Below are 56,568 nucleotides of genomic sequence, written 5' to 3' on the forward strand. Positions count from 1 at the left end.
TGCTCACCCTCCGCCAGAGAGAAGTCGTCTACATGCAGAATCGTCTTCCCCGCGCGCACGACCGTTGCGTCGTGAATCTTAAAAAGCGGCACAGCAGGAGCGTCAGGGGCTCCGTTCGCGGCGGGGACCTCGATTTGCTTGGCACGGTTCTTCTCGGCGCTTGAGTCTTGCTGCATGATTCGCCTCTAGCTTCCACCTGTGGATGTATTTAAAAAGAAAAGTAGCGCGCGCCAACAAGCGCGTGAAGTCCTACTATAAGAAAATCAACTTCGGCTCGCCAAACCGTCGACGTGCCGAAACATCCCATGTCAAAAACACGGCGCAGCAGCGCGGTTAGGGGGACTTTTCATGGCAGACATGCTCACCCTCGAGGCCTTTGAGGAGGCATCCGAGAAAGTTAAGGAAGTCACGCTCGAGACAAAGCTGGTCGAGAGCCCGTACTTCTCGGAGGTCTCCGGCAACCGCGTGTGGCTGAAGCCCGAGAACCTGCAGCGCACTGGCGCCTACAAGCTGCGCGGCGCCTACTACAAGATCTCGAAGATGAGCCGCGAGGACCTCGACCGCGGCGTCATCACTGCTTCCGCTGGCAACCACGCGCAGGGCGTGGCCTATGCAGCAACGCACGCCGGAGCGCGCTCCGTCGTCGTGATGCCCACCACCACGCCGCTCATCAAAGTCGAGCGCACCAAGGGCTACGGCGCCGAGGTCATCCTCTACGGCGACGTCTTCGACGACGCCAAGGAGCGCGCCGTCGAGCTGGCCGAGGAGCAGGGCCTCACCTACATCCCGCCCTTCAACGACACCACCGTGGCAACCGGCCAGGGCACCATCGCCATGGAGATCGTGCAGGAGCTGCCACTTGTTGACACCATCCTTGTCCCCGTGGGCGGTGGCGGCCTTGCCTGCGGCGTCTCCACCTTCGCCAAGCTCTACAACCCCAAGATTCGCGTCGTGGGCGTCGAGCCCTCTGGCGCAGCAAGCCTCACCGCCGCGCTTGAGGCCGGCCACACCGTCAAGATCCCCACGGCCAACACCATCGCCGACGGCACCGCCGTGCTCGAGATCGGGGACAAGGTCTTCCCGTACCTGCAGCAGAACCTCGACGACGTGATCTTGGTGGACGACGACGAGCTGGTCGTCTCCTTCCTCGACATGGTCGAGAACCACAAGATGATCGTCGAGAACTCAGGGCTCCTCACAGTGGCCGCGCTCAAGCACCTTCCCGCCGAGAACAAGCGCGTGGTCTCAATCCTCTCCGGCGGCAACATGGACGTCATCACCATGTCCACGGTCGTGCAGCACGGCCTTGTCCAGCGCGGCCGCATCTTCACGGTGAGCGTCATGCTCCCCGACCGCCCTGGCATGCTCGTGAAGGTCGCGAGCGTCATCGCCGAGCAGAGTGGCAACGTGATCAAGCTGGAGCACAACCAGTTTGTGTCCGTGAACCGCAACGCCGCCGTGGAGCTGCGCGTAACCATCGAGGCATACGGAGAGGATCACAAGCAGCAGATTGTCCAGGCCCTGCGCGACGCTGGCTTCAAGCCCGAGATCGTGCTGACCTCGCTGTAGCGAGCGCGGCCGAGCGTAGAGCGCGCAAGCATTACTGTGCGTGCTCCCAGCCAACCGAGGGCGCAAGCGAGAAGGCCAGCGTGTACTGGTTGATCGTCGGCGACACATGCGAGAAGAACACGCGCGCGTCCAGCGGGCTCACGAGCTCCTCGCGGACGTGCCCGTCATAGGCGTCAACAACGACGCCGAGCTGCTGCCCCCGCCTGACGCGCTGCCCCACGCGGACGCTCCGCACGAAGAACCCTCCGGCCTCTTTCGTCCGCACGCGAACGAGGTCGCCATCCGAGATATGCAGCGAGTGAAAGCCGCCCGCTGCCGCCGCATCGAGTACGCCGCGCGCCGCAAGAAAGCGCAGGATGTTGTCCTGCACCGTCGCGGCGACCTCAACATCCAGCCCGCCCATGTCGCGCGAGTAGACCGAGAACGCGCGCGTCTCCCATACCTGCCAGTTGTAGTTGAGCGTGGTGGTGTCAAAGGAGCTCGGCTCGTGCACGAGCACGTAGGGGAAGCCAAAGTCGTCTGCCATGGCAATCGCCTCGTCAGAGAGCTCGTTGGCCCGCGTGATTCGCACGTGAGGCGTGAAGTCTCCCGACAGGTAGTAGCTACAGAGTTGGATGCCGTAGGCGTAAGGGCTCACCGCCGCAAAGAGCCCAGCCGCAATGCGCTGCGTCGTCTCCCCTAGGTTGTAGCCTGGGAACATGCGGTTGATGTCCGTGTGGTCCACGGGCCAGAAGCGCTCCGCCACGTTCATCGAGAACGGGTTGACCGACGGCACCACCAGCACGCGCTTGTCGGCGTTCGTGATGCCGGCCGCCTCCATGTCCTGCAGGCGTCGCACGAGCTCGGCGCAGATGAAGTTCTGCTCGTACTCGTTGCCGCGCATGGCGCCGACAATGGCCACGCACGGCTCGGCGTCCGGGTTGCCGAACTCAAAGCCCCTGATGGAGAGGGTCTCGCGATAGGGAGTGTCCAGCGAGTAGAGCGTCAGTCGCCTCATTGCGTGTCGCCTCCATCATTCAGGATTCGCGCGAGCAGGGACCCCGGATAGACCACGGGGTACTCGCGCAGCGTGAAGAGCAGACCCGACTCGGGGGCTATAACGCGCTGGACAACCTCGCCTTTGGAGGCGCTGGCGACCACTCCGATGAGCTGGCCCTTCTCCACATGCGAGCCATGCTCCACCTCGGGCAAAAAGATGCCGCCGCTCTCTGCGTTCAGGTACGATACCGCGCCGTCATGGGAGACGATGGGCTCGGGGCTCGCCTCCGCAGACCCGCCCCACGCGCCAAAATGCGCGGCCAGACGGAGAACGCCCTGCGTCAGCCTTTCGCCATAGGAGCGCGTTATGCGCATGCCCACGCCCGTCTCGACCACGAGCGTTGGCGTCCGGCGCTCGTTCAGGGCGTAGGCGAAGGTGGATTCCAGCACCGTCGCCGACGCGTGAACCCACACGAGGTCAACGTTCAAGAGCGGCGCCAGCGGCAGCAGGACATCTGCGGAGCGCTCGTTGATGCGCACCTGCGGCATCTCTCGAAGGAAAATGTTCGACGCGTGAATGTCCACCACGGCGTCGGCGCCCTCGACGTCTGCTGTCACCGCCGCGGCGAGCGTCTCCGTAAGGTCGCCCGCGGGGTCTCCCGGAAATGTCCGGTTGAGGTCGATGTCGAACATGGGCACGCCGCGCTCAATGCAGTTGATGCCAAGCGGATTCACCGCGGGAAAGATGTCAATCGTGCCCCAGAGCAGGTTTCGCCTCTCCTCCAGGAGCTTGCCCAGGCGGTAGGCCACGTACTGACCTTCGAGCTCGTCGCCATGAATGCCTGTGACCACCACGATTCGCGGTCTGTGACCGTCGGCCGGCGGCGTGGCGGAGAAGGGCGCTGGGGCCGTTCCCTCGATGCGATGCTTCTTGATAACCAGCCGTTCTCCAACGGGAAGCTCCGCCGAGAAGACCGTCTCAATCCGCGCCAAGGTCGACGCCCCCTCCCTGCTCCTCGAACGCCTCGTCGCGCACCGTGACCCTGACCGTCTGCGTCTGCTGGACGCAGCCGCGAAACACGCCGCGCTCGATTGAGCAGTCGTCAAAGTCTCGACCGTAGCTCATCACGATGTAGTCATCTCCAGCCTCACGACCGTTCGTGGGGTCAAGTCCGCGCCAGTGCTTGCCGTCGAAGACCTCCACCCAAGCGTGCGTAGCGCCCTCTCCGAGAAGGAACCCGCTCGCATAGCGCGCCGGAATCCCCGCATAGCGACAGAGCGCGAGCAGGATGTGCGTGTAGTCCTGGCAGACTCCGCTACCCTTCGCGAGCGCTTCGCCAGCCGTCGTGGCCACGTCGGTCGATCCGGGCACGTACGACATGCGCTCTCCCACGGCCTTGCATAGGGCGACGGCGCGCTCGTAGGCGCTCGCGCCGCCCATCGACACCAGCACATCGGCGGCAAACTGGCGAATTGCGAGGTCCGGTTTAGTCAGCGCGCTCTCATGAGAGAAGAGCGGGCTTTCGGGACCGTCCTTCCAGGGAGAATCTCCCAGGCGCGCCTCCTCGTCCACCAAGACGACGCCCGAGACGAAGAAGGAGAACAGGTCATGCTTCTGCGGGATCCGCCCAGAGAGCAGGATGTTTCCAAACCCGTCGACCTGACGCACGAGCGCGGTCGAGGGAGAGGTCGTGACGTTGCTGTCCATCACCGTCTGCCGCGCAGAGCTTCTTGGCAGGCAGCGCAGGACGAAGTCGTGGTCGTACACCGAGCCCGACAGCCGCAGGATCGTCTCAAAATAGAACCCAAGAGCCCTCATGCGGCCTCCCTAGTAGATGTGGGCAAGATTGACGAGAAGCTCGCCCAGCTGCTCGTAGGTTACCCCATCAGGGAAGCCCGGGCTGTACACGAGGTCGACGACCGCTTTGAGACGCTGGTTGTCAAATGGCATGCCAGAGCGAGAGCTGCGAACGGCCAGGAGGTGAACTTCATAGGGAAGCGCCTCAAGCTTGTAGCCAAGTCGCGCGTAGAGGTCGATGCGCTCGAGCGAGATGCCGCTCTTGATGATGTTGCGCGCCGCCCCGTCAGAGACGTAGTCGTCCACGCAGCCCCTGAAGGCCATGATATTGTCGATGGTCGTCTGCAGGTCGAGAAGCGGCTCCTTCCCGCCCTCGGCGGCGTAGAGAGAGTCGTAGGCCATCTGCACGTACGAGACCGTCTCGGTCCCTAGGATGTCGCGAAGGTGGACGGCATTGTCGTAAGCGGCTCCAATGGAGTGCGCGAGCGACGCGGGATTCTCGACATCGAAGAGGCAATCATGGAAGAACTCGATGGGGTCATCGGTCTTCTCGTCGAAGCCAAGCTCCTCGAGCTGTCCCTTCCAGTTGCCCTCGGTAGAGTCGAGCGCCTTGTCGTAGGTGGAAACGATGAAGCGCTCCGTTGTAAAGGCGCGCTCGATGTAGCGGCCAAGCCAAAGCAAGCGGTCCGCCCTTCCTAGTGATAGAGAACCCATGTGTCCTTAAAGCCTCCTCCCTGAGACGAGTTGACGATGGCCGACCCCTCCTCGACGGCATAGCGCGTGAGCCCGCTCGGCCACACGGTAGTGGTTTCGCCGGAGAGCACGAATGCGCGCAAGTCAGCTTTACGCGGTTGGATGCGACCGTCGATAACGGTCGGAAGGCAGAGGAAGTCAACGACCTCCTGAGCAATGAAGCGGCGCGGCTCCTCCGCAATCTTCCGCTTGAGCTTTGCCAGCTCGAGCGGGGCAAGCGACGAGCCGAACACCACCCCATAGCCTCCCGCCTCGGCGACGTCCTTGATCACAAGGGTGTCGGCGTGGTCCTGCACATAGGCCATGTCTTCTGGATAGATGGGCAGGTAGGTGGGCGCGTTCTTGAGGATGGGCTCCTCTCCCAGGTAGTACTTGATGAGCTTCGGAACAAAGTAGTATGTGCCTTTGTCGTCCGCGGCTCCGTTGCCTGGCGCATTGATGATGGCGACGTTGCCCGCGCGATAGGCCACCATGAGGTTGGGCACGCCGATAAGGCTCTCCGCGTTGAAGCACAGGGGGTCGAGAAACTCGTCGGAGATTCGCCGATAGACCGCGCCCACGAGCGAGGAGCTCGCGCCACTGCGATAGTAGAGATGGGCGTTTTCTACATAGAGGTCGCCCGGCTCCGCGAGCACGGCGCCCGCCTGCTCGGCAAGGTAGGCATGCTCGAAATAGGCCGAGTTGTAGCGACCCGGCGTAAGCACCACGTTAATGCCACCGGTGTTCACGTTGTCCATCACGGCGCGCAGGCGCTTTCCATAGTCGCGATTGTCGACGAGTGGCATGGTGCGGAAGGTCTTGGCATCGCAGCGCCGGCAGAGCGAGCGGGCGATGAGCGGGTAGCTCGCCCCAGAGGGAATGCGAAGGTTGTCCTCGAGGATGTACCATTCTCCTCCCTCGGCCTCCACCAAGTCGATGCCCGATATGTGGCTGTAGATGCCCTTGGGCGGCGTGATGCCCTCGCATTCTGGCAGGTAGCCCGAAGAAGAGAAGGCAAATTCCTCGGGAATGACGCCGTCATGTATCGCGTTCTTCTCGCCATAGAGATCGCGCAGGTAGGCGTTCAGCGCATCCACGCGCTGAACGAGGCCGCGAGACAGCGCATCCCACGCTGATGCAGAGATGATGCGTGGGATGGGGTCGAAAGGAAAAAGACGCTCCTTGAATTCCCCATTCTTGTATAGACCGAATTTGACCCCATAGCGTGCAAGCTGCTGGTTGATCTTGGAAGTATGGGTCACGAGTTCATCATAGGCAGGCATGGGCACCCCCTCCCCCTTGGTATCCTGAGTGCGCGCCAAATAGCAAGTAAATCGTTGCATGCGCTGGTTTCGCGACCGTATGCAATAAATTGCAGCACGATGACCGGGCGTTTCGAAGCCGTTTCTAAACGCGCAAGAATTTGGTTTGAGACCGCGCTGCCGATGCCCGTACGACGAGGCCGTAGCAACCGAAAAGCCCCCAAGGTCAGGTCCTGCGATCAGGCGGCCAGGCCAGTCCCACACAACAGAGTTGCGCCCCCACACAACGGCGGCCTGCCCCGCACAACGGCGGCCTGCCCCACACAACGGGCTCCTGCCCCACACAACGGAGCACTGCCAAGTTGCGCGAGTTTTGCGACATCAGAAGTCGCCTAAGCTGGCAGGCCGGGCATCAGAGGTCGCAGAACTTGGCAAAACGGGCATCAGAGGTCGCGCAACTTGGCAAGCCTCAGCATCAGAAGTCGCGGAACCTGGCAGCGGCAGCACGATCCCCAATGCGTGAGCATCAGAACTCGCGGAACCTGGCAGCGGCAGCACGATTCCCGTTGCGTAAGCATCAGAGGTCGCGCAACCTGGCATCACGCACGCGCCCACCGAGCGCCCGTCTGCAGCCGTCTGCAAATAACCTGAAGTTACAGACTGAATAACGAGGGTGTATTGACTAGAAATGCGTGTACAATCTTTCAGCAACAAATGCATAGCCGAGCAAATGCGATGACAGGATGAGTACAGACCGCGCCATCCCACAGAAAGCGGATGAACCATGAGAACCCGCGGTGGGCGGTCCGGAAAGGTCCTCGAGCTGCTCAGGTTAACGCGCTTCTCGCCTCGGACACCACCAAAGGCGAGAAGAGTCATTACCCCGAGCCGGTACCCACCGTTACGGGCATCACACGAGGGCTCCGATTTCCAATCTCACTATCCTCGCATTTCTCGAACGCAAGACAGGAAAGCGAGAGGTGATCATGGAGCTTCGAAGTGATGCCATCAAGAAGGGGCTGGCACGCGCGCCGCACCGCAGCCTTCTGAAGGCCGACGGCCTTACCGATGAAGAGCTGGAGCGTCCGCTTGTCGCGGTCGTCTCCTCACAGAACGAGGTCATTCCCGGCCACATCCACCTGGACAAGATCGCCGAGGCCGTCAAGGCTGGCGTCCGCATGGCGGGCGGCACCCCTCTGCAGGTCAACACCATCGGCGTCTGCGACGGCATCGCCATGAACCACGAAGGCATGCGCTACTCGCTCACGAGCCGCGAGGTCATCGCCGACTCCGTCGAGTGCGCCATCCAGGGTCACCAGTTCGATGCCATGGTCCTGATTCCCAGCTGCGACAAGATCGTCCCCGGCATGCTGATCGCGGCGTGCCGCCTGGACATCCCGACCGTGCTGGTCTCCGGCGGCCCGATGCTCGCCGGTCGTGGGCGCAACGGCGAGGAGACCGACCTCAACACGCTCTTTGACGCAGCCGGCCAGGTGACCGCCGGAACCATGACCGAGGAGGAGATGCACTGGTACGAGGAGACGGCGTGCCCCACCTGCGGCAGCTGCTCCGGCATGTTCACGGCCAACTCCATCTGCTGCCTCGCAGAGGCTCTCGGCATCGCCCTGCCCGGAAACGGCACCATCCCCGCCGTCTACTCCGCGCGCATCCGCCTGGCCAAGCACGCCGGCATGAAGGTCATGGAGCTCCTCGAGAAGGGCATCACCGCCCGCAAGATCATTGACGCGCGCGCCGTAAAGAACGGCATGGCGCTTGACCAGGCATTCGGCGGCTCCACCAACACCATGCTGCACCTCACGGCCATCGCCCACGCGGCTGGCTGCCCCGTCACGATGGACGACTGGGACAAGGCTTGCTCCTCTACCCCTAACATCGTGCGCCTGGCGCCCGCCGGACCGCTCCACATCCAGGACCTCAACGACGTGGGCGGCGTCTCCGCGATCATCGGCGAGCTCGGCCGCCACGGGCTTCTCGACCTCACCGCCAACACCTGCCACGGCACCATGGGCGAGTGGGTCGAGCAGTGCCCGCCCGTGGACGGCAAGGTCGTCCACCACATCGAGGACGCCTACTCTCCCGACGGCGGCCTTAAGGTCATGCGCGGCAGCCTCGCACCCGACTGCGGCGTCGTCAAGAAGAGCGCCGTCGACCCCAGCATGTACAAGCACACCGGCCCCGCGCGCGTCTTCGACTCCGAGGAGGCAGCCTGCGACGCCATCTTTGGCGGCCAGATCAAGCCCGGCGACGTCGTCGTGATTCGCTACGAGGGACCCGCCGGCGGTCCCGGCATGCGCGAGATGCTCACCCCAACCTCCGCCATCTGCGGCATGGGTCTGGCAAAGTCGGTCGCGCTCGTCACCGACGGGCGCTTCTCCGGCGCAAGCAAGGGCCCGTGCGTTGGCCACGTGAGCCCCGAGGCCGCAGCCGGCGGCCCGATCGCGCTCGTCCACGAGGGCGACCAGATCTCGATCGACATCGAGGCCGGCACGATCGACCTGCTCGTCCCGGAAGACGAGATGGCGCGACGCCGCGCCGCTTGGGAGCCGCCCGCGCCCAGGTACACGACCGGCGTCCTCTCTCGTTACGCAAAGCTCGTCACCAGCGCAGATAAGGGGGCCTACCTGTCATGACGGACAAGGACAAAGGCGACATCGCCGAGAAGAGCGCCGCAGACAAGCACGCAGCTTCAGTAGCCGAGAAGCTCGCCCGCAAGCAGATTGCCATCGAGGGCAAGCCCTTCGGCCCCGGCAGCCACACCGAGTACGAAGGCAAGACGCTTACCGGCGCGCAGGCAATTATCGCGAGCCTCGAGGCCGAGGGCGTCGACACCATCTTTGGCTATCCCGGCGGCCAGGCCATCAAGATCTACGACGCGCTCTACGACTCGAAGAAGATCCACCACGTGCTCGCCCGCCACGAGCAGGGCGCCACGCACATGGCCGACGGCTATGCGCGTGCCACGGGCAAGGTTGGCGTCGTTCTCGTCACCTCTGGACCTGGCGCCACCAACACCGTGACTGGCATCATGACCGCCTACATGGACTCCGTGCCGCTGGTCGTCATCACCGGCCAGGTTACGCGCGGCGTCATCGGCACCGACTCGTTCCAGGAATCCGACATCGTGGGCATCACGATCCCCATCGTCAAGCACTCGTTCTTGCTGCAGTCCATCGACGAGCTGACCGAGACGTTCAGGAAGGCCTTCTACATCGCCTCCACTGGCAGGCCCGGCCCGGTCCTCATCGACGTCCCCAGCGACATATCTGGCGAGAAGGTCGTCTTCCACTATCCCGACTCCATCTCGATTCCCAGCTACAAGCCCACCTATCGCGGCAATGCGCGGCAGGTCAAGCAGGCTGCGGCACTCATCGCGAAAGCGAAGAAGCCCCTCCTCTACGCCGGCGGCGGCGTCGTCACCAGCCATGCGTGCACCGAGCTCACCGAGCTAGCCGAGGGCATGAACATTCCCGTGGTCACCTCGCTCATGGGCAAGGGTGCCATGCCGTCGTCCAACAAGTTCAACTTGGGTCCCGTCGGCATGCACGGCTCCAAGTACGCAAACATGGCCGTCACCGAATGCGACCTGCTCATCGCCGTGGGCGCGCGCTTCTCTGACCGCGTGACCGGCAAGGTCTCGGAGTTTGCGCCGCATGCCAAGGTCATCCATATTGACATCGACCCCGCAGAGATCGGCAAGATCATCAACCCCGTGGTGCCCATAGTGGGCGACGCCAAGGTCGTGCTGGGGTCTATCAACGAGCGCCTGAAGAAGATGGACGCCAAGCCCGTCGACCAGAAGTGGTGGGCGGACGTTCAGTCTTGGCGCGAGCGCTGGCCGTTCTACACCGACGAGTTCGCCAACACCGTCGACTACCCCAACAAGATTGCGCCGGAGATCGTGCTCTCCAAGCTTTCCGACAAGCTTGATCCCAACGCCTCGATCGTTACCACCGAGGTCGGTCAGCACCAGATGTGGGCGCATCAGAACATCCGCCGCGAGCATGCGCGCACGTTCATCTCGTCGGGCGGAGCCGGAACCATGGGCTTTGGCTTCCCCGCCGCCATCGGCGCTAAGATTGGCTGCCCGGATGACGAGGTCGTCTGCGTGGCCGGAGACGGCTCGTTCCAGATGAACCTGCAGGAGATGGCCACCGCCATCGTCGAGCACGCAAACGTGAAGGTCTTGATTATCGACAACCACGCGCTTGGCATGGTCTACCAGTGGCAGTCGCTCTTCTACAACAAGCGCTACTCGTTCACCAAGCTGCCCGACCCCGACGTGCCTGACTTTGTCAAGCTCGCCGACGCATACGGCTGGCGCGGCCGCCGGATCTCGCTTCCCGAGGAGGTCGACGACGCTCTGGACGAAATGCTCGCCTCCGATGTGCCCTACCTGCTGGATGTTGTAATTCCCACCGACCAGACCGTCTACCCGATGGTTGCTCCTGGTGCCGCAATCGACGACATCATCGGCGCGCTTGACGTCACCTTGGGCGGCGTGCGCGTTACCGAGAAGGGCTTTGGCTCCCATAGCGGTCATGCCAACGATGCCGAAGACGAGGAAGACGATGCCGACGAGGAAGGGGGCGACGAGTAATGACCCAGAAGACGACAAGCAACCCGGCAACGCACAAGCACATTCTGTCGGTGCTGGTTGAGAACAAGGCAGGCGTGCTCTCGCGCGTCACCGGCATGATCAGCCGCCGTGGCTTCAACATCAACTCTCTAACCGTCGCCCCAACCGAGGACGTCAATTTGTCACGCATGACCATCATCGTCGAGGCTGACGAGGTCGGCTTTGAGCAGATCACCAAGCAGCTGCACAAGCTTGTCTCGGTGTACAAGATCTCCGACCTCACCGAAGATGACGCCATCGAGCGCGAGCTGGTGCTCTTCAAGGTCCAGTGCACGCCCGAGCGCCGTCACGAGATCATCGAGATTGCAAACGTCTTCCGCGCAAACATCGTCGACGTGGGCAAGAACACGCTGACAGTAGAGGCCACCGGCACCGAGAGCAAGCTCGATGCGCTCGAGAACCTCTTCCGAGCCTACGGAATCCGCCAGCTTACGCGCACCGGCAAGATCGCGATGTCGCGCGGGCACGACCAGTAAGGCCCCGTCTCTCACGGCTTCACCCGGCCGAGGGCTCGCCCAACGTCGGAAAGCATAGCTTCTCCAGCAACAAAGAAAGGAACTGCATCATGGCCGTTACGATTTACTACGAGAAGGACTGCGACCCCTCAATCATCCAGGGCAAGAAGGTCGCCATCATTGGTTATGGCTCCCAGGGCCACGCCCACGCGCTGAACCTCATGGACTCCGGCGTCGACGTGCGCGTTGGCCTGCGCGAGGGCTCCGCTTCTGCCGAGAAGGCCCGCGAGCATGGCCTCAAGGTCACCGACATGGCCACCGCCGCCAAGGAGGCCGACGTCGTGATGATCCTGACCCCGGACGAGACCCAGCCGGCGGTCTACGAGCAGTACATCAAGGACAACCTGGAGCCGGGCAACACGCTCGCCTTCGCTCACGGCTTCAACATCCACTACGGCTACATCAAGGCTCCCGAGGGCGTCAACGTGATCATGGTCGCCCCCAAGGGCCCGGGCCACATCGTCCGTCGCCAGTACACCGAGGGCTCCGGCGTGCCTGACCTGGTCTGCGTCGAGAAGGACGCCACCGGCGACGCTTGGGATCTGGCCATGTCCTATGCATGGGCGCTGGGCGGCGCTCGTTCCGGCCTCATCAAGGCGACCTTCGCCCAGGAGACCGAGGAGGACCTCTTCGGCGAGCAGGCAGTTCTCTGCGGCGGCCTCGTCGAGCTGGTCAAGGCTGGCTTTGAGACCCTGACCGAGGCAGGATATCCTGAGGAGCTCGCCTACTTCGAGTGCTATCACGAGATGAAGATGATCGTGGACCTGATGTACGAGAAGGGCATCCACTTCATGAACTACTCGATCTCCAACACGGCCGAGTACGGCGAGTACTACGCCGGTCCGCTGGTGATCAACGACAAGTCCCGCGAGGCCATGAAGTACATCCTGAAGCGCATCCAGGATGGCAGCTTTGCTCAGGAGTTCGTCGACGACTGCAACAACGGTCACAAGAAGCTGCTCGAGGAGCGCGAGAAGATTAACAACCACCCGATCGAGACGACTGGCGCGCGCGTTCGCTCCATGTTCTCTTGGCTGAACAGCGACAGCGAGGACTAGGCGCTGTTTCTCGCACCTGCGCAAGTTCGCTAGGCACCGCACAACAGAGAGCTGGTCGAGCATCTTGCCCGACCAGCTCTTTCTTGTTGGCGATGCCGCGCCCGCGGTACCGCCCCTGCCTAGCATCGCGCCCGCCAGCTTGCGCGACCTCTGATGCCCACACAATGGGAATCGTGCTGCCGCTGCCAGGTTCCGCGAGTTCTGATGCCCACGCATTGGGGATCGTGCTGCCGCTGCCAGGTTACGCGACTTCTGATGCCGGGCGCTGCCAAGTTGTGCGACCTCTGATGCCCGTTTTGCCAGCTTGCGCGACCTCTGATGCTCACGCATTGGGGCAGCGCGTCCGGTGACAGGTTGCGCGACTTCTGATGCCGGGCGCTGCCAAGCTGCGCGACCTCTGATGCCCGTATTGCCAGCTTGCGCGACCTCTGATGCCCGGCCTGCCAGGTTCCGCGACCTCTGATGCCGCAAAACTCGCGCAACCTGGCAGGGGCCCGTCGTGTGGGGGCGCAAGAGAAATGATGCCTCGTGACGTGCGGGGCGCCCCTCTCGCCGCCGGACCACGAAGCGCGGGACGCGGCGAGGCGCGCCGGGCTCCCCTCGCGTCGTGCGGGGGCTCCCACCCCCGAGGCGGCCCCTCGGGCAGGGGCCCTCCGCAAAGCCTCAGGCAGGGGAGTGGCGCAGGCGCAGCGCCACCCAGGGCGGACCCACACAACAGGAGAGTGCCCCTCCTACGCCAGCACATCCCCGCACGACGCGGCTCGCGACCTGCGGGAGCGCCCTCGACCTCTGCACGACGCGAGGGGCCATTTCCGCCCCGGTCCCACACGACGGCCCGCAGCGCGCCCGGTGCCAAGTTCCGCGACTTCTGATGCCGGGCGCTGCCAAGTTGCGCGACCTCTGATGCCCGTATTGCCAGGTTCCGCGACCTCTGATGCCGAACCTGCCAGGTTGCGCGACTTCTGATGCCGCAAAAGTCGCGCAACTTGGCGGCGGAAGCGTCCGTCCCGTAGTGTGGGACCCGCATCGGCAGCGCGCTACCTCCCGTCTTTGGCGTCGGGAAAGCTGGCAAGAAACGCCTGATAGTCAATCTCGTTCTGGTCGGCATAGGACTGCGCGAACTCGCAGATGGCCTCGTCGAAGCCGTCTCCCTTCCCCAAATACCCCGCGATCTCAAATCTGTTGCCCGTCTTGGCATGCGCGTGGGCAAGGGTCCAGCCGCACAGCCGCGAGAAGCGCGAAAGCTCGTGGGAGTCCATCTTCTCTAAGTCGACCGAGCCCTTTGCGTCCCAAAGCTGGCGCACGTAGAAGTCGTGCATCGACCCGTCAAAGGTGGGGGCTCTCACCCAGCCAAGCAGGATGTCGCCAGCGGTCTGAATTGCGCGCTGCCCCTCTACCACGCGCCGGCCATGCTCGCGAAACGTGCTCCTGCCCGCATATGGCTCGAGCACCGAATCGGTCGCCTCCTTGACCTGCAGCACCAGGGGATCGTCCTTGTCGGCGCCTTCCATCACAAGAATCCAGTTGCGCATTCCGACGCTGCCAACGCCCACGACCTTGCGCGCCACGTCGTCAGTCACGTATTGGTCCACTAGCTCGCGACGCTCGCGCGGCAGCGTCATCCGGTAGCGCCCGAGAATCGCACCGATGAAGCGACCGGCATCTTCCTGCGAAACGCCAATGGTGTCGAGCTCGCGGAAGGGAACAAGCAGCGGAGGGTCGCTCACAATGCGAAGCTGACCGTCCACGACCTCGGTGAGCTTGGCCACCGCACGGCTGCTGTTCTTAGAGGCGGCGCGCTTGGTTACACGGCGGAATTCCGTACGCTCGGCCTTTCCGAGGTAGTCCTCGTGCTCTTGGATGATGCCCTCGACGTCCATGTGGGCATACCAAACCTCGAGGTTCCCCATCTTTGCGAAGGCGTTTATTGCCTCGTGGTAGCCCGACGCAGCATCGCGAACCGCATGCAGGCGCTCTTCCGCGGAAAGGCCAAGGTGGCGACCGCAGACCTCTACGCTCGTCGCAAGGCGCTTGATGTCCCACTCCCATGGCGCAGGAAGCGTCTCGTCAAAATCGTTGATATCAAAAACTAAGCGGCGCTCGGGCGAGGCGAAGATTCCGAAGTTGGCCAGGTGCGCGTCTCCGCACGCCTGCACGCGGATGTCGGTCGTCGGTGTCGTCGCGAGGTCTGCCGCCATCGTGACGGCAGCGCCGCGGAAAAACGAGAAGGGCGACTCGGCCATGCGCTGATGGCGAATGGGCAGAAGCTCCTGCACGCGCCCGCGCTCCTGACCCCGAATGAGCTCCATGGCAGCGGAACGGTCCTCAGAAACAACCCACTCCGCGTGGCTCCTTCTCGGCACCTTCTTTCGGAGCGCCTTGCCCGCCGTCCGTGACTCTTCCCGGTCCTGATGTTCCTGGCCATGTAGCTCCGCGTTTACCGAGCTGCGCAAACGGTCAAGAAGCGCTCCCGACGCAAGCGGAACCTCAGCCGCCAGCAGCGGAAGCTCGATGCTCTTCTCGCCAGGAAGTTTACGCAGGTTGCGGATGCCGTCGATGTCCATGGGTTGGCTCCTCCTTCTGACAGGGCACTCGTAAGTCAGTATAGGGCGGAGAAGGACGCGCCAAATTGACGGCAGGCATGAACGCAACAAGCGGGGCAAAGAGAAAAAGGCGCGCGGTTGCGCTTGCTGCCCCGCGCGCCCCGGTCTGCGCTAGATGCGATTGACTTTGATGTTCTCGGTCGGCTCGCGCGGCTGGACGGGCTCCTTCGCATAGCCGAGCGCCATCGCGGAGAGCGGCGTGTAGCCCTCAGGCAGCTGCAGCGCGCTGACGAGCTCGTCGTTCTTGCGAAACTTGCGCAGGAATCCCCACAGGTAGACGCTGCCGAGGCCAAGGTCGGCAGCCGCCAGCGTCATGTTCTCGATGGCGCAGGCAACGTTGCTGTACTCGATGCAATCGGACGAGGGACCCGTGGCGGAGAGCACGATGAGCGTCGGCGCCCCGTAGAGCGGGTCGAGGTGCTTGCTTTGGAACGAGCAGGCAGTTCGGATCTTGTCGAGCAGGGCCTTGTCCTGCACAACGGTGATGTGCGACATCGAGTACTGGCCTCCCGCAATGGGCGCAAGCTGGGCCGCGTCCAGCACCTTCTGAAGGTCGGCATCTGACACCTGCTGATCGGTGAACGCTCGCGTCGAGCGGCGCAGGCGAATGACCTCGGAAAACTCCATGGCTCCTTCTTTCACGCTCAAGAACATTCCCAAGCGGCTGCCGAGGGCCGAAGCAGCCTCGGTAGCTGTGGCTGAGATAACTATTGCACGCGGACTCGGCAAATCCTGCAGAACGGTTGTTCAAAGTTTGCGGCAGTTTTAGTCACTTATTACATAACCGCAGCCGGCGTACCGCCTTACGCAGATCCAGGCAGCGTCGTGTAGCGGTGGGCGTGCCGCTGAAACGCAAGGCTCTTCTCGTACGTGCGCGCAACCATGCTTCCGTACAGCACGTCGAGCACAAACAGCACGGCAAGGTGGCTCGAGAACTGCGTGATTCTGTCGTTCAGGCTCTCCTGATTGGCAAGCGAGAGGTACGCGGCAAGGCCAGGATGAAGCTTCGCCGCCTCCGGCGTCCCCACGAGCACCACGGGCGTGCCGTTTGAGTGCAGGATTGGCAGGATTTTCGGAAGAATCGGCGCCCGGCCAGAGTAAGAGACGCAAACGGCAACATGCGTGGAGTCGGACATGAGCGCACAGCGAACCAGGGCCTCAGAATCCACGTACGCCGTTGCGGGCACCCCGATGGACATCAGGCGATAGGCAAAGGTCTGGGCCGGGCCCGTATTGTGCGACTGCGCATAGATGTCCACGACGGATGCGCGGATCGCAAGCTCCGCAGCATGCTCCATCTGCGCGTCGTCGAGAAGGGCGATTGTGCCGTCGACGGTCGCCTGGTAGAGCTCTCGCATGCGCCTTGTGACCTCGGCGGAGGTCGACCCCGCCGGGAACGGGAAGTTCACGTCCACGTGAGCCGCGTTCGCCCGAGCGGCGGCAGAGCGGGCTACCTCGACCTTGAGCTCCTTGTAGCCCTCAAGCCCGACCTTCTTGCAAAAGCGGTGCACCGATGGCACGGACACCCCCACGAATGCAGCGAACTCTTTGATTGAGTACGCCATGACCCCCTCTCCGAGCTGCAGCACTTTGTCGGCAATGGCGCGCTCGGTCGGCGTGAGGTCTTTCGCTTGCGAGATCCTTCGAGCAATGTCCATGGGGGCTCCTGACAAGCACGGGTATCAAGAAGTGTCATTCAGCAGGTCATTATAGGTGTGATAAGGAGAAAAGAGATATCAGATTAGGCTTTCGCGCTCCCCTTCCAACCGGCATGGGCAATACTCGTATCTGACAGTCGGCAACAGAAAGGAAGACACGATGGCATTTCCAGAGAACTTCCTGTGGGGCGGAGCTACGGCCGCGAACCAGTGCGAGGGCGCCTACGACGAGGGCGGGCGCGGCTTGGCAAACGTGGACGTGGCACCAGCAGGCAAGGACCGCCTAGCGGTTGTCTCTGGCGAGAAGAAGATGATGGGCTTCGACCCCAATCACTACTATCCCGCCAAGACCGGCATCGACATGTATCACCATTACCGCGAGGACATCGCCCTTTTCGCCGAGATGGGCTTCAAGACGTACCGGCTCTCCATCGCATGGAGCCGCATCTTCCCCAATGGCGACGACGCCGAGCCGAACGAGGAGGGGCTCGCCTTCTACGAGGACCTCTTCCGCTGCTGCCGCGAGCACAACATCGAGCCGCTTGTGACCATCACGCACTTTGACTGCCCGATGCATCTGATCGAGCAGTACGGCGGCTGGCGCAACCGCAAGCTCATCGACTTCTACAAGCGTCTCGTGACCACGCTCTTCTCGCGCTACAAGGGCCTCGTGCACTACTGGCTCACGTTCAACGAGATCAACATGATCTTCCACCTTCCCTGGATGGGTGCCGGCATCGCGTTTGAGCCGGGCGAGGACCACGAGTCGACGGAGTGGAAGGCCGTGCACCACGAGCTGGTGGCCAGCGCCTGGGCGACCAAGATCGGCCACGACATCGACCCCGAGAACAAGATCGGCTGCATGCTGGCGGCAGGCTCCTTCTACCCCTACAGCTGCCGCCCGGAGGACGTGCGCGCCGCACAGCTTGACACCCAGCGCGAGCTCTCGCTCATCGACGTGCAGGCACGTGGCCACTATCCCGCCCACACCCTGCGCATGCTCGAGCGCAAGGGCATCGACCTCGGCATGACCGAGGAGGACCGCGAGGTCTTGGCCGAAAACACCGTCGACTTCATCAGCTTCAGCTACTACTCCACGCGCACCTCCGCCGCTCCGGACACCGACGCGCCGCGCACCCAGGGCAACGCGTTCAACGGGGTCAAGAACCCCTACCTCGAGCAGTCCCAGTGGGGCTGGGCCATCGACCCGCTCGGCTTCCGCATCACGATGAACGAGCTCTACGACCGCTACGAGAAGCCGCTCCTTGTGGTTGAGAACGGCCTGGGCGCCAAGGACGAGCTCGTCCCCGACGGAAACGGCTCTTACACCGTCAACGACGACTACCGCATCGACTACCTGCGCAAGCACATCTCGGCTTTGCGCGACACCATCACCGAAGACGGCGTCGAGGTGTGGGGCTATACCACTTGGGGCCCGATCGACCTCGTGAGCGCAGGCTCTGGGCAGATGAGCAAGCGCTACGGCTTCATCTATGTGGACCGCGACGACGAGGGCAACGGCACGCTCAAGCGCTACCGCAAGAAGAGCTTCGGCTGGTACAAGAAGGTCATCGCCACCAACGGCGAAGACCTTGCCTAGCGAGAGGAGCCACGAACCATGGGCAGCAAGATCGTCTTTCTCGATGTCGACGGCACCATCACCGACTACGAGAACAAGATTCCAGACTCAGCCAAGCGCGCCATCCGCGAGGCTCGCAAGAATGGCAACCGCGTGTACATGTGCACCGGTCGCTCGAAGGCCGAAAACCCGCCCGAGCTCTGGGCCATCGGCTTTGACGGCATGATTGGCGGCAACGGATCCTACGTGGAGGACAACGGCGAGGTCGTCATGCACCAGCTGATTACCGCCGAGCAGTGCCGTCACATCGTGGACTGGCTGCACGAACGCGGTCTGGAGTTCTACCTCGAGTCAAACAACGGCCTCTTCGCGAGCGAGAACTTCCGCGAGGCTGCTCGACCGGTCCTTCGCCTCTACGCCGGTCGTAAGGGCGTGGCCAACGCCGACCAGCTTGAGACAGATGACGTGATGCACGGCATGGTCTACGGCGCCAACCTCTACCGCGACGACGTGAACAAGGTGAGCTTCATCCTCAAGAGCTACCAGGATCACCTCGACTCCATCAAGGAGTTCCCCGACCTCAAGTGCGGCACCTGGGGAGGCGCGGGCGAGACGGCGCTCTTTGGCGACCTTGGCGTGAAGGACATCACCAAGGCGCACGCCGTGGACGTGCTGCTCAAGCATTTGGGCGCCGACCGCGCCGACACCATCGCCTTCGGCGACGCCAAGGTGGACATCCCGATGTTCGAGGCGTGCGCCGTGGGCGTCTGCATGGGCTCCGGCGGCGACGAGGCCAAGGCGGCGGCAGACTACGTGACTGACGCCGTGGACGACGACGGCCTCTGGAACGCGTTTGTGCACTTTGGGCTGGTCAAGTAGCTGCCGTCGGAGAGGTGCGAGTGCGCCAGCTGCGCTCGCACCCCTCACCCAGCTGGACCTTTTCTTCTCCCCGCCCGCCATCAGCCTCCCGCTGACGGCGGGCGGCCCTTCTCGCTATTCACCAGTCTCCGCGAACGGCTCATTTTCAGACGTGAATGGCTTTTCTTGAAAAAGTCATCACAAGCCCTTCGCAATCGTCGTATATTGCATGTCACGGCAAGGTTGTTACTCCTCGGGAGGCATCACTTGTGAGGGAGCCACGAGCGGCTCCGATGCGTCTCGCCGTTGGAGTACCTGCCGATTTTTTATGTCGCAAATCCCCTCTCAACGAGCAGACGCCTAAGAACTTGGTGCCTACCGGCCCATGGCACAGGCCGGACTCATATTCAGGGATTGCGCCCTCGGGCGCACGGGAGAAGGGAAAGCGATGGCAAAGAAGAACTACGACGACCTCGCCAAGCAAATCTTGGACGGCGTCGGCGGCAAGGAGAACATCAAGAGCGTGACGCACTGCATCACGCGCCTGCGCTTCAAGCTCTACGACGAGTCCAAAGCCGACACCGACACGATCTCCAAGCTGCCCGGCGTCATCCAGGTGCTCAACCCCAACGGCCAGTACCACGTGGTCGTGGGCAACAAGGTCGAGGATGTCTACGACTCCTTCCTCAAGGTCTCTGGCCTCACCGGTGGCGGCGAGGTCGCTGCCGACGACGATGCCCCCGAGGAGAAGAAGTCCGCCGCGTCCGTGCTGATAGACATCATCACCGGCATCTTCGGGCCCATCCTTGGCCCCTTCTGCGCCGCGGGCATCGTCAAGGGCCTGCTTGCCCTAGTCAGCTTCTTGATCCCGGGATTCGACGAGACTGGCACCTACACGCTGCTCTACACCGTCGCTGACGGCATCTTTTATTTCCTGCCCGTCGTGCTTGCCTTCACCGCTGCCCGGAAGTTCAAGATGAACGAGTTCACGGCCGTCGCCATCGGCCTCGCGCTCGTGTACCCGACGATGGTCGCCCTCACGGGCGGCGAAGTCCTCGGCTCCATCGACCTGGGCGTCGCAGGGACGTTCTCCTGGTATGCCACCTTCCTCGGCATCCCCATCATCATGCCGGCCTCCGGCTACACCAGCTCCGTCATCCCCATCATCCTGATGGTGTGGTTCGCCTCCAAGATCGAGCACTGGTGCCGCGGGTGGATGCCTGATAGCGTCAAGATGTTCTTCACGCCCCTGCTGGTCATGACCATCTCCGTCGTCGTCGGCTACTTGGTCATCGGCCCCATCGCAACGCTGATCACCAACCTGCTGTCCTCGCTGTTCCAGGCGATCTTCAACCTTCCCGTGGTCGGCTCTGTTGTCGGCTCGGTCCTCGTCGGCGCATTCTGGATGGTCCTCGTCATCTTCGGCTTCCACTGGAGCCTCACCCCAATCATGCTCGTCAACCTCCAGAACCTCGGCCAGGACTTCATCCTCGCCTCGATGGTCTGCCACAGCTTCGCCCTTGGCGCCGTCGTCTTCGCCATGTATCTCAAGAACAAGGATGAGAACTTCCGCGGCATCGCTCTGCCTGCCATGATCTCCGCGTTCTTCTTCGGCGTCACTGAGCCCGCCATCTACGGCGTCGCCCTGCCCGACAAGAAGGCCTTCGTCAAGGCCTGCATCGGTTCCGCCTGCGGAGCGCTCGTCATTGGTCTCTCTGGTGCCGTCTGCTACATGATGGGCAGCCTCGGCATGTTCCAGTGGCTCTGCTTCATCGACCCGAGCGGCGCCAACGGCATCACCGGCATGATCTGGGCGATTGTCGCCTGCATGGTCGCAGCTGTCGTCGGCTTCGTACTCGAGTTCACGACCTACAAGCCTGAAGAGGCCTAGTAAATCGTCCTTAACTCCGGTGCCCCATCCCAGCGTGGGGCACCTTTCTATTAGCATGAACACAGAAGTGTTAACCAAGCGAAAGGAGCACCATGGGCAAGGGATTTCCCGAGGGGTTCTTCTGGGGCGGCGCAACCGCCGCCAACCAGTTCGAGGGCGCATGGAACGTGGACGGACGTGGCCCGTCGGTCGACGACCACATCACGGGCGGCAGCTACAAGGAGCCCCGCACGCTGACCGTGGACATCAAGCCGGACGTGCTCTACCCCAACCATGACGGCATCGACTTCTACCATCACTACGAGGAGGACATTGCGCTCTTTGCCGAGATGGGCTTCAACATGTTCCGCATGTCCATCTCCTGGAGCCGCATCTTCCCGAATGGCGACGACGCCGAGCCCAACGAGGCGGGACTGGCCTTCTACGACCGCGTCTTCGACTGCTGCCACGCCCACAACATCGAGCCGCTCGTGACGCTCTCGCACTACGAGATGCCCTATGCGCTGATCGAGAAGTACAACGGCTGGGAGAGCCGAGAGCTCATCGCCATCTTTGAGAAGTACTGCAAGACCGTCTTCGAGCGCTACCAGGACAAGGTCAAGTACTGGCTCACGTTCAACGAGATCAACTGCGGCATAATGCAGTTTGGCGCTCTGCTCGAGACCAGCATGTGCCGTGGCTACGAGGGTCCCGTCTCGGGCATCGAGACCACCATGCAGCAGCGCTGCCAGGCACTGCACCACCAGTTCGTGGCGAGCGGCCGCGTGGTCAAGTACGCCCACGAGCACTACCCGCAGTTCAAGATGGGCAACATGGACTGCTTCATCCTCTCCTATGCAGCTACCTGCGACCCCGTTGACGTGCTCGCCAACCACTGGGAGATGAACAAGACCAACTGGTACTGCTCTGACGTGCAGGTTCGTGGCGCCTACCCCGCATGGGCCCCGCGCTTCTGGCGCGAGAACGGCGTCAAGCTGGACATCCAGCCGGGCGACATGGACGACATCGCCGCGGGCACGGTGGACTTCTACCCGTTCAGCTACTACATGAGCAACATCGTGGGCACGCACGACGTCGAGCAGACCGCGGGCAACATGACCTTCGGCGGCAAGAACCCCTACCTCGAGAGCACCGACTGGGGCTGGCAGATCGATCCCGACGGCCTGCGCTACGCGCTCAACCTGCTGTATGACCGCTACCAGATTCCTCTGATGGTCGTCGAGAACGGCATGGGCGCCTACGACGAGGTCGAGGCTGACGGCTCGATCCACGACCCGTATCGCATCGACTACCTCAAGCGCCACGTGCGCGCCATGCGCGAGGCCATTGACGACGGCGTTGACCTTATGGGCTACACCTGGTGGGGACCGATCGATTTGGTCTCCGCCGGCACCGGCGAGATGCGCAAGCGCTACGGCTTCATCCACGTAGACAAGTACGACGACGGCACCGGCACTTACGAGCGCCGTCGCAAGGACAGCTTCTACGCGTACCAGAAGATCATCAAGTCCAACGGCACCGAAGGGCTCGACGACTAGCCACACGCACGTAGACTGACGCGCAAGGCGGCGTCCCCAGAAACGTGGGGGCGCCGCCTTTTTCGAGCGACCGCTACAGGGCGGGACCGCCACCCGGGCGAGCGCCAACGGGCAAAGCGCCGCCTCGGCGCCGCTTATGCCTCTGCAGCCTCCTTGCCAGAATCGACATCCGAGTTCTGCGCGGGCTTCTTCTTTCCATCATCAAGCTTCACAAGCCCGATGAAGACGAGCACGAACGCCAGAAGGCCAATAACGATACAGTTTGCAGCCGACGGGTACTCAAAGACCGTCCCCCACCCCATAAGCACCACGAATGCAGCAAGCACGAGAAGGGCTATTCCGGCAGCTCGCTGTCGAGACTTCTTTCGAGCAACACGCTCGGGGTCCTTCTCGAGAAGCGCCTGGTAGGCTGCGAGCGTCTTGTCAGCCCTGCTTTTTGCCTGGTCCAGCTCTGCCGTATTGGAGGTCGCTTCGTCCAGCGCCTGCTGCGCTGCGTTAACGTCTGCAACGTCTGCCTTCGTCTTCTCAAGGAGCTCCTTGGTGTCATAGATCTTTGGAGCAACCTCTTTCTCGAGCTTGTCCTGCGCAGCGACGCATGCCGGCACTTTGGCGGCAAGGTTGCGAGCCTGCTGCTCGAGGGATGGATCGAGCTCGATGCTCTCTCCGCCCTCGCTGCTCGAAACCGTGAAATACAGGTGGCGGTCGTCATGCGTGGTGGTTTCAGACTTCACGGGCTTTCGACCGGCCACGACGGCACCAGCCGGTCCGGCTACCGCGCCGCCGACGATTGCTCCGCCAAGGCTCATGCCCCCGCCAGAGACGTCGCTGGTTGCATAGATCGTTCCGCTGGAGTTGACCTCAACCTTGAGGTCCGGCAGCAGCCCGTAGAGGTTTTTCCCAACCCGAAGACGGTTGTGATACAGAACGACCGGACCCGCAGAGGCGACTTCCCCACTGTAGCTGTCCTGGAGCTCCTTGAATTTGTTCTCAAGCTCTTTTACGCTCTGGTTGTGCGCGCTCACCACGCGGCTCAGCTCGGTCTTCTTCTGCTCGACCAATGTGTTGTGGGCAGAGGTCAGGTTGCGGAGCTCCTCAGACGCCTGGTCGTAGTCCTTCTTTGCCGCAGCTAGCTGGGTTGGAAAGTCCTCGACCTTCTCGAGTGCCTGCTCCGTCGGCTTGCTCGCTGCATCCACAGGGCTTGCAGCTTCCTCGGCGCCACCGGCCGCCTGCTCCGAAACGTCAGCATTCTTCTCGGTCATGATTGCCTCCTAGAGCCCAACGGCGTTGACGCCGTAGACGGCCTGGTCATAAGTGAATCCCTCAAACTCAAGCTGGTCAATGAGCCCGCTTCTTGAGAATGACGTGTACTCCAGATAGTCCTCAGCCATAAGAGCGGCCTGCTCGTACCAATCGGCGCCGCAGTGGTCTACGCCGTAGGTTGCCTCTTCGGTGGTGTATCCCTCAAACTCAAGCTGGTCAATGAGCCCGCTGTACGAGAAGGCCGTGTAGTCTAGATAACTCTTGGCCCTGCTGACGGCGTTCTTCTCAGCGGTGGTGGGAAGGCGTTCCCAAGTGGCGTTGACCGTAAGGTCAGAGGTGACCGCTGAGAAGTCCGCGTCCCAGCCGGTGAACTCGTAGCCATCCTTGGTGGGCTCTTTTGAGGGCGCCTTGGCAGCCTCGCCGTTCTCGACCGTCTGGGTGTCCAGCGTTGTCCCGTTGCCATCGGTGAACGTGACGGTCCAGAGGTGATTCCACGTAGCGTTGACGGTCATGTCCTGGGTAACGTTGGAGAAGTCAGCGTCCCATCCGGCAAAGGCGTCAGTGTCTGTGTCTTTTACGCTCGGCGCGCTCGCAGCCTCTCCATTCCGGACGAGCGTCTCGCCAATTGTGTTGCCGTTGCCATCAGTAAACGTGACGACCCACGCGTTGGACCACTGGGCCTCAAGCTTGGTGTCCTCGGTCGCGCCCGTAAGATACTGCGACCCCTTCTCCTCTACCACCCGAGCATCGCTGTCACCGCTGAGCTTCCATGCATCAAAGACGGCGCGATCCTTCGTAAGATTGTGCGGAAGCTTGACTATGGCTCCCGACCCCGCAGGGGCTTCCGCGCTCAGCGTGTCATAGGTCTCGCCATCGCTCACGAGCGTGACCTTGATGTCACTGGACGAGAAGGAGTACGAGTCAAAGATGGCGCGAGCCGTTGCCTCATTTGTTCGCCCGCTTGCCGTAGGGGTGACCACAAGAGCGTACAGCCAGCCATCGACAATGCGACCGCGAGCCCAAACGGGAAAATCTCCGCTAGAGGTTGAGCTCACCGCGGTATAGACCGCGTCATCGCCTTCCATCTTGCCGGTAATTGACGAGAAGTCCATCTCGCTTGCAAGCAAAGATGCAAGAGTGGCCCCTGCGTCCTCCTTGGAAGCCTCGCGACGCGCCATAGTCACTCTCACGTAGCTGCCGGAAAACGTACAGCTGCTTACCCCGAAGCCGTCTTCCTGCTTCTCTTGCGACATTCCCGCAGGGAGGCTGACCGTTATTCCCCCGAAGGTCTGAGACTCCTCAAGCGAGGCACCCGAGGGGCTCATGGCGAACGCCGACAGCAGCGCAATCACCAGCGCGGCAACGCCAACGATTGACGCAATGCGCAATTGCTTGGGGTGCGTGGCGAACGTTGTGAATAGCTTCGACTTGCCAGTCTTTTTCGATTGCCCAGGTGAATCTTCGTGATCTTGGTGCATGCGTCCTCCAATGCTCGCAGAAAGGCTGCAGCCTTTCTAGAAACCTGAAAGACACTTTATTGCACAGGCCGGACACAAATTATTCTCGCAGGTAAACGCACCTATATGAGCACGAGGTCAGACGGTCTCAAGCACGCCTCGGCTATCAGAGCTTACCTAGCGCCTCTGCATGTTGCGCGGCGACGTCACCCATGTCATGCTCGCCAACGGGACAATCGCGATGCAGGCCAAGAGCGCATAGGCTATGCGCGAGCCGGTCATGGTGGCAAGAGCCATGTCGCTGGCACCCAGCTGCGCAGCATTGACGATTGCCGAGCAGACGCTCGTGCCAATGGCACCCGAAAGCTGCTGCAGTGTGTTGATCACCGCGTTGCCGTCAGGCTTTGTCTGTGCCGGGAGGAAGCCGAGCGAGGTGGTCATGGTGTTGCCGACCATCGTGCTCTGCCCAAGGGCGAAGACGATATAGAAGCAGATGGCAGGAAGCGTGGCCAGGTGGTCGCTGAAGAGCGCGAAGAGCAGCGTTCCCAGAAGCGCACAGCTGGCACCAAAGAGGATAGGCTTGCGGGCGCCCAGACGGTCGAGCAGCTGTCCGGAAAGCGGGGCCATGCAAGCGCCGACGATGCAGCCATACAGCAGGATCGAGCCGGCCTCGGTCTCTCCTGCGCCCATGACGACCTGGGAGTAATTCGGAATCAGGAAAGAGAGCCCAAGCACAATGAACTGCAGGCAGACGATGGCGAGGACGCCAAAGTCAAAGCGCTTCTCGGAAAAGACGGAAAGGTGGATAAGAGGGTCTTCGACGCTGCGCTCGCGACGGATGAACAAAGCCAGGAAGATGATAAACAGGGCAAGCATCGTGAGCTCAAGCGGGCTCGTCCAGCCCCACGTTGCGCCCATATCGACGGCAAAGACGAGCGACGCAAACGAGCCAGCAATGAAGAGCCAGCCAGGGACGTCAAAGGAGTCGCGCACGACCTCGTGGCTTTGGCGAATGGAGAAGATCCCCAAGAAGAACGAGACGACAAGAATTGGCAGGAGCGCCGCGAAGATGGCGCGCCAGCCGAAGTTCTCTGCGAGCCAGCCGCCCACCGAAGGACCAACCGCCGGCGCCATGGCGGTAACCAGCGTGCCGATGCCCATCATGACGCCCATGTTCTTCTCGGGAGCTTGCTCGGTGATGATGTTGAACATGAGCGGCAGCGCGATGCCGGTGCCAATGCCTTCTAGGATGCGACCCATAAGCAGCATGGGAAACGAAATCGCCGTCAGTCCGCAGACGATTCCGGCAATGTAGAAGAGCATGGCCGTCACAAAGATGCGGCGCGTGGGAAAGCGGCGGTTGAGATAGGACGAGGTCGGCACAATTATTGCAAGAACGAGCAGGTAAGACGTTGTCATCCATTGAACAGTTGACGTATCGATACCAAACTCCGCCATGAGTGTGGGAAACGTCACGTTCATGGCCGTCTCGACCGTGACGCCCGAGAACGACATGATTCCCGTAGCGACAATAGACAAGATAAGCTTGGCGTCAAGCCTGCGCTCGAAGCCGCCGGTCGGGGTAGTGCTTTGTTGCATGTGAAAAGCTCCTTGGGGTTGGGGGTCCGGGTGGAGATGTCTCTAGATCCGCTCCGGACTCTTTAACTATAGCGAGATGCGCTGCTCGCCCCCCGGTCCCCTGAAAGTTGGCGAAATGTCATCACATTGCGCCGCGCGCACGGCCCGTCCGGCACGACTTGCGCGTCAGGCGCCAGGTTGCGCGACTTTTGATGCTCGCCCTTGCCAGGTTGCGCGACCTCTGATGCCGCAGAAGTCTCTCAACCTGGCGGCACCCGTCGTGTGGGACCGACGAAGAAACGGTGACGTGCATCGTGTGGGGCGCACTTCTCGCCCAGCACCCCCTAGCTGGGGCTTCTTTGAATCAAGAATCCTGTCGTGTGGGTCTGCGCGAGGAGTCTTTCCCGTCTGTCCCATTGTGTGGGGATTCTCGCCCCGCAGAGAACCAGCAGCGAGAAGGACCTCCACAAATCCGCAGGTAGAGAATTGGCATGTACTAGGTAGCATTCGAGGAGGTCCCACACAATGGGTCGACGAGACGCCACTGCCCGCACGCACCCGCACAACAAGCCAGGCGACCTGCGAAAACTTCTGCTGCCCCCACACAACAGGGAGGCTCGTTTCGGGGAGGTCCCACACAATGCAATCGAGCCCCTCGCCTGCCAAGTTCTGCGAGTTCTGATGCTCGCCCTTGCCAAGTTCTGCGACTTCTGATGCCCGTTTTGCCAAGTTCTGCGACTTTTGATGCCCGATCTGCCAGGTTTCGCGACCTCTGATGCCGCAGAAGTCGCGCAACCTGGCAGGGACCGATGCGTGGGACAACTCCGCGCGACGCGCGGACCCACCCGGTGCGCCCGACGCGGATGTTGCCGTAGCGGCGGGTGGGTATGATGAGAAACGGTTCGGTTAGGGCCCCGCTGGGAAGGCCGGGCAAAAAGTTGGAAGACGGGAGAAATCGATGGCATTTGAGTCTCGCGACCAGATTGAGGACCGCTACAAGTGGGACCTCTCGTCAATGTATGCCAACGACGCCGCGTTTGAGGCGGCGCTCGAGGCAGACCAAGAGCTGCCGGCAAAGCTTGAGGCGCACCGCGGAAAGGCCTGCACATCTGCGAAAAACCTCCTCTCCTACCTGCGTCTTCATGACGACGCGAAGGTAGAGATGGAGCGTATGGCAAACTACGCCGACCGCAGGAGGGACGAGGACACTCGAGTCGCAAGGTGCCAGACCTACTCGGCTCGCGCAATGGAACTCTACACTCGTACGCAGGCAGCCACCTCATGGTTTGCCACAGAGCTCATGGCGCTGCCGGCCGAGAAGCTGGAGCAGTACATGGCCGAAGAGCCCGAGCTCAACCATTACCGCAGGTACTTTGAGCAGGTGCTTCACCTTCGTCCGCACACCCTCTCCGCCCCCGAGGAAAAGCTGCTAGCAAGCGCCCAGGACATGGCAGCGCAGCCTGGACAGGTTTACTTGCTGCTGAACGATGCCGACCTGACGTTCCCCGACGCCATCGACTCCCGAGGCGAGCATCATCCGGTAACGCACGAGCGCTACATCTCGCTCATCGAGAACCGCGACCGCGCCCTGCGCAAGTCCGCTTACGACTCGCTCTATGGCACCTACCAGAAGATTCGCAACACCAGCGCCGCGCTTCTCACCAGCCAGGAGAAGCAGCTCAAGTTCTTTGCCGACGCACGCCACTACAACAGCTCGCTCGAGATGTGCCTCGACGAGAATGAGGTGCCCACGAGCGTCTATGGCAGCCTCATCAACGCCGTGCACGACAGCCTGCCCACGTTCTACCGCTATGCATCGCTGCGCAAGAAAGTCCTAGGCGTCGACGAACTGCGATTCTGGGACATGTACGTTCCTCTTGTCGACAGCATCGAAATGGACTTCACCTTTGACGAGGCAACCGAGCTCATCCAGAAGGCGCTTGCGCCACTCGGCAAGGACTACCTGGATATCGTGCGCACCGGCCTTTCCCAACGCTGGATTGACGTTTACGAGACCCCGGGCAAGGCCTCAGGAGCATACTCTGCCGGAAGCTTTGGGAACCATCCCGTCATATTGCTGAACTACCAGGGCAAGCTCGACGACGTCTTTACCCTGATTCACGAGATGGGCCACTCGGTTCACACTTACCTCTCGTGCAAAACGCAAGGCGCAACGTACTCTGACTACTCGATCTTTGTGGCGGAGGTTGCCTCCACGACCAATGAGGCCCTGCTCACGCACTATCTGCTTGGTCACGAGACCGACCCCGCACGGCGAGCCTACATCCTGAACCACTTTGCAGAGCAGTTCCGAACCACGCTCTATCGCCAGACCATGTTCGCCGAGTTCGAGCGCGACGCCGCAGAAATGTGCGCCCACAACGGAGGGCTTACCGCCGAGGACCTTTGCGAGCGCTATGGCGACCTCAACAAACTCTACTTTGGTCCCGAAGCCGTAGTGGACGACAAGATCAGCCTAGAATGGGCGCGCATACCACACTTCTACTACGACTTCTACGTCTACCAGTACGCAACCAGCTTTGCGGCGGCTGTCGCCCTTTCGGAGCGCATCATCAACGAGGGCGAGCCCGCCGTTCGCGACTATCTGAACTTCCTGAGTGGCGGCTGCAGCAAGACGCCAATCGACCTTCTTCGCGGAGCCGGCGTCGACATGTCAACGCCAAAGCCTGTCGAGGATGCACTTGCGTACTTCTCCACCATCGTCGACCAGCTTGAGGCGACCCTGTAGCGCCAACTAGAAGCGACCATTGGTTCGCAGCGCACCAAGCGAACGCTCGTGGGCGGGAGCGGGCGCATTTTGGGCACGTGCTTTTGCGCGGGAGAGTCGGTTTCATTGCCGCCTCTCCCGCGTTACTTTTCTCCATGGGGTGTAGCATGAGGTATCTCAGGCAAAAGATGGGAGTCGCGTGAGCCTTCTCGCAAGCATCGGAATAGACAAGCTCCTCTTTGGCGCGGCCATCGCACTGATCACAATGGTTGGCGCAGGCGCAATTCTGCTGTTGGTCGGCATTGTGCTAGCAATCGCTCACGCTCACTGGGTGCGTAAGCACAGGCGCAGCGCCTCTCGCAAGTCGCGCGCGGACGATTCCGAAGATAACGACGAGCGCCGTCGCTTAATCTCAAAAATCTGCATTATATTCGGTATCATTCTCCTCGCAATCGCAGCCGTCGCGATTATCTGGATCGTGTTCGCATATAACGGCAGCTAGAATCTCCTGCCAGGCTCTATCGCTTACAGAGATTTTTCAGAAATAGACGCAGATGGCTTATTTCGCAGAGACACAAGCTTGACGAAGTGTCGTATGGTTGTCTGCGTAAGCGGCGACTTTTCTGAAAATGCAACGAAAACGAGCCAACCACGTCGGACAAGGTTTCCGGAGGTTAGATGTCTGACACCAAGAATGACCGCGAGCCTCATCGCCGAGAAGATATACGGTCGGTAGAACGACAAGGCGCCACAAAGGGTGACGAATCACGCCCCGTCTCGCGGCAAGGCTTCGACATCGTTACCAAAGGCAGCGGATTCACTCCCGTAAGCACTATCGATCCCCAACACGGCTCATCTCCGAAGCGACCTAAGAAGCGTTTTGTGAAGCAGACGCTCATCCCCCTGCTCGTCATTGCTGCCATTGTCGGCGGCGGAATCTTGTGGTGGATGAACCTGCGGCCCGTGCAGGTAACCGTCAACGGCAATCTGGAAAGCGTAACGATAGGCACGACTGTCAATCAGATAGTCAGCGACGAGGGCATCCAGACCACGGCAGGAAACTACATCAGCGTAGGCGGTAACGTGCTTGCCGAAGGTCAGGGCTATCCATACTCGGTGACTATTGACGATCAAAGCATGGACTATGACTCCGGCAGCGCATACAAGGTGCAAGGTGGCGAGCAGCTGAGCATCACCGACGGCGCCGACCGCATGGAAGACTACGACTCCGAGGTCGTTGAGGTGGCCCCCAAGCTCACGATGGACAGCGACGTGGGCACTATCAACTACATCTCGCAGTGGGGCTACCCCACCATAAAGGAGGTCCGCACCGGAAAGGAGAGCGGCGAGACCGCCGATGGCGAGATCTATCAGCAGGGGCAGGACTGCGTCATCTCGGTCAGGGACGTTGAGCCCTCTGACGGCAGGAAGCTCGTTGCGCTTACCTTTGATGACGGGCCAAGCGAGTATACGCAGCAGTACTTGGAGATTCTTAAGGAGAAGGGCGTAAAGGCAACGTTTTTCTGCCTTGGAGCCAAGGTCGAGGAGTATCCCGACGAGGCAAAGGCCATCGTCGATGCCGGCTGCCAGATCTGCAGCCACTCCTACAGCCACCCCGATCTTAGAACGTCGGATCAGCAAACCGTCCTTGACCAGCTGACCAAGTCCTTCTCGGCAATCGAGACCGCGACCGGCGCCAAAACCACTACGTTCAGGCCGCCTTACGGCGACTTCACCCAAAAGACGTGGCTTTTGACGAACGGCATCGCGACCGTGGCCGTTCGCTGGAACATCGACACCGAAGACTGGCGCCAGCCCGGCGTTGACGCCATCGTCTCGGCGGCCACCTCAAGCGTAAAGTCAGGAAGCATCATATTGATGCACGATGGCGGAGGCGACCGCTCCCAAGACCTCGAAGCGCTCCCGAAGATAATCGACGAGCTGCAAGACGAGGGCTATGAGTTTGTCACGATCAGCGAGCTGCTTCAGAGCGACGACTCCATTCCTGACGACATTGCCAATTGCGACGCGACAATGCCCGATGATGCCGTATGACCAAGCGAGATCGGCTAGTTTGGCCACGGGTCCCGAAGACGCTGAAGACATGAAAGCTCTCAACGCATGAAAATAGCAATCATTACCGGTGCTTCAAGCGGGCTTGGCAAAGAGTACGCTCGCCTCGCCGACAAGAGCCACGAATACGATGAGCTGTGGCTTATTGCCCGGCGAGAAGAGCGCCTGCGCCAACTTGCTGCGGAGCTCTCCACGCCGTCGCGCACCTTGCCATACGACCTGTCGACGCGAGATGCCCCGCGCGAGCTTTCGCGCCTGCTAGAAAATGCCGCTGCCAAGACCGCTGAGAAGGGCGACAGGCTGATCGTCGGAATGCTCGTCAACGCTGCGGGCTTCGCCAAGTTTGGCACCTATGCAGACCTTACGCTAGACGAGGTCGACTCGATGATCGACGTCAACTGCCGAGCCCTTGTCGACCTCTCAAAGGTGGCCCTCCCCTATATGGATCGCGGGTCCAGGCTCATCCAAATTGCTTCGAGCGCGTCGTTTCAGCCGCTGCCGGGGCTCAACGTCTACGCCGCGACCAAGGCGTTCGTTCGCTACTACACCAGGGCGCTGCGCTTTGAGCTGCGCGGGCGGGGCATTCGCGTGACGGCCGTATGTCCGCTGTGGATCAAGACCGAGTTTGCCCAAGTAGCCCGCAACACCGCCAACGGTCAGACCGTAAAGCACCTCTACCCAATGCTTTCGGCACGCCACGTCGCGCGCTGGTCGATGCGCATCAACACCATCAACTACCCCATCGCGACCTGCTGCGTCACGGGGTTTCTCATGCGCGTATTTTGCAAGATTTTGCCAGCGCCCGTCGTCATGTGGGCATGGGAAGGGCTGCGCCGCATCTAGCTGAAGCGGTTGCCCGGCGTAGCCCCCGTATCCCTGTTACCAGGACAGAAGCTCGTAGCCATCCTCGGTCACCACGAGCTGGACCTCCCACTGGGCGGAGTCGCTACCGTCCTTCGTGCGCACAATCCAGCCGTTCTCCTTGTCGATCGTGATGTCATGCTTGCCCGCGTTGACCATCGGCTCAATCGTGAAGCACATGCCCGGGACCAGGATAGGACCGGTGCCCTCCTTAGAGACAAAGCTGACAAACGGGTCCTCGTGGAATTCCTTGCCGATGCCATGACCGCCGTACTCCTCGACGGTCTCAAAGCCGGCAGCGACGTTGACGGCGTTCACGGCTGCGCCCACGTCGCCTAGGTGACCCCAGGGCTTGACCGCCGCAAGGCCAGCCTTGACGGACTCGTGGCAGGTCTCGACAAGGCGGCGGCGCTCGTCGCTCACATTGCCAATGCAGAACATGCGGGACGAATCGGAAAAGTAACCATCCTTGATGGTGGACATGTCAACGTTGATGATGTCGCCATCTTTGAGCACGTCATTCTCGCTCGGGAAGCCATGGCAAACGACGTCGTTGATTGCGGTGCAAACGCTATAGGGATAGCCCTCAAAGTTGAGGTCGGCCGAAACCGCATCGTGATCGGAAAGGTACTTCTCGACCCATCGATTGATGTCCATGGTCGAGACGCCTGCCTTGATGTGCTCTCCCACGTAGTCAAGCACGCCCATGTTGACCGCGGCCGAGGCCTTGATGCCCTCGATGTCCTTGGCGCTCTTCAGAAGGGAGCGGGGCAGAACGTCCTCCCCCTCGTCGTAGAGCATTTCCATCTTTGCGTCAGATGTCGCGTGGCACTTCTTGTACTTCTTGCCGCTGCCGCACCAGCAAGGATCGTTACGGCCGGGAACGGGCAGATTGTCAAACATATTGATCTCCTTGGAGATTGATGGTAGGTGTGTCCAGAGACACAATACCCTTTAATGAGCAAAACGTGCTTGCGAGACGCATACGCACAAACACAGGACGAGGCCAAGCGGGCGATGGCAGCCGCCCGCATCAAAGCGCCATCGCGGCCGCGAAAAAGGCATCCGTCTCGACTTTCTTTACCAAATGACCGCTGGCAGTCCAATCGTGGAACAATGGTTCAAGCGCTTAAACAGTTTGACGAATGACAGGTGAGCTGCATGAATTCGCAAAGCATAAACCAGTTGGCAAGCGAGCTGGAGCAAGCTGGGCAGTTGCTCAACGCACTTGGTGACAGGACGCGGCAGTACTTGATTATGGTGATGATGAAATCGGGTAATTGCATGGGCCTTCGCGTGGGAGATATCGCAGCGAAGACGTCACTCTCGCGTCCCGCCGTCTCGCATCACCTTCAGATCATGAAGAAGGCAGGGCTTATCAAGGTGCGCAAAGAAGGCACCAAGAACTATTACTATTTTGATGAAACTAGCACTGCTCTAGACCAGCTTATCCAAACCCTAATAGATGCGCGAAATGCAATGAGACAGCTTCCTGACAGGGCTGAATAGCCTCAGAAGGCTCCGCTGGAAGGCTAGAGATTCTCCTCTCCCCAATCCTTGAGCTCCATGAGCACGGGAATCAGCGATCTGCCGCGGTCGGTAAGGCTGTACTCAACGCGCACCGGCATCTCGGGGTACTGCGTGCGCTTTACCAGTCCGTCAGCCTCAAGCTCCTTGAGCGAGCTTGCCAGCATGGTGTTGGTGATTCCAAAAACCAGCCGGCGCAGCTCGCCATAGCGCAGCTCGTCCGACTGTGAAAGCGCCACCAGCAGCAGGATTTTCCACTTGCCGCCGATCGCATCCAGAACGCGTCGAAGCGCGCAGCCAGACCCGGTGATGCTGGGGTCGGCACTGGCAAAACATGGAGAAAGCGCGATGCTCTTCTCGGTATTTTCGCTGGTAGAGGTCATAGTAAGAACTTCCTTACCACGTATATATAAACTGCGTACTTGCTCAGGAAAATATACCACGTAAAGTGATAGTCGAAACCAGACGCGCGAGACCCGCGCAAGAGAGAAAGGAACGACCATGGAGTACACGTTCACAGCGAAGAACTTCAAGGACGAGGTCGTCGACAGCGATAAGCCGGTCCTGGTTGATTTTTATGCCGACTGGTGCGGACCTTGCAAGATGATGATGCCCGTCGTCGAGCAGCTGGCCGAAGAGTACGACGGACGCGTCAAAGTTGGCAAGGTCAACTCCGACGAGGAGCAGGAGCTTGCCGCCGCGTTCAAGGTCATGAGCATCCCGAGCTTCTTCATCATCAAGGATGGCAAGGTCGTCGACCAGCTTGTTGGTGCTATGCCAAAAGACCAGCTGAAGGCTCGCATTGATGCCCAGCTGTAAGCTGGAGCGATGGGCTTGCTGACCAGCAGCCCAAATAGCGGTCAGCGCGCCAGCTTATATCAAAGAATTAATGACCGGCCGGGTGCGATCCACAAACCCGGCCGGTCGCGCTATTAGCGATGTAGGAGTATGGCCAGCCGAGAGGCTAGCCAAGAAGCCCCAGGGCTTTGAAGCCGTTCCAAAGCCCGTCCTCATCCACGCCGGTCGTCACAAAGTCGGCGCGCTCTTGCACGACCGGAGAGCCACTCCCCATTGCCACTGACGTCCCCGCGTACTCGAGCATCGCAAGGTCATTCTCGCTGTCGCCAAAGGCGATGCTGTCTTTTTGCGGAACGCCGACGGCATTGAGAAGGCACTGCATGCCAGTTGCCTTGTCATAGCCGCGAGCCATGATTTCGCCATCACCGGATCCAAACCTTCCGAAGCTGGATCCCACAACGGTAAAGTCGGGACCGACAGCACGGCGAAGTTGATCATATGAGTCGGGCGAGCGATGGTATACGACCTTCTCGATTCGCTGGGCATCGTGGATGTTGTCCAGGATGGTGACATGACCGAAGTTCTTGGCGCGCTCGCTTGCAAGCTGGGGATTGTCGCCAAAGAGCTCTCGGCGATAGTCCGCCACGGACTGCGAGCCGTACATGTCGTCGGCTCCTTGGAGAAAATAGTACGTTCCGCGACTATCCAGATAGTCGACAAGACCGTCAAGCTTATCTTGGTCGATAAAGTGCCGCAAGAGGAGCTTGTCGCCAAGATGCACCTCGGCGCCTGCCGCGCAAACGACGCCATCAAAGAGACCCGACGAGATGAGCCCCTTCTGGACTTGCGTGGGGGTGCGGCCAGTGCATATGACGAGAGCGTGCCCGTTCTGGCGAGCGAGGACAAGCGCGCGACGCGCGGAGTCGGGAAGCTCGCCGCTGAAATTAACGAGCGTCCCGTCAATATCGAGAAAAATGACCTTGCGACCCATCTTGTCCTCTCAGGCGTTCCCCTCCTCAGTCCAATGCAGAGGCGGGGGCTTAACTGTACGACCGTATAAGAGTACCGCCAAGAGGGGCTGCCGAGCTAAGGGGCTTAGCTAGATTGCAGGCAGCTTCACCAGAATCGCAACCCGTCGAATGCGCCGGGCGCTCGCTCACGCTGCCAGGTTGCGCGACTGCCGATGCCCCCACGATAGGGGCTGCCAGGTTGCGCGACTTCTGATGCCAGGGCATGCCAAGTTGCGCGACTTCTGATGCCGGCTTTGCCAAGTTGCGCGACTTCTGATGCCCAACCTGCCAAGTTGTGCGAGCTCTGATGCCGCAAAAGTCGCGCAACTTGGCAGCGGCGCGTTGTGTGGTGCAGGCGAAGAATTGATCTCTCCATCGTGTGGGACGCACTTCTCGGACAGACCGCCTACCTGCGGTTCCCTGCGTCTCGAAACTCATTGTGCAGGTCGCGGCAGGGGGCTCCGGTCTCCCCTCGCGTTGTGTGGGGCTTCTCGCCCTCGTCGCGAGCTGCCGGCGAGAACGGCTCCGCAAAGCCGCAGGCAGAGAATTAGCACACGACAAGTGGCATTCAGAGCAGCCCCACACAATAGAGCTACGCGGCGTAACCACCCAGGCTGTCCCGCACAGCACGACGCGCGACCTGCGAAAACGCCGCGGAGCTCCACACAACGGGCAAAGTCATTTAGAGCCGGTCCCCACACGATGGAAGACGACCCTGTCTTGCTAGGTTGTGTGGGGCAATGCGACGCTCGTTGCCGCTATGTCCTCGCTACTGCTGGTTCTCAATCTCGGTAATCTTGGCGATTCGACGAATATGGCGCTCGGCATTGCTGAACGGCGTGTCGAGGAAGGTGTCGACGATCTTCAGCGCTAGGCCCGGACCAAGCACGCGAGCGCCCATGGTCAGGATGTTTGCGTCGTTGTGCTGGCGAGTGGCCTCTGCCGAGAAACAGTCGCTGCACAACGCGGCGCGAATGCCCTTGAACTTGTTTGCCACAATTGACACGCCGATGCCCGTGCCGCAAATGAGGATGCCTCGTTCGCACTCGCCGCTCTGGACGGCGCGCGCTACCTTTGCTGCATAGTCGGGATAGTCGACGGATTCGGTGCTATAAGTGCCAAAGTCCTTGTACTCAAGTCCGCGCTCATCCAAGTGCTTCTTGACTTCCTGAAGCAGCTCGTAGCCGCCGTGGTCACAACCAAGAGCGATCATCGCTTTTTCTCCCTTGCAATCGAGAAGGACGCTTCGCCGCAATGGTAACCCATACTCGCGAGAAGAGCGACGACGCTGTAGCCCGGGCGCCATCATGGTCCGCCTACTACGCAGCCCCAACCCCCTCTAAAGCCAGATCCCCCACGCTATACAGCGCCGCCCTCCCAGCCATGTAGACCTTCTGGCCATCCATGCGGCAGTAGAGCGTGCCCCCGCGATCGGAGGCCTGATACGCAACGAGCTTGTCCTTGCCCAATCGCTTTGACCAGTACGGCGCAATGTGGCAATGCCCGGATCCGCAGACGGGGTCCTCATCTACCTGCAGCTTGGGAGCAAAGCTCCTCGAGACGCAGTCCACGTCACGACTGGGGGCGGTAACGTGCAGAAGCAGCCCATCAAGGCTTTTTACTTTCTCCATGTCGGGCGACAGACCGCGCACGTCCCTCTCGTCATCGAGCACGCAGAGGAGGTCACGCCCCATGTACGCCTCTCGAGGCATGGCTCCGAGGGCTTCCGCCATCTCAGAAGTAACCTCGACCTTCTCGAGCGCGTAGGCAGGGAACTCCATCTCTAGCAGGTCACCCTGGCGCGTGACCACGAGCTTACCGCCTAGCGTGTCGAACGCGACCCGCCGCGCCTCGGGAATGTAGAACCGTAGCAGAACGTACGCGCACGCGAGCGTAGCATGCCCGCACAGGTCGATCTCGCCTCCCGGCGTGAACCAGCGAAGGTGGTACCCGTCTCCCTCTCTTACGGCAAACGCCGTCTCGGAGAAGTTATTCTCGCGCGTGATGTCCATCATCAGGCTCTCGGCGGGCCACTCGTCGAGAATGCAAATGGCTGCCTGGTTGCCATGGAAAACCCTGTCCGTGAACGCGTCAACGATGTACTGGCGCACTTGAGTCGCCCCTACTCGGTCTTCTTGAGGCAGGTCGCAACGGCGGCGCGAAGCTCGTCAACGCCCTCTTGCATGGTCGCCCAGCTTGAGGCGAAGCGAACGACCGTGTGGTCTGCGTCGAGCTCCTCCCAGAAGCCAAAGCCCACGTACTTGGAGAGCCGCTCCATGTCGTCATTGGCGAGAACGACAAACTGCTGGTTTGTGGGAGAGTCGATGTACATTTCATAGCCGGCGTCCTCGAAAATCTGCCTGATTTGACCGGCCATCTCGATGGCATGACGGCTAATGCGCAGGTACAGGTTGTCCTTGAAAAGCGTCGCGAACTGAACGCCCACCAGGCGCCCCTTTGCGAAGAGCGCGCCATGCTGCTTGATCCTGGTGAGATAGTGCGACGGCTCCTTTCCCCTTGGGAAGACGACAGCCTCTCCGTTAAGGGCGCCAACCTTGGTGCCCCCGATATAGAAGACGTCGCAGAGCTCGTCGATGAGCGGGAGAGTGACATCCGTACCATCGGCAGCAAGGCCATAGCCCAGGCGGGCGCCGTCGAGGAAGAGCTTAAGGCCGCTTTGGTGGCACGCGTCGGCAAGATCGCGCAGCTCATCAGCGGTATAGAGGGTTCCGTACTCCGTGGGGTGGGAGATGTAGACCATTCCTGGGAACACCATGTGGTCGTGGTTGCCGTCGGCATAGAAGCGATGGACATAGTCACGAACGTCGTCGGCTGCGACCTTGCCGTTGTGGGCGGGAAGGGCCAGGACCTTGTGACCGCTGAACTCGATAGCGCCAGCCTCGTGAACGTTGACGTGCCCGGTTTCGGCCGCAAGCACGCCCTCGTAGGAATCAAGCATCGTATCGATTACGAGCTGGTTGGTCTGCGTGCCGCCGTTGACGAAATGAATCGCGGCGGAGTCATCCTGGCAGGCCTCGCGGATCTCGCGGATGGCCTCGGCGGTGAAACGGTCATCGCCATATCCGGGAGCCTGCTCCATGTTGGTCTCGCAGAGAGCGGCGAGCACGTCAGGATGGCAACCCTCGAGGTAGTCGCATGAGAACGAGTACATTTCCAATCTCCTTAACAACGTGGTAGTTGAAAGCCGATGCTTTTTCGTGCCCGAAGCTACTTTGCTTGGGTGCCAATGCGGTAACTTGATGCGGCCGCAAATGTCGCGAGGCACATGTTCATAATCCACAACGGAGCATAGCCCAGACCGAGGTCGACGAACACGCCGCCAAGATACGAGCTGAAGAAGGCCCCAATCTGGTGACCGACCGTGGCGAAGCCATAGAGAACGGCCATCCTGGTTGCGCCGAATCTCTTGGTGATGACCGAGGTGGTCGGCGGAACCGTGGCGTCGCCCGAGCAGCCAAGCAACGCCGTCGTCACCAAGGCGAGCGCAACAGTCTTTGGCAGCAAAAGCATTGCCACCGAAACGACCACGCGAATCGCGTAAACCGTGCCTAGCACGCGATTGGTGCGGAAGCGGGTGCAGAGGAAGCCGGTGGCGGTGGCACCGATCATGGTGAAGATGCCATATACGGTCATGATGTAGGAGGCTGTCTGGCTCGGGATGCCCCATGAGACGAACTGCGAGAACAGGTGGCTCTCGATAATGGACATGTTGAATCCGCAGGTAGCGAAGGCCATGGTTACCAGGCGGTAGTCTCTGTCCTTGAGGGCGCCTTTGATCATGGAGGTCATGGTCTCGTTCTTGACTTGCTCAACCTCTTCTGGCTTGGTATAGCGCCTGCTCATTGCGCCAATCCAGATAGCGATGGGGATAAACAGAAGGAGCGGAATCGCGAAGACCGACATGGCGGGCTGGATGCCGAAGCTTGAGATGAGCGACTCCAAGGTGGGCGACATGAGGGCGTCGCCGATGCCCGCAGCCGCCTGGACCAGGCCTGACGCCGCAGCTGCCCTCCGTTCGCCAATGATGGGCGTGATGGCGCTCATAAGGATGCCAAGCGCAAGGCCCGTAGTGCCGAGCGGTAGCACGATGCCAAAGCAGAGCAACAACGTGACAAAGCTGCGGCAGAGCGGTGTGAGGAGCAGACCGGTCGCCATGAGCACAGTGCCCAGTATCAGCACAAATCGGTGCGACGTCCGGATAGCGAGCATTCCCATGAAGGGCTGCGCGAAGCCGTAGATGAGGGCACCGACCCCGATACAGAAGCTGATGTCTGAGTAGCTGAGACCAGTTGGCCCCAGAAGCCCAGTCATCATGATGCCGTAGTTGTCGTGGATACCTTGCTGTACGCCAAACACGACGCACGCCAAGGCGACCAGAAGGATACTGCGAGCTACCGAGCTCCTTTCGCCTTCACCTTGTTTCTTCTGAATGGTTCCCATGCCTTGCAACCCCATCCCTAGAGCGGCCGGTAATACAGAATCATCGAAAGCCACACGGTGTCATCGCCGATATTGCGATACGAGTGCGGCATATCTGCCAAAAAGTGAATGGAGTCTCCCTCCGAGAGATCCGCCCCCTCTTCCCCAGCGGTGATGCGAACCTTTCCGGAGAAAACGGTGATGTACTCTTCGGTCCCCGGCATATGCGGCTTAGCCTCAAGATGACCGCCGCGGTCGATGCGGATGCGATAGGTCTCAAAGAGGGTTTTCTCATCGAACGGGAACACGGGATAGTTGACGTAGCGTCCGTCTCCCTCGGTCAGTGGCTTGATGTCTTCGACACGAACCACGTTATAAGTCTGCTTCTTGTCTTCCATCAGCGAGGAAAATTTGACCTTGTAGCCATTGGCGATCTTCCAGATGACCGAGATGGTGGGATTTACGTCCCCCTTTTCGATAGCCGAGAGCATGCTGCGGGAGACGCCAGTTAACTTTGAGGCCTCTTCCAACGTCAGATGCCGCTTGGCACGGATGTTCTTTAAGTTCTCTGCGAGATTGTCTTGGATTGTCATGAACGACCCTTCCGCGATGTCCTGTTCTGGCATGTCACGATTTCCACTATAATGGATTAGCCGATATCTTGGATTTAATTCCTTTATTTTGACATTCTAGAAATATAGGCATCTCAATTCGAGCTCATCAAGCGCAAGCGGACCATAAAACAGAGCCGTGGGCCCGGAAATACACCCGTATTTCCGGGCCCACGGCTCTGTTCGTCCGCCAAGGACGGGCCTACGGCCAGACCTCTGCAGAAAATCTTCGGTTGTAGGTCTTTTTTACCGGTAAGACCGAGTACGAAAAGGCTAACTATTTATATAGCCGCAGGTATACAAATGGCACTATTGGGGTGATACTTAGCGCTCCCCGTAAAAAAGACCTACAACCGAAGATTTTCTGCGCACGCCCCCAAGCCGCTAACTAGCCAGAGACCGCCAGCAAGGCCGCGCGCTACTTCTTTCGGAAAGAGACGTAGTCGTCCTGCAGCTTCTTGAGCTCCTCAGGCGAGAGCTCGCTCACATGGCACATGCAATCGTCAAACGCAAGAAAACTCTCGTTGTTGCGCAGACGATTGAGCTCGGTGTAGTAGTCCACCACAATGCCCGTGACCAATCCGACAATCACGAGGGCCGAAAGACCTGCGATTACCGTAATCACACGGCAGGCAAATGTTGCAGGGACGATGTCACCGTATCCGATGGTCGTAATTGTCTCAAACAGAAACCACAGAGCACGACCGTACCCCGAAAACGTCTCCGGCTCGAGCACCCACAACAACGCTGCGGCTACGAACAGGAATGCAGCATACGACACAAGGATCTTATCCGCATTCACAAGACGCATCACGTGTCCGCACACTTGAACTGGCCGCACCCGCGTTGACTGCCTTCCGCCTTTAACGCCCATCATCGCCGCCCCCGCCCAACCCGCTTGCACGGGTGTCTACGTTACCGGGCGTTCGAAGACGCCCACGACATCGTACTCCAAGCGTCGCTCCCCAATTCGAAAGCTCGCCCCGAACCGACGGCCCATTCGCCGGTGCGGGGCGCTACTTCCAAGCCCAATTGCTATTTCGCTACAAGAGAGGCGTCACGCCACGTTCGCACTCTCGTCCTTTGCGGGCAGCGACCACACGTTGCCGCGAACGCGCTCAGTGCGGGCGACCGCGCCATCGCGCTCAAGCCCCTCGAGCACTGCAAGCTCCTCCTCCTTGGTGCGGCTGTGCACCTGTCCGAGCTCGCGTTCAGTCATGGGACCATAGTCGGCAAGGAGCTCAACCTCGGAGCGCGGCTCGTACTCGTGGATGTCCGGGCAAAGGTCATGAATCACCATGTCGTAGGTCTCCATGGACCGGTGTCCGCCAACATAGGTCGCGTCGCCACGCGTGAGATGCCGCACGTCCGCCCCCTCCTTGTAGAAGAGCATGGTCGGAAATCCCCAGGTCTGCCACTCGGCGCACGTCACCTGGTCCTCCAGAAATGCGCTCTTGGCCGTGCCGTTTGCGACGTCGTTGCGGAACCGCTTGTAATCCAGTCCCTCAGTCTCGCGCGCCAACTGCTCGAATACCTCACTCTTGGAGATGATCTTTCGCTCAGTAAGGGCGGCGCGGCGCAGACGGCGCAGGTAGCGGAATCCAACCTCCTCAGACTGGAGGAACGCAGCTTTCGCTGCAATGTTCGCCGGCCATGTAGAGAAATGCCTGATAGGAGCGATGTCCTCCCAAAGCTTCTCGTTAATCGGCTGCCCCGTACGCTCCGACACCATCTTCCAGTGTGGCTCGGTCGCCGCGGCGTCGCGAATGTCATTGTCGGGATCGTAGAAGTCGTCAAAGTCCTTGATCAGCCCGCCAAACACGTACTTGAAGTGAATCTGCTCGCGATACCGCTCCATCATGGAGAGGATCATCGGCTCAGTTGCCCAGCACCAGGAGCAATACGGGTCCGTAAAGACCATAACCTCAAGCTTGGTGCCCTTCTTTTCAACGTTCTTGCTGCTCATAAGAGAGCCTCCTCATCTATCTCTAATTAGATGTTTTTCCTCAAAAAAATTTCCCGCCGGGTCACTCGCTGTCGGATTGCCCGTCGTCAGGCCGACCGTCGCTCGAAACCATCGTGCACTTGCCCGTCCTCACGTCGCAGACCATGGCTGGCTCGTCGTCTTCCCACATGAGAGACTGCACGAGGCTTGCGCGTTCATTGTCCCGAAGGCTTCCGTCGGGAGCTTCGACCTTCCTTACGTTCTCTGCCACGATTGCGCATCCCTCCTCTGCCGTACCCGTTTCTATTTCCGTCACCGTTCCCGAATAGCCCGAAAGCCACCGCTCTACCAAGCGCGCTTCCCCCCTGCCGGGAGTCGTTACCACCACTCTGCCGCCAGGGGCCAACACCGCGGGAATCAGATCGAACACCTGCTGCCAGTTGCGCACCCTGTGGAAAAGGTCAGGCCGCCGAACGAGCACCGCATCATAGGGTCCGCGACCTGCTGCAAGCCACTGCGCGGCATCAGCCGTTACGACCTCAGCCTCGGGAATGCGCTCACGCACAAGAGCGTTGGTTTCGCCGTCTTGGTCGACGCACGTGAGCCGCGCGCCAGCGGCGAGAAGCGCGTCGCCTTCCTCGCAGGGGCCGCAGCCCAGGTCAAGCACCCTCGGCCGGTAATCGGCACCCTCCCGTCCATCAGGCGCCAAGCGCAGCAACTTCAACACCTCAGTCATCACAAACGCCTCCAGGCCAACTTCCTCGCTGCCGTGCTCCTCGCCATGAGATGTAGCTAGGCCTCAGGATCGCCGGCGGCGTCTTCCCGCGTGCCGAACTTGCGGAGCAAGGCAGAAAGTCGGCGCTTTTCCTCGGAGGTCCAGACGGACATCTGCTGCTCGATCATCCGCTCGTTCTCGGGATAGACCGTGGCGATGAGCTTGCGGCCTTCCTCGGTAAGCGAAAGGATGTGGCGGCGATGGTCGCGCTCGTCCTCGCGGCGACTCACCAGTCCGCGCTTCTCCAAGTTGCGGACTACCACGGGAATTGTCCCGTCAGACGAAAGGATGTGATCCCTGACCTCCCCAACCGTCATGTCGCCGGAATGGTAGAGGGCCTCCAGCACGCCGAACTGGCTTAGCGTAAGCCCATGTACTGCGGCGATGCGCGCGGTGGCGCGGTCGATGCGCGCGTTGATGCGGTGCATCTTGATGAGGATATAGCTGTCGTCGTACATGTCCTTGTCCCTCCCTTTCATCTCTAACTAGAGGCATTATTCCTCTAGTTAGAGCTTTATTTCACGAGACGAGCCCTCCACACTTCCGTCACATCTCCTGGCGCCGTAGCGGCTAGCGCCCTCATCCCCGGGCAGCGAAAAAGAAAGCGCGGCGACGTGAACAAGCCACGCCACCGCGCACGTTTCAATGGGACCGCCCGGATGAGGAGCCGCACTCCGTACTAGCCAAAGAGCCCCGCGAGCATCGAAGCGCAGTCGTCAAGGTCCAGGTTGGCCGTGTCCACGGTCACGTCGTAGTTTTCCGCGTCCCTCCAGCTGTGGCCCGTGTTCACCTTGAAGTAGTTGGCTCGCTTGCGATCGTAGAACCTCCTCGTGGCCTCAACGCGCTCCGCAGGCACATCGTACTCGCGCATAATCCGCTCGCGCTTTGCCTCGGCGTCGGAGCAGGTGATGAACACCCGGACGACACCCTGCCTTCCCGCTAGTGCCTGCGCAGCGCAGTGCCCCAAGAGGATAGCGCGACGGTTCTCGTCGGCAATTCTCTCGATGGTCATCTGCTCCGCCACAAAGACGCGACCATCTTGCTCGAGCATGTCACCCTGCCCGCTGCGAGCCTCTTGCATCGCGTACAGCGAGTAGAAGAGGCTCGTTTTTGCTGACTCTTCGTACTGTTCGATACTTTCGACGGAGATGCCCTTCTCGCGAGAAACCATCTCTAGAATCTCGCGCCCGAAGCAGGGCACGCCCGACCGCTTGCTCGCGGCCCTCGCGATGGCCGTCCCGCCCGAGCCGTACTCGCGCTCTATCGTCATGTATGACGCACTCATCTGCTACCCCCTATCAGGAAGCGTCCTCAAACTGGCTGTTGTAAAGCGTGGCGTAGAAGCCGCCCCGAGCGAGAAGATCCTCGTGCGTGCCGCTCTCCACAATGTTGCCGTCCCGCATCACGAGGATCAGGTCGGCATCGCGGATGGTCGAGAGCCTGTGGGCTATGACGAAGGAGGTGCGTCCCTCCATCAGGGCGTCCATCGCGTTCTGGATCTTGAGCTCGGTTCTCGTGTCTACGGAGCTGGTCGCCTCGTCCAGGATGAGCATCGGCTTGTCCGCGATCATGGCGCGCGCGATGGTAAGCTGCTGCTTCTGACCCTGGGACAGACCGGTCTTGTCATTGAGGACCGTGTCGTAGCCTTGGGGCAGCGTCGCAATCATGTGGTCGAGCCCCACGGCATGGCACGCATCGTCGATCTTCTGCTGACTCACGTCTGGGGTGTTGTACACGAGGTTCTCGCGAACCGTGCCTTCAAAGAGCCACGTGTCCTGGAGGACCATGCAGAACTGGGAGTGCACATCCTCCCTCCTCATGCTGCTGGTCGGCACCCCGTCAATGCGGATCTCTCCCCCGTCGAGGTCGTAGAAGCGCATAAGCAAGTTCACCATGGTGGTCTTGCCAGCGCCAGTCGGGCCGACGATGGCTACCTTCTGCCCGGGCTCTACGCGAGCGGAGAAGTCATGGATCACGTCGTGATCGGTGCCGTCATAGCGAAAGCGAACGTGGTCGAAATCGACTTGCCCCTTCGCCTTTTGGAGCCGCGCAGTCTTTCCGGACTCGTCCTCCATCTCGGGCTCCTCGAGGAAGCCGAAGACGCGCTCGCCTGCCGCTGCCGCCGACTGGAGCGACTGCATCGCCTGGGCAATCTGGCCAAGGGGCTGCGTGAAGTAGCGAACGTACAACATGAACGAGACGATGACGCCAAACTCAATGTCGCCGTTAAGGGTCAATACACCACCGACCACGCAGACTGCAACATAGCCAAGGTTGCCAATGAAGGCCATGATTGGTTGCATCAGTCCTGACAGGCACTGAGCGCGAAAACCGCTCTTTCGAAGGTCTGCGTTAAGCGCCTCGAAGTCGCGCTCTGCGTTCTTCTCTCCGTTGTACGCCTGGACCACGGTGTGACCCGCGTAGTTCTCCTCTATATAGCCATCGAGCTTGCCCAGGTCGTGTTGCTGGCGAGCGAAGTACTTTTGGCTGTGTCCCATGATCAGGAAGATGAGCACGAACCCGATGAGGCATGCGGCAACAGCGGCTAGCGTCATGCGCACGTCGGTGACGAGCATCATGATGAGGCTGCCCAGGAACAGAACGACCGAAGAAACGAGCGTGGAAAGGCTCTGGTTAAGGCTCTGCCCAATGAGGTCAACGTCGTTGGTGACAATGGACATCACGTCTCCGGTAGTGTGCTTGTTGTACCAAGACATGGGAAGGCGGTTGATCTTGCCCGAGATGTCGTCTCGCATCTTCTGCGAGAAGTGCTGGGTCACCGATGCCGTAATCCACCCCTGGACTTCTTGGAGCACGAAGCTCGCGACGTAGAGACAGACTAGGAACAGCGCGATGTCCCGGATAGCCGCGAGGTCCATGGTCGGCTTGATGAGCCCATAGACGGAGTCCGGGAGGCTCTCAAGGTTGTTCATGACGGCCTCGGTGTCATCGGTGTCGATGCCCGAGAGGACGCTCAGCGTGTCCACTTGGTCCTGCGAGGAGATTTCGGTCCCGTCGACCTCGACCGTAGTGAAGATTGCGTCCCTCACCGAATCCGGGAGCTCCTCTGCAAAGGAGCTCACGCCCTGAAGAGCCTCTTGCGAGTCGTCGGACGAAGAGGTCGTCTCGAGGCTCTGAATCGCCTGAAGGGCCGCCACCTGCTCGGAGCCGGAGATTGCCGACCCGTTGACCTCGATTTCGCCGAAGAGGATATCAAGGGTCTTGTCGTCTAGCCCCGCGAGGGCGTCCAAGTCGGGTTCGCCTGCCTGGGCCATTGCCATGAGGCTCTGCTTGTCCGCGTCCGGAACCTCATCCGAGGCCAAGGCGGCAGCAAGGTTCTGCTGGAGCGCCTGCTGGTCCTGCATGTTGGCACCTATCTGCTGCGCGACCGTCTCGGTGTTCGCCCCCATGTTGTCCACGATTGAGGTTGAGACCTCCTCGAGGGCATCGGTGTCAGGCTTGATGCCATCGGAGATAAGGTCGGTGAGGTCTCCCAGCTTGTTTGGTCCGACGAGCGTGAAGACCGTCGCGACCACGACGCACGCGAGCGCCACCACAAGCAGCGCCGCGTCCCTGCGCGAGTACCCCAGAAGCTTCTTCCAGGTGCCCGAGAAGTTCTTGGCCTTCTCGCCGCCGCGAGGACCCCCTCCCGGCTCACCATGAGAGCGTGCGGCCGTCGCCCGAGGGGCTCCGCCCATGCTTCCCTTCTGCTCTGCTTCGCTCATTTCTCCAGTTCCTCCTTAGAGAGCTGCGACAGGGCAATCTGCTGGTATACCTCGCAACTCTCCATCAGCTCATCGTGCGTCCCCATCCCCACAAGGCGCCCGTTGTCCAAGACCAGAATCTTGTCCGCATTGCGAATGGTTCCGATTCTTTGCGCCACGATGATGCGGGTGATGCCTTTGCAAGACTTGTCCAGCTCTTGTCTGAGGACGCGATCCGTCTTGTAGTCAAGGGCCGAGAACGAGTCGTCGAATATCAGAATCTCGGGCTTGCGCGCAATCGCGCGGGCAATCGAAAGGCGCTGCTTCTGGCCGCCCGAAAGGTTTCCGCCCAGCTGTGCGACATAGGAGTCGTACTGACCGTCCATCTTCTCGACGAATTCGTCTGCCTGCGCCGTCCGTACGGCATCCCGGACCTCGTCGTCCCCGATGGGTCCGCGCCCGTTGTCGCCGTAGTCGACGTTGGACCTCACCGTTCCCGTGAAGAGCGTTGCGCTCTGAGATGCGTAGCCAATCCTGTCGCGCAGCGACTTCTCGGAGTACTCCCTCACGTCACGGCCGTCCACCGTCACCTGGCCCTCGGTCACGTCGTAGAAACGCGGAATGAGGTTGATGAGGGAGCTCTTGCCGCTGCCGGTCGAGCCAATGATGGCGACGGTCTCGCCCTTCTTTGCGGAAAACGTGATGTCGTGCAGGGCGTCATCGGCAGCGCCCGGGTAGCGAAAGCTCACGTTTTTGAACTCGACTTCGCCCTCATGCCCGTCGAGCCCCTTGGTTTCGGCGCCATCCTTAATCGCCGTAGGGGTGTCCAGAACCTCGTTGATACGACCGGCGGCCACGCTGGCCCTTGGCAGCACCATGAAGATGACCACGAGCATGAGGAAAGCCATCACTGCCTGTATGGCATACTGCGAGAAGACGACCATGTCTGAGAAGAGCGAGATCTTGCTGCCAAGGCCCGCGCTCTCAATAACGATGGCGCCAATCCAGTAGATTGCCAGCATGAGCCCGTTGATGGCAGCCATGATGCTGGGCATCAGGAACGACATCGCGTGCATCGTGTAGAGGTTGGCGCTGGTGAGGTCATCGTTGGCCTTCTTGAACTTCTCCTCCTGGTATTTCTCGGCGTTATAGGCGCGCACGACGCGCAGCCCAGTGAGGTTCTCGCGCGTAACCACGTTGAGTCGGTCAGTCAGTTCCTGCATCTTCTTGAACTTGGGCATCGCCACAGCGATGACGACGAGCACAACGCCGACGACCAACGCGATGGTCACGCCTGTCGCAAATGTCCACTGCCAGGCCTTGCCGGCAATCTTCGCTATCGCCCATACCGCCATGATTGGCGCACGCATGAGCATCTGCAGCCCAATGACTATGAACATCTGGATCTGCATTACGTCGTTGGTTGAGCGGGTGATCAGGCTGGACGTGGAGAATTGCCCGATTTCCTCCATCGAGAAGGACTGCACCTTCTTAAAAAGCATGTCCCGCAGCCTTGCTGAGAACCCGTTCGAGAGCGCAGACGAGCAGATGGCAATGCCCGCCGCAGCAGCAAGACTGATAAGGGCGTAGCCCAGCATCTTTCCGCCAACGTCCAAAATCTCCTGCATCGTGGAGCCCGACGTCTCGAGCAGCGTCGTGATTTCTGACATATAGTCCGGTATGGTGAGGTCCGCCCAGACCCCAATGAACGTGAGAACCAACGCCACAAGCGCTAGCCCCACATCCCTAGCAGAGAAGTTTCTCAGTATTTTTAACATGCGCCTTCCATCCATTCCGTAGCTCAGTCATTTGCCCTGTTGGGCAGGCGCTATTGGGACGATCATCGCAAGAAGGGCAAGCTATGCCCCGGGCGAGGTTGACCGTGCCACGAACGATCCGTCCCTTGGCGCAGACAAGCTGAATGAAACAATCAGCTTGGCAAAGATGTACCCGCGCCGCCCTCGAAGGACAGCTCTCGGAAGGATGTGAAGCACTATCGGCTAATTTGTACCGTATTTGCACAACTGTTGTATGTTTATGGTGCGGTCTTCCCGTGGGGAGATTCCTGTCTATAAGAATGGGCAGGGCGCGAGAAGGACATGGTCTGCTAGCCTCCCTCGGTATGGCACTGGGAGAACGGCTTCGTACGCACGTCAACGCATGGGGGTGTGAACGATGGGGACCGCATTGGTCGTAATAAGCGGTGTCTGCTGGACGATTGCCTACATCGAACTCATACGGGGAGGTTTTAGAGACAAGACCTGCGGAATGCCGCTGTTTGCGTTGGGGCTCAACTTTGCATGGGAGGTCCTGTACTCGATTGACGGGCTCTTTATCAACCGGGCGTTCGTTCTCGCCCAGAGCGTCGCCAACGTGGCGTGGGCTTGTTGCGACGTCGCCATCCTCGTGAGCTTTTTCAAGTTCGGCAGAGGGCTCGTCCCCAAGGGTGCCCGCAGCTGGTTTGTCCCCTACACTCTGCTGGCTCTTGCTACCTGCGCCGTGGCGCAGCTCGCCTTCTACCTGCACTTTGACAACGTTGTGGCAGCCTCGCAGTACTCCGCCTTCGCGCAGAACGCCGTGATGTCGATCCTGTTCCTCAACACCCTGCTGAATCAGGACGGCGCCCCCGGGCAGTCTATGCTCATGGCAGTCTGCAAGTGCGTGGGTACCGTCGCGCCAACGATTCTCGGCGGCATCGTAGAGGGATTCAACATCTACATCCTGCTGATGGGCGCCATCTGCCTCGTGTTCGATGTGACCTACATCGTCTGTCTGGGAAAGCTCAAGCAGGTGGAGAAAGTCGCGAGCCACTAGTAATTTGTGATGCCGCGTCCATGGTCTTATGACCGAAATGCGTCGGGCGCTCGAGCGGATAGTAATTCCGTCCGGACGCCCGTCTTATTCTTGCCGACAAGAGCCTATGTCGCGCTCCCGACTATGCGCGCTTCCCCGTAAACGCGAACGACCCCATGGGACTGTCGATCGCTCCGGAAAGCGTGTCCCCGTCACGCGTGCCATGGACGGTTGCGCCCATCTTTCTCATCATCGCCTTGACATGAATCTCGTAGCGAAATCCCGCAGCCGTCGCCTTGCCGCTCTCAATCTGCAGCTTCTTGCCCATGAACGTCATGGTTCCCGAAAGCGCGGTGCCGTCCGTCGCAAGGTCAAGCTCCGCTTGCTGCTTTCCCATGGGCGTGTCGACGCTCGCGGTATAGCGGCCCGCCAGCCCAGAGTCCGGCTCATCCGAGCCCTCGACGGCTCCCGCCTCCGGAGCGTCCTTCTCCCCCGCTTGAACAGGCGTGGCGGGAATGCTCACGGTGGAATTGTCGACCTGCGCTCCGTCGACCACGATGTTCTGCCCGGTGACATAGGACGCCATGTCGCTCGCAAGGTAGAGCACGGCGTTGGCGAGGTCCTCGGGGTAGCCCATGCGCCCCATCGGCATTCGCTGCCTGAGCATCTCGCCGACGCTGCCGCCCATGGACTTCAGACGGTCGAGCATCTCAGACGGCTCAACGCCGAGCTTGCTCTGGAGTTGCTCGGCAAAGTGGCCGCTTGCAAGCGCCGCGGCCTTCTCCTCGGTAAGGGTGGCACCGGGCGTCACGGCATTGACGGTGATGCGGTACCTTGCGAACTCCTTGGACATGACGCGCGTCATCTCCCAAACGCCCGCCTTCGAGATGGCGTATGCCGAGAACATAGGCGCCGCATTCACGCATGCGGTCGAGAGGAAGTTGATAATCCTGCCACCCCGCCCCTGGTCAGCCATGACGCGCGCCGCGGCAGTCGAGAGGAAAAACGCCGCCTTGGTGTTGATGTCGTGCATGGAGTCCCAGGTCTTCTCGTCGACGCTGAACGAGTCGCCCGGCGGGTAGATGGCCGCACAGTTCACGAGAATATCGAGACCGCCGAACTTCTCGCACGCGGTGTCGATAAGGCGCTGGCGATCCTCGGCGTCGCTGATGTCGGCCGTTACCGGAGCCAAGGTCCCGGGAAGCTCGGCAAACTCATCAGCGACGGTCTTGAGCTGGTCGGCGTGGCGTGCGCAGAACACGACGTTCGCGCCTGCCTAGGCAAAGCGCATCACGACGTACTTGCCAAGGCCGCGTCCTCCTCCGGTAACGATGGCGGTCTTGCCCTCAAGCGAGAGCAGCTGGTCGAACGGCTTGGGATCAGGAATGGTGAAGTACGACTGCATCATGAAAATACACGCTCCCTTTCGTTGGGGCTTCTCGTTGTTCCATGACGCAATCGTAATTAGACGAAATGTCTAGTTAAACAGAGGGTCCGGGTGAGTTTATCTAGTTTCGCTGAAAGGGGCACACGGACGCGGTCGAATCAACCCCGGTCGCGCGTCGCGATGGCCGACAGGGACGCAAGGATTCCCTTGCCAAGGGGGCTTTCCACCAGCTTCTCCATGCGCCCGACGTCGGCGTCTTCCCCCATATCGGCAATCATCGAAACGATGCCTCCAAAAATGAATGCGAGCTGGTCGCGTTCCGGCTGAAGAAGCTGCGACTCATCGATTCCCGCCGCGTCGAGCCAAAGCCTGGTAATAGAGTCGCGCAGTATGCCGGTAAGAAGCGAGGAGTCGCTGGCGGCGTAGAGACGCGCTCGACGAAAGTGGAAGGAGAGCTTGTCAGGATTCAGTGCGCCGCCAGCCTCCGTCGCCACACCGGAAAGAACAGGCAACATGATAGTCGGCAACTCTGGGAGCATGTTCTCCTTGAACACCTTCTCGGCAAGGTCCTCAATGCTCGAGAAGTGATAATAGAAGGTGTTGTGGTTGACTCCCGCCTTGGCCGAGATGGCCGAAACAGTAATTTGCGAGAAGGGCGTGCTGGCAAGCATCTCCCAGAACGCGTCCTCTATTCGATCGCGCGCGCTGGGGATGCTCGAATTTGCCTTTGGTCGTGCCATAAGTCCTCCTCGCAGCTCGGCAGGCTACAGCCCAGCCCGATATTCCGCAAGCCCCTTGCCGGTCCAGTTGGAAAACGACCGCAGAAGCGAGTTCACCTCGGCATACCCCAGAAGGTAGGCGATGTCGCGCGCGGGCATGTCGGTGTTGGCGGCATAGTGTCGGGCCAAGATCTCGCGTGTGTTATTGAGCTGCTTCTGGAACGTGGTATTCTCGGCCGCGAGCGCCCGCTGCAGCGAGCGCTTGCTCATCCCCAACTCGGAGGCGACATCAGCAATCATGGACATGTCCTGCTCAATGCTGCGCTCGCGCGCGAAGTCACCCTGCCCGCCGAAGCCCGCATTGTTGATGATCACGTCGGGGTTCCAGCCATTTGCTCTGCAGGCATCATAGATGGTCTGGGCTGCCTCGGGCTTCGAGAGGTCTACGGCGATGGTATGCGTCTCGACGCCATATGCAGCCGACGCCTCCTTTGCCTGCGCCTCAAGCTTTGACGCGTTGCGACCGACCAAGATCATGTCTCCGCCTGCTGCGCCATGAAGCTTCACAAAGCAGGTCCCGAGTCCGCCATATGATCCGGTGATAAGGGCGAGGTTCTTCATCATGAGTCTCCTTCTGACGCGTTGCCGTCTGTTGGGGTGCGTTTCGCTCGACGACGCACATACTACGGACCAAAACGCGCCAAGAGAACATCATGGGATGCCAACTAACTATCAAATCGCGCCAGCTCATTGCGACGAGCGCTCCGCTTGTGTCAGATGATGGAGCGTTCGTGCAGGCCATGCTGCATGTACGAAATCGTACTAGATTGGTAATGTACGATTTCGTACATGCATGAAGGAGACCAGCATGGCTCAGACAGACGAGGACGTCGGCGTCATCAATGGCGTCATCAACTCGGCGTTCCACCGGGCGGCGTTCAAGCTCGGCCTCAACGACAGCGAGATGAGCATCTTCTACGTCATCGGTCGCTACGGCGAAGGCTGCAACCAAAGCGAGCTCTACAAGCGCACCGGCCAGAGGCGCTCCACAATCAACTCCGCCATCCGCAAGATGGAGAAGGACGGCCTTCTCTATCTGGAGCCGGGCGACGGTCGCAACACCAGGGTGTTCCTCACCGAGAAGGGCAGAGAAAGGTCCCGCGACACTGTAGGACGGCTGCTCAACATAGAGGCGAGCATCGCCGATGCCTGGGACGAGAACGAACGCAAGGAGTTCGTCGAGCTAACCACGCGCTTCTTCACGCAGCTGAGTGAGGAAATCGAGAAGTTCTAGGGAGAGTGAACCATGAAGGAGATATTTCACAGGTCAAGCGTGCGAAAGTTCACAGACCAGCCGGTAGAGCCCGAGAAGGTCGAGCAACTGCTGAGGGCCGCCATGAGCGCCCCGACCGCTGGAAACCAGCGCGCCTGGGAGTTTTACGTCGTCGAGAACGAGGACATTCTGAAAAGGCTGGGCAGCAAGGACGTAAGCCCCTATTCCAGCCCCGCAAAGAACGCGCCCATGGCAATCGTGATCGCCTACAACGAAGACACTGCTATGCCGGAGTACAACGATATCGACGGCGCCATTGCAGCCGAGAACATCTGGCTTGAGGCGGACCACCTGGGGCTTGGCGCGGTCATGCTGGGCATCGCGCCACACAAGGAGCGCGTCGAGAAGGTGAACGAGATCCTTGGTCTTCCCAAGGGGAAGCAGGCGTTCACCATCATCCCTGTCGGCTACCCCGAAAGCGAGCGGGAGCAGCCCGACCGCTTCGACAAGAGCAAGGTCCACTACATTCGATAGAACAAAGGGCGGCGCTGCCGCCCTTTTTAGTGCGCCCACCCCTGCAGCGCGACCTTCTCGGCGAGCTCGCCGAGCTCTTTCGGGCTTATCGGCACGTCATCCAAAAGCCAGGTGCGCACGAGGCTATAGATGCCATTTTCAAGAAAGACCTGCAGGAGCTTCCGCGTGGACTGGCCGTAGCGCGAGAAGGCCGCGGCAATCTCCCCTTCCTGTCCGAGCCGCAGCTGAAAGAGCGCCAGAGCGAGCTCGGAAGGGGTGGCCTCGCTGGCAAACGCGGTCTTGGATATGCGCGCGTGCTCGCGAAGATACGAAGCAATGATTTCCACACGTCGCGCAAGCGTGAGCGGTTGCCCTTCTCGCTTCAAAAGCTCTTGGATTTCTTCGAAGACATCGTGCTCGACGTCGTCCAAAACGTCGGCGGGGTTCCCGTAGTGGTTGTAGAACGTTGTCCGGTTGATGCCCGCCGCCTTGCACAACTCGCTCACGCTGACCTTCTGGAGGGGCTCGGTTTCCAGCAGGTCAATGAGGGCCTCTTTTAACAAGCGCTTTGTCAGCCTGACGCGCTGATTTTCTTCGACCATCGCGCTCCTCTCGACATTTTCGATCGAACTGTCTCTCTCACGTCACATTGACTAAACGTGTAGTTGTGTAATCGACATTTGTCGAATTATAACCAAACGTATCGACCAAGATGCAAGGGGGAAGCGATGAGGTTCGTTCGGGACAACTGGTTCAGAGTCGGCTTTTTGGTGTTTGTCGCGATGGCATTTTGCGGGCTGCTGTTCCTAAGAAGCATGGGAACCGTGCAAACCCTCCTATATGCGTCGCTGATGGCGCTCCTCCTCCATCAATTTGAGGAGTACCAGTTCCCGGGAGGCGGCCCCGTGGTCATCAACCGCTATTTCTATGGTGCAGACGAGCAGCTATTCCGCCATTATCCGGGCAACTGGAACTCAAGCATGATAGTGAACCTGCTCTCATACGTGTTCTACGCCCTGGCGCTCGCGTTTCCTGACCTCGCCTGGCTCGGCATGGCAACCATGTTCTTCGACCTGTATCAGGTGCTCGGTCACGGCATCCAGATGAACGTGAAGATGCACACCTGGTACAACCCAGGCATGGCAACCTCCGTGTTCCTCTTCCTGCCCATCTCGGTCGCCTACATCTCGGTCACGGCCGGCCAAGGGCTGATCGCGGGAATCCAATGGCTCTATGCGGTGCTCGCGTTTATTGGAATAGCTCTCTGCAGCGTTGTTGCCCCGGTGCAGCTGCTCAAGCGCAAGGACTCTCCCTATGACGTCCCCGAATGGCAAGTTGAGCAGCTCGAGAAGGTCCGCGCGTTTGCAACCTTCGGCACCCAGGCGACGAACAAGGATGGTGAGTAGGCAATGGCTCGAAAGTTTGTCTACAGCTGGTACAAGATTTCGGCCTACGTCGCAGGTGCGATTGCCATCGTTCTCGCAATGGGCGTCTGGAACCTTCAGCAGCGGATGGTGCTCGCCTCGATGGCGGTGCTGTTCCTCCACTTCTTTGAGGAGTTCGGCTGCCCCGGAGGCTTCCCGCGCATGGGATTGTACGTAGAGATGAAGATCACCGACCGCGACGCGCGACATTGGAGCCTGAACCAGCTGAACGCGCTCTTCGGCAACTGGTGGTTTGCCATCGTCGTATTTGGGAGCGCGCTGGCGCTGCCGGACGTTCGCTTCTTGACGCTGACGGTGGCGTTGTTCGCCTTCCTAGAGGTGGCAATGCACCTGATGGGGTTCCCTCTGGGAATCAAGCGCCTCTACAACCCTGGGCTTGGGACGGCAGTGTTCGGGCTGCTCCCCGTGTCGCTCTGGTACTTGGCGCAGACCGTTCCAACAGGCGCCTATACCGGATGGGACGTCCTTCTCGCCCTAGCATGGATCGTGTTCAATTACTGGCTCGTGTTCCGCAGCCCGCTCTACACGTGGATGGGAAGCAAGTCTGGCACTTGGGCGTTTACGGAGGAGGAGGTAGCGCTGTCCGACCCCTTCCTCAAGAATGTGGACCTCAGGGCAAAGCGCTAAGGGGCCCAAGCGGAAGAAAGGCATCAGGCAAGGTTGAGTTGTTGGTACGGTTTCTAATAGTGTGACCCCTTATCTGTCCTTCCCGAAAGATACCGACCATTGTGGGACCGCCCCAGAGCCGATACTTTCGAGGCAAGCGCTTGTGCATAGCGCGCATTTGCGTTCGCAGGACGATTGGTCGTTGAAAAAGGGGGCGCGCTTCATGTACCAAAGCAATCTTGATAGCATGATGGCTTCTCGAAGGATCGACCGGAGGAATTTCGTCAAGCTCTCCGCTTCTCTGGGGGCAGGCGCCGTCGCCGCAGCAGCCCTTGACGGATGCGCCAAAGAGACCCAAGACTCCACAGA

The 56,568-nt window shown here is 60.5% G+C and carries 52 protein-coding genes and 1 pseudogene (2 of these 53 running past the window's edge); 21 read left to right on the plus strand and 32 right to left on the minus strand.

What is annotated here, in order from left to right; genetic code table 11:
- Window positions 1-176 carry the start of an ABC transporter ATP-binding protein gene (locus ACOYJL_RS04640; RefSeq protein ID WP_433569052.1) on the minus strand. The gene continues 697 nt to the left of window position 1, outside the view, so only the first 176 of its 873 coding nucleotides appear in the window; its start codon is at window positions 174-176; its stop codon lies beyond the left edge, outside the window.
- Between the two features lie 172 nt (window positions 177-348).
- Here ACOYJL_RS04640 and ilvA point away from each other — a divergent pair, with 172 nt between their 5' ends.
- On the plus strand, window positions 349-1,569 hold the full coding sequence (ilvA, locus tag ACOYJL_RS04645; protein WP_433569053.1) for a threonine ammonia-lyase: 1,221 nt from the start codon (window positions 349-351) through the stop codon (window positions 1,567-1,569).
- Between the two features lie 31 nt (window positions 1,570-1,600).
- Here the strand turns inward: ilvA and ACOYJL_RS04650 are convergent, their stop codons facing one another.
- Genes ACOYJL_RS04650 through ACOYJL_RS04670 form a run of 5 tightly spaced genes read right to left on the minus strand, consistent with a single transcriptional unit; the run spans window position 1,601 to window position 6,360 of the window.
- The gene (locus ACOYJL_RS04650) at window positions 1,601-2,566 is read right to left on the minus strand and encodes a M14 family metallopeptidase (protein ID WP_433569054.1); all 966 of its coding nucleotides are present in this window, start codon (window positions 2,564-2,566) and stop codon (window positions 1,601-1,603) included.
- Window positions 2,563-3,540, minus strand: coding sequence for a M14 family metallopeptidase (locus ACOYJL_RS04655; protein ID WP_433569055.1), 978 nt, complete (start codon window positions 3,538-3,540; stop codon window positions 2,563-2,565). The genes ACOYJL_RS04650 and ACOYJL_RS04655 overlap by 4 nt, the downstream gene beginning before the upstream one ends.
- On the minus strand, window positions 3,527-4,366 hold the full coding sequence (locus tag ACOYJL_RS04660; protein ID WP_433569056.1) for a transglutaminase family protein: 840 nt from the start codon (window positions 4,364-4,366) through the stop codon (window positions 3,527-3,529). The genes ACOYJL_RS04655 and ACOYJL_RS04660 overlap by 14 nt, the downstream gene beginning before the upstream one ends.
- 9 nt (window positions 4,367-4,375) lie before the next feature.
- Window positions 4,376-5,059: an alpha-E domain-containing protein gene (locus tag ACOYJL_RS04665; protein WP_433569057.1), complete on the minus strand. Its 684-nt coding sequence runs from the start codon at window positions 5,057-5,059 to the stop codon at window positions 4,376-4,378.
- Window positions 5,041-6,360 (minus strand): circularly permuted type 2 ATP-grasp protein, encoded by a 1,320-nt coding sequence (locus tag ACOYJL_RS04670; RefSeq protein WP_433569058.1) that lies wholly within the window; start codon window positions 6,358-6,360, stop codon window positions 5,041-5,043. Before ACOYJL_RS04670 ends, ACOYJL_RS04665 begins: the two co-directional genes overlap by 19 nt.
- Window positions 6,361-7,325: 965 nt before the next feature.
- On the opposite strand from ACOYJL_RS04670, the gene ilvD reads away from it, so the two are divergent.
- The 4 genes from ilvD (at window position 7,326) to ilvC (ending at window position 12,569) form a co-directional block, all read left to right on the plus strand.
- Window positions 7,326-8,990 carry a dihydroxy-acid dehydratase gene (ilvD, locus tag ACOYJL_RS04675; RefSeq protein WP_433569059.1) on the plus strand — a complete coding sequence of 555 codons (1,665 nt, stop codon included), beginning with the start codon at window positions 7,326-7,328 and terminating at the stop codon, window positions 8,988-8,990.
- Window positions 8,987-10,957 carry a biosynthetic-type acetolactate synthase large subunit gene (gene ilvB, locus ACOYJL_RS04680; protein WP_433569060.1) on the plus strand — a complete coding sequence of 657 codons (1,971 nt, stop codon included), beginning with the start codon at window positions 8,987-8,989 and terminating at the stop codon, window positions 10,955-10,957. Before ilvD ends, ilvB begins: the two co-directional genes overlap by 4 nt.
- The gene (gene ilvN, locus ACOYJL_RS04685; RefSeq protein ID WP_433569061.1) at window positions 10,957-11,472 is read left to right on the plus strand and encodes an acetolactate synthase small subunit; all 516 of its coding nucleotides are present in this window, start codon (window positions 10,957-10,959) and stop codon (window positions 11,470-11,472) included. Before ilvB ends, ilvN begins: the two co-directional genes overlap by 1 nt.
- Before the next feature lie 89 nt (window positions 11,473-11,561).
- On the plus strand, window positions 11,562-12,569 hold the full coding sequence (gene ilvC / locus ACOYJL_RS04690; protein WP_433569062.1) for a ketol-acid reductoisomerase: 1,008 nt from the start codon (window positions 11,562-11,564) through the stop codon (window positions 12,567-12,569).
- A 1,037-nt stretch (window positions 12,570-13,606) separates the two neighbouring features.
- On the opposite strand, the gene ACOYJL_RS04695 is transcribed toward ilvC, so the two are convergent.
- From ACOYJL_RS04695 to ACOYJL_RS04705, 3 genes are all read right to left on the minus strand, one after another.
- Window positions 13,607-15,133: a DUF2252 domain-containing protein gene (locus tag ACOYJL_RS04695; RefSeq protein ID WP_433569063.1), complete on the minus strand. Its 1,527-nt coding sequence runs from the start codon at window positions 15,131-15,133 to the stop codon at window positions 13,607-13,609.
- A 150-nt stretch (window positions 15,134-15,283) separates the two neighbouring features.
- Entirely contained in the window at window positions 15,284-15,799 is a 516-nt protein-coding gene (locus ACOYJL_RS04700) for a nitroreductase family protein (RefSeq protein WP_433569064.1), read from the minus strand.
- 176 nt (window positions 15,800-15,975) lie between these two features.
- A complete protein-coding gene (locus ACOYJL_RS04705; RefSeq protein WP_433569065.1) occupies window positions 15,976-16,830 on the minus strand; it encodes a MurR/RpiR family transcriptional regulator in 855 nt (284 codons plus the stop codon).
- Between the two features lie 160 nt (window positions 16,831-16,990).
- On the opposite strand from ACOYJL_RS04705, the gene ACOYJL_RS04710 reads away from it, so the two are divergent.
- From ACOYJL_RS04710 to ACOYJL_RS04725, 4 genes are all read left to right on the plus strand, one after another.
- Window positions 16,991-18,430 (plus strand): 6-phospho-beta-glucosidase, encoded by a 1,440-nt coding sequence (locus tag ACOYJL_RS04710; RefSeq protein ID WP_433569066.1) that lies wholly within the window; start codon window positions 16,991-16,993, stop codon window positions 18,428-18,430.
- A gap of 18 nt (window positions 18,431-18,448) precedes the next feature.
- Window positions 18,449-19,288, plus strand: a complete 840-nt coding sequence (locus ACOYJL_RS04715) for a Cof-type HAD-IIB family hydrolase (protein WP_433569067.1) — start codon at window positions 18,449-18,451, stop codon at window positions 19,286-19,288.
- Window positions 19,289-19,715: 427 nt separating this feature from the next.
- Complete coding sequence (locus ACOYJL_RS04720) at window positions 19,716-21,158, plus strand: PTS transporter subunit EIIC (RefSeq protein ID WP_433569068.1); 1,443 nt, start codon at window positions 19,716-19,718, stop codon at window positions 21,156-21,158.
- Window positions 21,159-21,250: 92 nt separating this feature from the next.
- Window positions 21,251-22,696, plus strand: coding sequence for a glycoside hydrolase family 1 protein (locus tag ACOYJL_RS04725; protein ID WP_433569069.1), 1,446 nt, complete (start codon window positions 21,251-21,253; stop codon window positions 22,694-22,696).
- Between the two features lie 134 nt (window positions 22,697-22,830).
- Here the strand turns inward: ACOYJL_RS04725 and ACOYJL_RS04730 are convergent, their stop codons facing one another.
- The 3 genes from ACOYJL_RS04730 to ACOYJL_RS04740 all read right to left on the minus strand — a co-directional run bounded on the left by ACOYJL_RS04730 (window position 22,831) and on the right by ACOYJL_RS04740 (window position 27,012).
- On the minus strand, window positions 22,831-23,955 hold the full coding sequence (locus tag ACOYJL_RS04730) for a hypothetical protein (RefSeq protein ID WP_433569070.1): 1,125 nt from the start codon (window positions 23,953-23,955) through the stop codon (window positions 22,831-22,833).
- Window positions 23,956-23,964: 9 nt separating this feature from the next.
- Window positions 23,965-25,434 (minus strand): Ltp family lipoprotein, encoded by a 1,470-nt coding sequence (locus ACOYJL_RS04735; protein WP_433569071.1) that lies wholly within the window; start codon window positions 25,432-25,434, stop codon window positions 23,965-23,967.
- A 156-nt stretch (window positions 25,435-25,590) separates the two neighbouring features.
- Window positions 25,591-27,012: a DHA2 family efflux MFS transporter permease subunit gene (locus ACOYJL_RS04740; RefSeq protein WP_433569072.1), complete on the minus strand. Its 1,422-nt coding sequence runs from the start codon at window positions 27,010-27,012 to the stop codon at window positions 25,591-25,593.
- Between the two features lie 937 nt (window positions 27,013-27,949).
- Here ACOYJL_RS04740 and pepF point away from each other — a divergent pair.
- From pepF to ACOYJL_RS04760, 4 genes are all read left to right on the plus strand, one after another.
- A complete protein-coding gene (pepF, locus tag ACOYJL_RS04745) occupies window positions 27,950-29,740 on the plus strand; it encodes an oligoendopeptidase F (RefSeq protein WP_433569073.1) in 1,791 nt (596 codons plus the stop codon).
- Window positions 29,741-29,918: 178 nt separating this feature from the next.
- The gene (locus ACOYJL_RS04750) at window positions 29,919-30,221 is read left to right on the plus strand and encodes a hypothetical protein (protein ID WP_433569074.1); all 303 of its coding nucleotides are present in this window, start codon (window positions 29,919-29,921) and stop codon (window positions 30,219-30,221) included.
- Window positions 30,222-30,601: 380 nt separating this feature from the next.
- Window positions 30,602-31,774 (plus strand): polysaccharide deacetylase family protein, encoded by a 1,173-nt coding sequence (locus tag ACOYJL_RS04755; RefSeq protein WP_433569075.1) that lies wholly within the window; start codon window positions 30,602-30,604, stop codon window positions 31,772-31,774.
- 66 nt (window positions 31,775-31,840) lie between these two features.
- A complete protein-coding gene (locus ACOYJL_RS04760; protein ID WP_433569076.1) occupies window positions 31,841-32,635 on the plus strand; it encodes an SDR family NAD(P)-dependent oxidoreductase in 795 nt (264 codons plus the stop codon).
- Window positions 32,636-32,671: 36 nt separating this feature from the next.
- Here the strand turns inward: ACOYJL_RS04760 and ACOYJL_RS04765 are convergent, their stop codons facing one another.
- Window positions 32,672-33,556, minus strand: coding sequence for a methionyl aminopeptidase (locus tag ACOYJL_RS04765; protein ID WP_433569077.1), 885 nt, complete (start codon window positions 33,554-33,556; stop codon window positions 32,672-32,674).
- A 258-nt stretch (window positions 33,557-33,814) separates the two neighbouring features.
- Between ACOYJL_RS04765 and ACOYJL_RS04770 the strand changes: the two genes are divergently transcribed.
- On the plus strand, window positions 33,815-34,162 hold the full coding sequence (locus ACOYJL_RS04770; RefSeq protein WP_433569078.1) for an ArsR/SmtB family transcription factor: 348 nt from the start codon (window positions 33,815-33,817) through the stop codon (window positions 34,160-34,162).
- 23 nt (window positions 34,163-34,185) lie between these two features.
- On the opposite strand, the gene ACOYJL_RS04775 is transcribed toward ACOYJL_RS04770, so the two are convergent.
- Complete coding sequence (locus tag ACOYJL_RS04775; RefSeq protein ID WP_433569079.1) at window positions 34,186-34,563, minus strand: winged helix-turn-helix transcriptional regulator; 378 nt, start codon at window positions 34,561-34,563, stop codon at window positions 34,186-34,188.
- A gap of 118 nt (window positions 34,564-34,681) precedes the next feature.
- On the opposite strand from ACOYJL_RS04775, the gene trxA reads away from it, so the two are divergent.
- Complete coding sequence (gene trxA, locus ACOYJL_RS04780; RefSeq protein WP_433569080.1) at window positions 34,682-34,999, plus strand: thioredoxin; 318 nt, start codon at window positions 34,682-34,684, stop codon at window positions 34,997-34,999.
- A gap of 145 nt (window positions 35,000-35,144) precedes the next feature.
- Here the strand turns inward: trxA and ACOYJL_RS04785 are convergent, their stop codons facing one another.
- The 13 genes from ACOYJL_RS04785 to ACOYJL_RS04845 form a co-directional block, all read right to left on the minus strand.
- On the minus strand, window positions 35,145-35,969 hold the full coding sequence (locus tag ACOYJL_RS04785; protein WP_433569081.1) for an HAD family hydrolase: 825 nt from the start codon (window positions 35,967-35,969) through the stop codon (window positions 35,145-35,147).
- A 788-nt stretch (window positions 35,970-36,757) separates the two neighbouring features.
- Window positions 36,758-37,201 carry a ribose 5-phosphate isomerase B gene (gene rpiB / locus ACOYJL_RS04790; RefSeq protein ID WP_433569082.1) on the minus strand — a complete coding sequence of 148 codons (444 nt, stop codon included), beginning with the start codon at window positions 37,199-37,201 and terminating at the stop codon, window positions 36,758-36,760.
- A gap of 106 nt (window positions 37,202-37,307) precedes the next feature.
- Window positions 37,308-38,099: a PhzF family phenazine biosynthesis protein gene (locus ACOYJL_RS04795; RefSeq protein WP_433569083.1), complete on the minus strand. Its 792-nt coding sequence runs from the start codon at window positions 38,097-38,099 to the stop codon at window positions 37,308-37,310.
- Between the two features lie 11 nt (window positions 38,100-38,110).
- Entirely contained in the window at window positions 38,111-39,160 is a 1,050-nt protein-coding gene (locus ACOYJL_RS04800; RefSeq protein WP_433569084.1) for a threonine aldolase family protein, read from the minus strand.
- A gap of 56 nt (window positions 39,161-39,216) precedes the next feature.
- Entirely contained in the window at window positions 39,217-40,449 is a 1,233-nt protein-coding gene (locus ACOYJL_RS04805) for an MFS transporter (protein WP_433569085.1), read from the minus strand.
- A 17-nt stretch (window positions 40,450-40,466) separates the two neighbouring features.
- Entirely contained in the window at window positions 40,467-41,054 is a 588-nt protein-coding gene (locus ACOYJL_RS04810; RefSeq protein WP_433569086.1) for a helix-turn-helix domain-containing protein, read from the minus strand.
- A gap of 403 nt (window positions 41,055-41,457) precedes the next feature.
- On the minus strand, window positions 41,458-41,850 hold the full coding sequence (locus ACOYJL_RS04815) for a potassium channel family protein (protein WP_433569088.1): 393 nt from the start codon (window positions 41,848-41,850) through the stop codon (window positions 41,458-41,460).
- Window positions 41,851-42,096: 246 nt separating this feature from the next.
- Window positions 42,097-43,005, minus strand: coding sequence for a DsbA family protein (locus tag ACOYJL_RS04820; protein WP_433569089.1), 909 nt, complete (start codon window positions 43,003-43,005; stop codon window positions 42,097-42,099).
- 61 nt (window positions 43,006-43,066) lie between these two features.
- Complete coding sequence (locus ACOYJL_RS04825; RefSeq protein WP_433569090.1) at window positions 43,067-43,720, minus strand: class I SAM-dependent methyltransferase; 654 nt, start codon at window positions 43,718-43,720, stop codon at window positions 43,067-43,069.
- Between the two features lie 56 nt (window positions 43,721-43,776).
- On the minus strand, window positions 43,777-44,217 hold the full coding sequence (locus ACOYJL_RS04830) for a MarR family winged helix-turn-helix transcriptional regulator (protein ID WP_433569091.1): 441 nt from the start codon (window positions 44,215-44,217) through the stop codon (window positions 43,777-43,779).
- A gap of 221 nt (window positions 44,218-44,438) precedes the next feature.
- Entirely contained in the window at window positions 44,439-45,044 is a 606-nt protein-coding gene (locus ACOYJL_RS04835) for an AAA family ATPase (RefSeq protein ID WP_433569092.1), read from the minus strand.
- 13 nt (window positions 45,045-45,057) lie between these two features.
- Window positions 45,058-47,484, minus strand: a complete 2,427-nt coding sequence (locus ACOYJL_RS04840) for an ABC transporter ATP-binding protein (RefSeq protein WP_433569093.1) — start codon at window positions 47,482-47,484, stop codon at window positions 45,058-45,060.
- Window positions 47,481-49,241, minus strand: coding sequence for an ABC transporter ATP-binding protein (locus tag ACOYJL_RS04845; RefSeq protein WP_433569094.1), 1,761 nt, complete (start codon window positions 49,239-49,241; stop codon window positions 47,481-47,483). The genes ACOYJL_RS04840 and ACOYJL_RS04845 overlap by 4 nt, the downstream gene beginning before the upstream one ends.
- A 409-nt stretch (window positions 49,242-49,650) precedes the next feature.
- On the opposite strand from ACOYJL_RS04845, the gene ACOYJL_RS04850 reads away from it, so the two are divergent.
- A complete protein-coding gene (locus ACOYJL_RS04850; RefSeq protein WP_433569095.1) occupies window positions 49,651-50,277 on the plus strand; it encodes a hypothetical protein in 627 nt (208 codons plus the stop codon).
- A 121-nt stretch (window positions 50,278-50,398) separates the two neighbouring features.
- Here ACOYJL_RS04850 and ACOYJL_RS04855 read toward each other — a convergent pair.
- The 4 genes and pseudogenes from ACOYJL_RS04855 to ACOYJL_RS04870 form a co-directional block, all read right to left on the minus strand.
- Window positions 50,399-51,520: pseudogene (locus ACOYJL_RS04855) on the minus strand (SDR family NAD(P)-dependent oxidoreductase); the annotation flags it as partial.
- Between the two features lie 12 nt (window positions 51,521-51,532).
- Window positions 51,533-51,664 carry a hypothetical protein gene (locus ACOYJL_RS04860; RefSeq protein WP_433569096.1) on the minus strand — a complete coding sequence of 44 codons (132 nt, stop codon included), beginning with the start codon at window positions 51,662-51,664 and terminating at the stop codon, window positions 51,533-51,535.
- A 137-nt stretch (window positions 51,665-51,801) separates the two neighbouring features.
- Window positions 51,802-52,383 carry a TetR/AcrR family transcriptional regulator gene (locus tag ACOYJL_RS04865; RefSeq protein WP_433569097.1) on the minus strand — a complete coding sequence of 194 codons (582 nt, stop codon included), beginning with the start codon at window positions 52,381-52,383 and terminating at the stop codon, window positions 51,802-51,804.
- Between the two features lie 24 nt (window positions 52,384-52,407).
- Window positions 52,408-52,986, minus strand: coding sequence for an SDR family NAD(P)-dependent oxidoreductase (locus tag ACOYJL_RS04870; RefSeq protein WP_433569098.1), 579 nt, complete (start codon window positions 52,984-52,986; stop codon window positions 52,408-52,410).
- Between the two features lie 244 nt (window positions 52,987-53,230).
- Between ACOYJL_RS04870 and ACOYJL_RS04875 the strand changes: the two genes are divergently transcribed.
- On the plus strand, window positions 53,231-53,656 hold the full coding sequence (locus ACOYJL_RS04875) for a MarR family winged helix-turn-helix transcriptional regulator (RefSeq protein ID WP_433569099.1): 426 nt from the start codon (window positions 53,231-53,233) through the stop codon (window positions 53,654-53,656).
- Between the two features lie 12 nt (window positions 53,657-53,668).
- Window positions 53,669-54,169 carry a nitroreductase family protein gene (locus ACOYJL_RS04880; RefSeq protein WP_433569100.1) on the plus strand — a complete coding sequence of 167 codons (501 nt, stop codon included), beginning with the start codon at window positions 53,669-53,671 and terminating at the stop codon, window positions 54,167-54,169.
- A 26-nt stretch (window positions 54,170-54,195) separates the two neighbouring features.
- Here ACOYJL_RS04880 and ACOYJL_RS04885 read toward each other — a convergent pair whose 3' ends face one another.
- Window positions 54,196-54,750: a TetR/AcrR family transcriptional regulator gene (locus ACOYJL_RS04885; protein WP_433569101.1), complete on the minus strand. Its 555-nt coding sequence runs from the start codon at window positions 54,748-54,750 to the stop codon at window positions 54,196-54,198.
- Between the two features lie 213 nt (window positions 54,751-54,963).
- Here ACOYJL_RS04885 and ACOYJL_RS04890 point away from each other — a divergent pair, with 213 nt between their 5' ends.
- From ACOYJL_RS04890 to ACOYJL_RS04900, 3 genes are all read left to right on the plus strand, one after another.
- Window positions 54,964-55,554 carry an HXXEE domain-containing protein gene (locus ACOYJL_RS04890; protein ID WP_433569102.1) on the plus strand — a complete coding sequence of 197 codons (591 nt, stop codon included), beginning with the start codon at window positions 54,964-54,966 and terminating at the stop codon, window positions 55,552-55,554.
- Window positions 55,555-55,557: 3 nt separating this feature from the next.
- On the plus strand, window positions 55,558-56,220 hold the full coding sequence (locus ACOYJL_RS04895) for an HXXEE domain-containing protein (RefSeq protein WP_433569103.1): 663 nt from the start codon (window positions 55,558-55,560) through the stop codon (window positions 56,218-56,220).
- A gap of 202 nt (window positions 56,221-56,422) precedes the next feature.
- A protein-coding gene (locus ACOYJL_RS04900; RefSeq protein WP_433569104.1) for a DUF362 domain-containing protein crosses the window boundary here: on the plus strand, window positions 56,423-56,568 show its beginning. The gene runs 1,042 nt beyond the window's last position; only the first 146 of its 1,188 coding nucleotides appear in the window; the start codon lies at window positions 56,423-56,425; the stop codon falls past the right edge of the window.

Source organism: Tractidigestivibacter sp., assembly GCF_050946515.1.
GTDB lineage: Bacteria > Actinomycetota > Coriobacteriia > Coriobacteriales > Atopobiaceae > Tractidigestivibacter.

Coding starts and splice junctions, on each gene's coding strand:
- ilvA (WP_433569053.1), top strand. CDS start 349: ATGGCAGACATGCTCACCCTCGAGGCCTTTGAGGAGGCATCCGAGAAA.
- ACOYJL_RS04650 (WP_433569054.1), bottom strand. CDS start 2,566: ATGAGGCGACTGACGCTCTACTCGCTGGACACTCCCTATCGCGAGACC.
- ACOYJL_RS04660 (WP_433569056.1), bottom strand. CDS start 4,366: ATGAGGGCTCTTGGGTTCTATTTTGAGACGATCCTGCGGCTGTCGGGC.
- ACOYJL_RS04665 (WP_433569057.1), bottom strand. CDS start 5,059: ATGGGTTCTCTATCACTAGGAAGGGCGGACCGCTTGCTTTGGCTTGGC.
- ACOYJL_RS04670 (WP_433569058.1), bottom strand. CDS start 6,360: ATGCCTGCCTATGATGAACTCGTGACCCATACTTCCAAGATCAACCAG.
- ilvD (WP_433569059.1), top strand. CDS start 7,326: ATGGAGCTTCGAAGTGATGCCATCAAGAAGGGGCTGGCACGCGCGCCG.
- ilvB (WP_433569060.1), top strand. CDS start 8,987: ATGACGGACAAGGACAAAGGCGACATCGCCGAGAAGAGCGCCGCAGAC.
- ilvN (WP_433569061.1), top strand. CDS start 10,957: ATGACCCAGAAGACGACAAGCAACCCGGCAACGCACAAGCACATTCTG.
- ilvC (WP_433569062.1), top strand. CDS start 11,562: ATGGCCGTTACGATTTACTACGAGAAGGACTGCGACCCCTCAATCATC.
- ACOYJL_RS04695 (WP_433569063.1), bottom strand. CDS start 15,133: ATGGACATCGACGGCATCCGCAACCTGCGTAAACTTCCTGGCGAGAAG.
- ACOYJL_RS04700 (WP_433569064.1), bottom strand. CDS start 15,799: ATGGAGTTTTCCGAGGTCATTCGCCTGCGCCGCTCGACGCGAGCGTTC.
- ACOYJL_RS04705 (WP_433569065.1), bottom strand. CDS start 16,830: ATGGACATTGCTCGAAGGATCTCGCAAGCGAAAGACCTCACGCCGACC.
- ACOYJL_RS04710 (WP_433569066.1), top strand. CDS start 16,991: ATGGCATTTCCAGAGAACTTCCTGTGGGGCGGAGCTACGGCCGCGAAC.
- ACOYJL_RS04715 (WP_433569067.1), top strand. CDS start 18,449: ATGGGCAGCAAGATCGTCTTTCTCGATGTCGACGGCACCATCACCGAC.
- ACOYJL_RS04720 (WP_433569068.1), top strand. CDS start 19,716: ATGGCAAAGAAGAACTACGACGACCTCGCCAAGCAAATCTTGGACGGC.
- ACOYJL_RS04725 (WP_433569069.1), top strand. CDS start 21,251: ATGGGCAAGGGATTTCCCGAGGGGTTCTTCTGGGGCGGCGCAACCGCC.
- ACOYJL_RS04730 (WP_433569070.1), bottom strand. CDS start 23,955: ATGACCGAGAAGAATGCTGACGTTTCGGAGCAGGCGGCCGGTGGCGCC.
- ACOYJL_RS04735 (WP_433569071.1), bottom strand. CDS start 25,434: ATGCACCAAGATCACGAAGATTCACCTGGGCAATCGAAAAAGACTGGC.
- ACOYJL_RS04740 (WP_433569072.1), bottom strand. CDS start 27,012: ATGCAACAAAGCACTACCCCGACCGGCGGCTTCGAGCGCAGGCTTGAC.
- pepF (WP_433569073.1), top strand. CDS start 27,950: ATGGCATTTGAGTCTCGCGACCAGATTGAGGACCGCTACAAGTGGGAC.
- ACOYJL_RS04760 (WP_433569076.1), top strand. CDS start 31,841: ATGAAAATAGCAATCATTACCGGTGCTTCAAGCGGGCTTGGCAAAGAG.
- ACOYJL_RS04765 (WP_433569077.1), bottom strand. CDS start 33,556: ATGTTTGACAATCTGCCCGTTCCCGGCCGTAACGATCCTTGCTGGTGC.
- ACOYJL_RS04770 (WP_433569078.1), top strand. CDS start 33,815: ATGAATTCGCAAAGCATAAACCAGTTGGCAAGCGAGCTGGAGCAAGCT.
- ACOYJL_RS04775 (WP_433569079.1), bottom strand. CDS start 34,563: ATGACCTCTACCAGCGAAAATACCGAGAAGAGCATCGCGCTTTCTCCA.
- trxA (WP_433569080.1), top strand. CDS start 34,682: ATGGAGTACACGTTCACAGCGAAGAACTTCAAGGACGAGGTCGTCGAC.
- ACOYJL_RS04785 (WP_433569081.1), bottom strand. CDS start 35,969: ATGGGTCGCAAGGTCATTTTTCTCGATATTGACGGGACGCTCGTTAAT.
- rpiB (WP_433569082.1), bottom strand. CDS start 37,201: ATGATCGCTCTTGGTTGTGACCACGGCGGCTACGAGCTGCTTCAGGAA.
- ACOYJL_RS04800 (WP_433569084.1), bottom strand. CDS start 39,160: ATGTACTCGTTCTCATGCGACTACCTCGAGGGTTGCCATCCTGACGTG.
- ACOYJL_RS04805 (WP_433569085.1), bottom strand. CDS start 40,449: ATGGGAACCATTCAGAAGAAACAAGGTGAAGGCGAAAGGAGCTCGGTA.
- ACOYJL_RS04810 (WP_433569086.1), bottom strand. CDS start 41,054: ATGCCAGAACAGGACATCGCGGAAGGGTCGTTCATGACAATCCAAGAC.
- ACOYJL_RS04815 (WP_433569088.1), bottom strand. CDS start 41,850: ATGCGTCTTGTGAATGCGGATAAGATCCTTGTGTCGTATGCTGCATTC.
- ACOYJL_RS04820 (WP_433569089.1), bottom strand. CDS start 43,005: ATGAGCAGCAAGAACGTTGAAAAGAAGGGCACCAAGCTTGAGGTTATG.
- ACOYJL_RS04825 (WP_433569090.1), bottom strand. CDS start 43,720: ATGACTGAGGTGTTGAAGTTGCTGCGCTTGGCGCCTGATGGACGGGAG.
- ACOYJL_RS04830 (WP_433569091.1), bottom strand. CDS start 44,217: ATGTACGACGACAGCTATATCCTCATCAAGATGCACCGCATCAACGCG.
- ACOYJL_RS04835 (WP_433569092.1), bottom strand. CDS start 45,044: ATGAGTGCGTCATACATGACGATAGAGCGCGAGTACGGCTCGGGCGGG.
- ACOYJL_RS04840 (WP_433569093.1), bottom strand. CDS start 47,484: ATGAGCGAAGCAGAGCAGAAGGGAAGCATGGGCGGAGCCCCTCGGGCG.
- ACOYJL_RS04845 (WP_433569094.1), bottom strand. CDS start 49,241: ATGTTAAAAATACTGAGAAACTTCTCTGCTAGGGATGTGGGGCTAGCG.
- ACOYJL_RS04860 (WP_433569096.1), bottom strand. CDS start 51,664: ATGATGCAGTCGTACTTCACCATTCCTGATCCCAAGCCGTTCGACCAG.
- ACOYJL_RS04865 (WP_433569097.1), bottom strand. CDS start 52,383: ATGGCACGACCAAAGGCAAATTCGAGCATCCCCAGCGCGCGCGATCGA.
- ACOYJL_RS04870 (WP_433569098.1), bottom strand. CDS start 52,986: ATGATGAAGAACCTCGCCCTTATCACCGGATCATATGGCGGACTCGGG.
- ACOYJL_RS04875 (WP_433569099.1), top strand. CDS start 53,231: ATGGCTCAGACAGACGAGGACGTCGGCGTCATCAATGGCGTCATCAAC.
- ACOYJL_RS04880 (WP_433569100.1), top strand. CDS start 53,669: ATGAAGGAGATATTTCACAGGTCAAGCGTGCGAAAGTTCACAGACCAG.
- ACOYJL_RS04885 (WP_433569101.1), bottom strand. CDS start 54,750: ATGGTCGAAGAAAATCAGCGCGTCAGGCTGACAAAGCGCTTGTTAAAA.
- ACOYJL_RS04890 (WP_433569102.1), top strand. CDS start 54,964: ATGGGAACCGTGCAAACCCTCCTATATGCGTCGCTGATGGCGCTCCTC.
- ACOYJL_RS04895 (WP_433569103.1), top strand. CDS start 55,558: ATGGCTCGAAAGTTTGTCTACAGCTGGTACAAGATTTCGGCCTACGTC.